Below are 57063 nucleotides of genomic sequence, written 5' to 3' on the forward strand. Positions count from 1 at the left end.
CTTCCGCGATCGCGTCCGGGTCCTGCGCGGCGTCGACGACGACGAAGCGCTCCGGTTCGGCCTCGGCAAGGGCGAGGAAGGACGCACGCACGCGCTGGTGGAACTCCTCCCGCTCGGCTTCGAGCCGGTCGAACGGCTTCTCCGCTGAATCCAGCCGGCGCCGTGCGGTAGTGGGATCGAGGTCGAGCAGCACGGTGAGGTCGGGCAGCGCGCCCTCGGCGCCCCACAAGGAGAGCCCGCGCACCTGGTCCGCGTCCAGCACGCGGCCGGCCCCCTGATACGCCACCGAGGAGTCCAGGTAGCGGTCCTGGATCACGACCTCCCCGCGCTCGAGCGCGGGGCGCACGACGGTGGCGACGTGGTGGGCGCGGTCGGCGGCGTACAGCAGCGCCTCGGCACGAGGGGCAATGTCACCACGGTGGTGCAGCACGATGTCGCGGATCAGCACGCCGACCTCGGAACCGCCGGGCTCGCGCGTGCGCAGCGTCTTCCAGCCCTGCTCGTGCAGCCAGCCCTCCAGGAGCCCCGCCTGCGTGGTCTTGCCGGAGCCGTCGCCGCCCTCGAGGGTGATCCAGAGGCCGCGGCCCCCGCTCACGCGCCGGCCTGCTTCTTCGCCGCGTTGGCGGCCCGGGTGGCGGCGGCCTTCTTCGCGGCGGCGGAGCGGGCGGCGGCCTTCTCGTCGTCGGTCTTGGCCGCCACCTTCCGTGCCGGAGCCTTCTTCGCTGCCGCCTTGCCGGGGGCCTTCTTCGCCGTGGTCGTCTTCTTCGCAGCGGCCGCCCGGGTTCCGCGCTTGGGCGCCGGCCCCTTCGCGCGCTTGTCGGCCAGCATCTGCACGGCGATCTCGAAGGTGATGTCCTGCACCTGCTGTCCGCGCGGGATCGTCACATTGGTCTCGCCGTCGGTGACGTATGCGCCGAAGCGGCCGTCGCGGATCCGGATCGGCTTGCCGCTCACGGGATCCGCCTCGAACTCGGCAAGCGCACTGGATGCGCGCCGGGCGCCGTACTTGGGCTGCGCGTAGATCGCCAGCGCCTGGTCCAGGCTGATGTCGAAGATCTGCTGCTCGCTCTCCAGCGAGCGCGAGTCGGCGCCCTTCTTCAGGTACGGCCCGAATCGGCCATTCTGCGCGGTGATCTCCTCCTCCGTCGCCGGATCCACGCCCACCACGCGCGGCAGCTCGAGGAGCTTCAGCGCCGTGTCCAGGTCGATCGTGTCGACCGACATCGAGCGGAACAGCGAGGCGGTGCGCGGCTTGGGCGCCGCCTCCTTCTTCGCGCCCCGCTTGGGCTTCGGCGCTTCGACGACCTCGCCGGTCGCCTCATCGACCTGGTCATCGTCGGAGACCGGATCGTTCTCCTGGATGTACGGGCCGAATCGGCCGTCCTTGACGACGATCACCTTGCCGTTGTCGGGGTTCTCCCCCAGCACGCGGTCGCCCGCGACGGGAGCGTCGATGAGCTCCTGCGCCTTGGCCGCGGTCAGCTCGTCGGGAGCCAGATCCTCCGGCACGTTGACGATGCGCGGCTTCGCGTCGGGGTGCGCCTGGTCGGCGACCTCGAGGTACGGGCCGTACTTGCCGAACCGGAGCGTGGCCGTGTCGGTGATCCGCGTCGCGTTCAGCGCCCGCGCATCGATCTCACCCAGGTTGTCGACCACCTGGCGCAGGCCCACCTGGGTGTCGTTGCCGTAGTAGAAGGAGTGCAGCCACTCGATGCGCTTCTGCTCGCCGCGGGCGATCGCGTCGAGGTCGTCCTCGAGCGCGGCCGTGAAGTCGTAGTCGATGAGATCGGCGAAGTGCTGCTCGAGCAGCCGCACCACGCTGAACGCCATCCACGTCGGAACGAGCGCCTGACCGCGCTTGGTCGCGTAGCCGCGGTCGATCACGGTGCCGATGATGCTGGCGAACGTCGACGGGCGCCCGATGCCGTGCTCCTCGAGCGCCTTGACCAGCGACGCCTCCGTGTAGCGCGGCTTCGGGGTGGTGCGGTGCGGCTTCGCCTCAGCCTCCGCGACGCCGAGCACGTCCCCGACGGCGACCGCCGGGAGCGACTGGTTCTCCGCGGCATCGGCGGCGTGGCGCTTCTCGTCGCGTCCCTCCTCGTACGCCTCCAGGAATCCCTTGAAGGTGTACACCGTGCCGGACGCGGTGAACTCGGCCGTGCGCCCATCGGCATCGACGGCGATCGTCACCGTGGTGGTCTCGTACTTCGCGTCCGACATCTGGCTGGCGACCGTGCGCTTCCAGATCAGGTCGTAGAGACGCGACTCCTCGCGATCGAGCTGCGACGCCACCGAAGCGGGCGTGCGGAACTTCTCGCCCGACGGCCGGATCGCCTCATGCGCCTCCTGCGCGTTCTTGCTCTTGCCCTTGTACACGCGGGGCTTCAGCGGCACGGCCGCATCGCCGTAGAGCGCGACCGCCTGCGACCGGGCCGCCTGCACCGCCTGGGTGCTGAGAGCGACCGAGTCGGTGCGCATATAGGTGATGTAGCCCTTCTCGTAGAGACGCTGGGCGACACTCATCGCCTGCTTCGCGCTCATCGAGAGCTTGCGCCCCGCCTCCTGCTGCAGCGTGGAGGTCGTGAAGGGGGCGTACGGGCTGCGAGTGCCGGGCTTCGCCTCGACCTTGGTGACGGTGCCGGATCCGACGGCGTCGACGGCGGCGGCGAGCGCGGCGGCCGCCTTCTCATCGAGGATGACGACCGCCCTCTTCAGAGCGCCGTTGTCGTCGAAGTCCGTGCCGCGGGCGATCGCGCCGCCGTCCAGGCGGACCAGACGCACCGTGAAGGCCGAGCCCGACGCGGATGCCGTGGCGTCCACATCCCAGTACTCGGCCGAGACGAACGCCATGCGTTCACGCTCGCGGTCCACGATCATTCGGGTGGCAGCCGACTGCACGCGACCCGCGGAGAGGCCCGACTTGACCTTGTACCAGAGCACCGGCGAGACGTCCCACCCGTACAGGCGGTCCAGGATCCGGCGGGTCTCCTGCGCGTCGACGAGCGCGAGGTCGAGCTCGCGGGTGTTGCCGACCGCGGCCTGGATCGCATCCTTGGTGATCTCGTGGAAGACCATGCGCTTGACCGGCACCTTGGGCTTCAGCGTCTCCAGGAGATGCCACGCGATGGCCTCGCCCTCGCGGTCCTCATCGGTGGCGAGCAGGAGCTCGTCGGCGGTCTTCAGTGCGCGCTTCAGCTCGGCGACGGTCTTGGTCTTGCGATCCGAGACCACGTAATAGGGGTCGAAGTCGTGGTCGACATCGATCGAGTACTTGCCGTACGCCTGCTTGTCAGCGGCCGGGATGTCCTTCTTGTCGGCCAGGTCACGGATGTGACCCACCGAGCTGAGCACCTCGAAGCCCTCGCCGAGATAGCCCTGAATGGACCTCATCTTCGTCGGGGACTCGACGATGACAAGCTTCTTGCCTTGCGCCACGGGTGCGTCCTTTCGTCGAAGCACACCATACACACCGCACCGGAGTCGGGGACTCAGCACGATCATCCGTCGCCCGCAGGAAGTTCGGGTGGTCCTGCACGGGATCCGGCGACGGCCGGGAATCCAGCGTACGCCGCCGCGACGTGCACGATGACCACAGCGCCCTCGATGCGACAGTCCCGCAGAGCCGCCTGGTGCGCCTGCGCGACCCGGGCGGCGAGGGCGCAGGGGTCATCCGCCGCGGGGATCGCTCCCGAGAGCGTGTCGGCCGCGGCCAATGCTGCGGCGTCGGCGGCCGCGGCCATCCGCTGCGATGTCGCACCGGCCCCGCCGACCATGGCAGCGCCGAGCCCGAGCACTGCCGTCACGGCGATCCCGCCGACCGCGAGTGCGGAGCCCGCCATCACCGGCCCCCATCCAGGGCACACCCGGTCGCATGGATCGGCACGGCGATTCCGCCGAGGATGCGCGTCTCGGCCGACGCAGTGACGCACACCAGGTCGTCGGATCTGCTCACCGCGAATCCCGCCGCCGGATCCGCTCGCGCCACGGCAGCCCCGGCTCCGCCCGCTTCGTCCCCTCGCCCGAGGATGCGCGCAGCGTCGGCCACCGCATCCTGCAGCGCCACCATGCGCATGCCCGCACCCAGCGCGCCGACGCCGAGCAGCATCGTCAGCACGACGATCGGCAGGGCGACGGCGAGCTCCGCCGTCGCGGACCCGCGCTCCCGATCGCGGTGCGCAGCCCCGGCCGGGGCATGCCCGCGACCAGGACGGCGACCGAACGGGCTCCGTGGCGTCATGCCACCGTCAGCGCACGGCGCACGAGATCCGTCAGGATCCCGCGCACCTCATCGCTGCGCATGATCACGACGAGCAAGCCGGCGAAGGCGACCGCCGCCATCGTCGCGATGGCGTACTCCGCCGTGGCGGCGCCGGTCTCGTCGCCGAAAAGCAGGGCCGCCCGCCGCCGGGTGAGCGGCGGCAGGGCGACGATGGGCGACGCCGACGCGGCCGCGTCGGCATGCCGGATCGACGACGACGTCACGTCGACCCTGGGATGGATCTGGTTCATGGTATTCCTTCTCTCTTCTCTTGCGGATGACGGCACCAGGTCGGGAGCCGTCGGGCTCAGTTGAACGGCAGCGGGGTCGTCGACAGCACGCTCAGGATCAGGGGCGCGACGCCCAGCAGCATGAACGCCGGCAGCGTGCAGGCCCCGAGTGGGAGCAGCAGGCGCGAGCTCAGCCGCGCGGCGCCCGTGCGACCGGCGGTGCGGGCATCCCGCCTCGCGCGATCCGCCTCGGCCCGCAGCAGTTCCACCGCCGGCACTCCGGCAGCCCTGGACAGACGCAGCACGCGCTCGATCGCCTCCTCGGCAGTCGCAGGGTCATCGTCCGCCGTGCTCTCCTGCTCCACGAGCGAACGGGCGCGCGGGATCGCGGTTCCGCCCGTGAGCGCGACCACGAGCAGCTCCGCGCGGATCCCCGGGACCCCCGGTTGCGGGGCGGCCCGCCGTACCAGGGCTCTGGTCCATGCGCGCGCGGCCCACAGCAGCCCCAACCCGGATGCCAGGCATGCCCATCCGGCCGGCTGCGTGAGCAGCACCGTCACGGTGTCGAAGCCGAGGGCGGTGCCGAGTAGCAGGCCGACCAGCGGCAGCCACAGCATGAGCCGGGCCGTGCCGGCAGGTTCCGCGAGCGCAACCGAGATCTCGGCCCTGATGTCACCGGCACCCTCGAGTGCCGCGGCGATCGCGCGCAGCACCTCCCCCAGCGGTGCGCCCACGGTCGCGGCGATCCCCCACGCCGCCGCGACCGTGCGCCACACCCCGCCCCGGATGCGGATCGCATCGACCAGCGCACGTCCGTGCTCCACATCGGCGAGCACGTCGACGGCGTCGGCCGAGCCGCTCTCCGCCAGGTGCCGCCAGGCTGTCAGCGGCGCCGCGCCCGCCTGCAGCAGCACGGCCAGTGTGCGCACGACCTCCGCGACCTCGGCCTCGCTGCGTTCGCCTCCACCTCGCAGACGCCGATGCCCCGACCGAACACGCCCGCCAGCTCCGGGCCACCGCTTCACGCGCCTCACCACGGCTGCACCTCCTCGATGCCCAGGTGCTCGCCCTCCAGCCGCAGCACGCCCACCTGCGCGAGCCGGCGCACCCCGCCCGTGGCGCGCACCAGATGCAGCACAAAGGCGAACGCGCTCACGGCCTGACGTGCGAGCGCGGGCGGATCCATCCCCGCCAGTGCGCCGAGCGCTTCCAGCCGGGCGGGAACGTCGGCGAGTCCACTCGCGTGCAGGGTGCCCGCGCCGCCGTCGTGGCCCGTGTTGAGCGCGGTCAGCAGATCTCGGATCTCCTCCCCGCGGCACTCCCCCACGATCAGCCGGTCCGGCCGCATCCGCAGGGACTCGCGCACGAGGCGGGCCACGCCGATCGCGCCGACGCCCTCCAGGTTCGGCTGCCGGGCCTCGAGTGACACATGGTGCGCATGCCGGGGCCGCAGTTCGGCGACGTCCTCGATCGTGACGATCCGCTCCTGCGGCGGCACGTGCGCGAGCAGGGCCGCAAGCATCGTGGTCTTCCCCGTGCCGGTGCCTCCTGTGATCAGCACGTTCTTCCGCTCGCGCACCGTCCGCTCGAGCCAGGCCCGCTGCGCCGCGTCGACAGCGCCGAGCCGGCCCAGGTCGTCGAGATCCGCAGCGCGCACCCGCGGGATCCGCACCGAGACCGCGGTTCCGCTGGTCGACACCGGCGCGAGCACGGCATGCACGCGGACGCCCGAGGCGAGCCGCACGTCCACGCAGGGCGCCTGATCGTCGAGGTGCCGGCCGCCGAGCGCCACCAGCCGCACGGCGAGCTCGCGCACCTCGCGCTCCGACGCGGTCCATCCGGGCACCGGCTCGGCGCCGGCGCCGCGATCGAGGAAGAGGCCGCCGGCACCGTTCAGGAACAGATCCGTCACCTGCGGATCTGCGGCGTGCACGGCCAGCTCGCCGAATGCCGGATCCAGTTCCAGCCGCTCGGCGGCGGCAGCGGATCCGCGCGGGACGATCACGAAGGGCGAGGCCATGTCCCGACGCTAGGGATCCACGTCCCAGCGCAGGACGGGGTTCGCGCAACCCGTGCACAACCTGCGGTCCGGCCGGTCTGTGCGGAGCGAGCGGCGGCCTGCGACGCCGGCGGTCGCGCCCCGTGGGTCGACAGGAGAAATGCCATTCCGCAGGACGGATCCGGCCGGATCCTCCTCCGGAGACGCGATCGTCCTGCAGAAGTGCGACGCGGAGGCCGTGGCGCACGCCGCGGGGAGAAGAGAGGTGGGCGGCATCCCACGGGGGGAATGGGATGCCGCCCGACTGCGGCCGGCGGTGGGGGGAACCGTCGGAGCCGCAGGAAGCCGGATTCGATTGATCGGCCGTCGGACAGTGTACGTCTGAAAAGGAACTGTACAAAACGGATCCGAGTACCGACTTCCGTCGGTAGTGAGAGACTCTGGGCACGGCTAGATTCGCCGATGTCCCGGCTCACGCCGCGATGCCCCCCGCCGCAAAGGAGCGCCCTCTCATCATGAGCAGCCAGATCGATCACGTCTTCGACGAGACCCGCGTCTTCCCGCCCTCCCCCGAGTTCGCCGCGGCGGCCGTCGCGCAGCCGGAGATCTACACCGAGGCGGCCACCGATCGCGAGGCGTTCTGGGCGAAGCAGGCCCGCGAGCTGCACTGGCACACGCCGTTCACCGAGGTGCTGGACTGGTCCGCGCCTCCTTTCGCGAAGTGGTTCGCGGACGGCGAGCTCAACGTCGCATACAACTGCCTCGACCGGCACGTCGAGGCCGGGAACGGCGACCGCGTCGCCCTGCTCTGGGAGGGCGAGCCCGGCGATGAGCGCCGGATCACCTATGCCGAGCTGACCGACGAGGTCAAGCGCCTGGCGAACGTGCTCGAAGGGCTCGGCGTCGGCCACGGCGACCGCGTCGCCATCTACCTGCCGATGATCCCCGAGGCCGTGGCCTCGATGCTCGCCGTCGCGCGCATCGGCGCGATCCACTCCGTCGTCTTCGGCGGCTTCAGCGCCGACAGCCTGCGCTCGCGCATCGACGACGCCGGCGCGAAGCTCGTGATCACCGCCGACGGCGGCTACCGCAAGGGCAAGGCGTCCGCGCTCAAGCCGACGGTCGACCAGGCGCTCGCCGACCGGGGCTACGGCGAGCAGAACACCGTCGAGCACGTGCTCGTGGTGAAGCGCTGCGGGAACGAGATCGACTGGGACGACGAGCGCGACCTCTGGTACCACGACGTGGTGGGCGCAGCCTCGAACGCGCACGACGCGCAGGCGTTCCCCGCCGAGAACCCGCTGTTCATCCTCTACACCTCCGGTACCACCGGGAAGCCCAAGGGCATCCTGCACACCTCCGGCGGCTACCTCACGCAGGCGTCGTACACGCACCGCGTCGTCTTCGACCTGAAGCCCGAGACCGACGTCTACTGGTGCACCGCCGACATCGGTTGGGTCACCGGACACTCGTACGTGGCGTACGGGCCGCTCGCCAACGGCGCCACGCAGGTCATGTACGAGGGCACGCCGGAGACCCCGCAGCAGGGACGCTGGTGGGACATCATCCAGAAGTACGGCGTCACCACTCTTTACACGGCTCCCACCGCGATCCGCTCGTTCATGAAGCTGGGCCGCGAGATCCCCAACCAGTACGATCTGACCTCCCTGCGCCTGCTCGGATCCGTCGGCGAACCGATCAACCCCGAAGCCTGGATCTGGTACCGCGACGTCATCGGCGGCAGCCGCACGCCGATCGTGGACACCTGGTGGCAGACCGAGACCGGCGCGATTATGGTCTCCCCGCTCCCCGGCATCACGGCGACCAAGCCGGGCTCGGCGCAGGTGGCGGTGCCCGGCATCTCGATCGACGTGGTCGACGACGACGGCGCCACGGTGGGCATCGGCGGCGGCGGGCTGCTGGCGATCACCGAGCCGTGGCCGAGCATGCTGCGCGGCATCTGGGGCGACCCGGAGCGGTTCAAGGAGACGTACTGGGAGAAGTTCGAGAAGCAGGGCTACTACTTCGCGGGTGACGGCGCACGCTTCGACGACGACGGCGACCTGTGGCTGCTCGGCCGCGTCGACGACGTGATGAACGTGTCCGGCCACCGCCTCTCCACCGCCGAGATCGAGTCCGCCCTCGTGGCACATGAGGCGACCGCCGAGGCCGCCGTGGTCGGCGCCTCCGATGAGACCACGGGTCAGGCGGTCGTCGCGTTCGTCATCATCAAGGAGAGCTACCTCAAGGCGCACTCCCCCGAGGGCCTCGCGCAGCTGCTGCGCGGCTGGGTCGGCGAGCAGATCGGCCCGATCGCCCGTCCGCGTGACGTCTACATCGTCGGAGAGCTGCCCAAGACCCGCTCCGGCAAGATCATGCGCCGCCTGCTGCGCGATGTGGCGGAGGGCCGTGAGGTCGGCGACACGACCACCCTCGCCGACACGATGGTGATGTCGACCATCTCGGCACAAGTGAAGTAGCGGATCCGGTCCCCACGACAGCAGAAGGGGCCGCGGCAGCACCGACACGCCGACGGCGGCACGGACGTGCTTGCCGGCGTCGCCGAAGACCTCACCCAGCACCTCGCTCGCGCCGTTGATCACGCCGGGCTGGCCCGAGAACGACGGGTCCGAGGCAACGAAACCGCCCACGCGCAGCACTCCGCCGAGGCGGTCCACGCCGCCGGCCGCATCGGCGGCCGCGGCGATCGCGTTCAGCGCGCACACGCGGGCGAGCCCCTTGGCGTCATCCGCCGGGACCTCCGCGCCGACCTTGCCCGTCGTGGGGAGGGATCCGGCCACGAACGGCAGCTGACCGGAGGTGTACACGAGTCCGGCATGCACCCGGGCGGGCACGTAGGCGGCCACAGGGGCGGCGACGGACGGCAGCTCGATGCCGAGCTCGGCGAGGCGGGCGCTGATGGTCATGCAGATTCTCCTTCGAACTGGCGCGCGGCCTCCGCGGCCGCGGAAAGGCCGGTGTTGGCGGCGCTGTCGCCGCCGACCGGGCGCTTGAGGTACGCGACGAGCCCGCCCTCGGGCCCGGTGACGACCTGCACCAGCTCCCAGCCCTGCTTGCCCCAGTTGTTCAGGATGGCGGCGGTGTTGTGGATCAGCAGCGGTGTGGTGAGGTATTCCCACGTGGTCATGGCTCTCCCGGAGGGACGGACGCGCTCGGGCGCGTCAAAGTTTGCGTTCAGGGAACTCCCCTACGATCAAGCGTATGCCTCAGACCAAACGCACGCTCACCGGTGTGCTCAGCGGCCTGGCCGGCCTTGTCGGCCTCAGCGTCGTCGCCGGTGTGCTCGTCACGGCCACTGTCACTCCGGTGTTCGCCGTCACCGGAGCTGCCGCCGCCCAGTCGATCGACATGTTCGAAGGCCTGCCCTCCAATCTGAAGGTCGACCGTCCGATGCAGCCGACGACGATCTACTCCAAGGACGCCGCCGGCAACGACCAGGTCATGGCGCGGTTCTACGACCAGAACCGCGTTCCGGTGACCTACAACCAGGTCGCTCCAGTGCTGTACGACGCGCTGCTGGCGAGCGAGGACAAGAACTTCTACTCGCACGGCGGGATCGACATCGCCGGAACCATCAAGGCCGTCGTCGGCAACGTGAGCGGATCCGCCACCAACGGCGGGTCGTCCATCAGCCAGCAGTACGTGAAGAACGTTCTGCTGCAGGAGTGCGAGAAGGGCGTTCCCCTCTCCGACGAGAAGCGTGACGACAAGCTCCAGCAGTGCTGGGTCGACGCGGCCTCCGCCGTCGGCTCCAAGGGCATCGCCCGCAAACTGCAGGAGATCCGCTACGCCACGGCGATCGAGAAGCAGTATTCCAAGAACGACATCCTCATCGGCTACCTGAACCTGGTGAACTTCGGCGGCACCACGTACGGCATCGAGGCCGCGGCGCAGCGCTACTTCAGCGTCTCCGCCTCGCAGCTCAACGCAGTGCAGGCCGCGACGCTCGTCGGCATGGTGCAGAACCCGAACGCCTTCCGTATCGACATGCCCGGTGGCACGTACGACTGCGACAAGGACGGCAAGAACTGCAAGAACTCGCAGGCAGACGGTTACCACGACACTCTCGTGCGCCGGAACTACGTCCTCAGCCGCATGGAGGTGCTCGGAAAGATCACCAAGGCGGAGTACGAGGCCGACAAGGCGCAGCCGATCACCCCGGCCATCAAGACGCCCTCGTCGGGTTGCGCCGACGCCGGCGACAACGCCTACTTCTGCAAGTACGTGCAGGCGACGCTCGAGGGCGACTCGTCGCTCGACTCCGCACTCGGACCGCAGAAGGACCGCTCGGACAAGCTGCTCCGCGGTGGCCTGAACGTCTACACGACCCTGTCCGCGCCGATGCAGGGCGCCGCCGTGCAGGCGATGCACGACTACACCACGCCCACCATCGACGGCATGGACTTCGGGGCAGCAGCCGTGAACCTGGACCCCAAGACGGGCAAGATCCTCGCGCTCGCGCAGAACACCGTCTTCAACGAGTCGCAGGACGCGCCCCCCGGGCAGACCGGCATCGTGTATGCCGCCGACCAGGCGCACGGCGGCGGTATCGGCTTCTCCGTCGGATCGACGTACAAGGTGTTCACTCTCCTCGACTGGCTCGAGAAGGGCCACTCCCTGCGCGAGTCCGTGGACGGCAACCTCAAGCGGATGACGTTCAAGTGCGGCACCAGCACGATGACGGCGGACACCGGCGAGATCGGCAACTTCCAGAACCAGCGCGGGTTCACCGGAACGCCGATGGAGTTCACCAGGCTGTCGCTGAACAGCGGATTCCTGGGCATGGCCTCGAAGCTGGACCTCTGCGACATCAACGATCTCGCCGCCCGCATGGGCGTGCACCTCGGCACCGAGTACAAGGGCAAGATGGTGCCGGTCAACAACCGCGAGAACGTCACCGATGATGAGGGGAACATCCTGGCGTCCGCGCCGGCGCCGTTCGACGTCCTCGGCTCGAAGAACATCGCGCCTCTGGACATGGCCGCGGTCTACGCGGCGATCGCGAACAACGGCACCCGCTGCGATCCGCACGCGATCGAGAAGATCACGGGTCCCGACGGCGCCGACATCCCGCTCGCGCCGACCACGTGCACCGAGGTCATCAAGCCGGAGATCGCCGCCGGAGCGGCGTACGCCCTTCAGGGCGTGATGAACAGCGGCGGTACGGGCTCCCAGGCGAACCCCTTCGACGGAACCCCGCTGATCGGCAAGACCGGTTCGCACAACAACGCGCAGACGATGCTCATGTCCTCCTCCACGACCTCCACCACCGGAGTCTGGGTCGGTCAGGCCAGCGGCGACGTGAACATCAACGACTTCTCCACTCAGGACATCGGCGTGCCGAACATCCGCTATCCGCTGAGCAGGGCGATCCTCAGCGCGGCCGACAGCCTGTTCCCCGGCGGGGCGTTCCCGGACCCGGTGCAGAGCCAGCTCAAGCAGTCGTACACGAACCTGCCGAGCGTGGTCGGGATGACCGTCGACCAGGCGACGCAGACGCTCCAGGGCGCCGGATTCTCCGTCTCCGTCGGCACCGCCGTGCAGAGCAACCTGCCGACGGATCAAGTCGCCCAGCAGGATCCGGGTCCCGGTCAGGTCGTCACGGGCAGCACGATCACGATCTCGCCGAGCAATGGCCAGGGTGCCACGGTGCCGAACGTGGTCGGCATGACAATGGGCGACGCGGCCAACGCGCTGAAGGCCGCGGGCTTCCAGGCGGCGAAGGGCACCTGCACCCCGGGTAACGGCGACGATTCCGGCACCGTGTCCGCGACGAACCCCGCCGCAGGGACAGCGGCTCCGAAGGGCTCCTCCGTCACGCTCAACTACGTGAAGAAGAACTGCTGAGGATGACGACCTCTCGCACCACCCGTTCGGCCCTCATCGCACTCGGTGCGGTGGGGGCCGCCGGTGTCGCGGCCGCCACCTGGGGCATCGGCGTCGAGCGCTACCTCTTCACGCTGCGCCACGCGACCGCGCGATCGCTGCCCGCAGGATCGCGCCCGCTGCGGATCCTGCACGTGTCCGACGCCCACATGGCGCCGTGGCAGCACCGTAAGCAGCGCTGGATCGCTTCGCTGGCGGAACTGCGCCCCGACCTCGTCGTGAACACCGGCGACAACCTCGGTCATGAGCGCGGACTCGAAGGCGTCCGCGCGGCGTTCGCCCCGTTCGCCGGAACGCCGGGCGTCTTCGTGCACGGCTCGAACGACGTCCACGCGCCGTCGCCGCGCAACCCCTTCCGCTATTTCATGGGCCCGTCGGCACGCGTCGCTACGGCGCCGAAACTCGACACACCAGCCATGGATGCGTTCTTCACAGACGAACTGGGCTGGCACGATCTGAACAATGCTGCGACGTCACTGACCGTGGCCGGCGAGCGCGTGGATCTGTTCGGCGTCGACGACGCGCACCGCGACTGGGACGAACTCGATGCGCTGCCTGCCGCGATCGACGCGCTGGGACCTCGCCCGGCCGACGTGCCCGTCCTGGGCGTCACGCACGCACCGTACCAGCGCGTGCTTAACTCGTTCACCGATCTCGGCGCCGACGCGATCCTGGGCGGCCACACGCACGGCGGCCAGGTCTGCGTCCCCGGTTTCGGCGCGATCGTGGCCAACTGCGACATTCCGCTGAAGCAGGCGAAGGGGCTCAGCACCTGGACGCACGCCGGACGCGCAGTGCCGCTGAACGTGAGCGCCGGCTGCGGGCACTCGATCTACGCGCCGATCCGCTTCGCCTGCCGCCCCGAGGCCACGCTGCTGACGCTGCTACCCCGGGGCTGACCCGAACGCGCCACGCGCGGGTTCCACCTCGATTCGCCCCTGGCGCGCTCGCCGTATAGACTTGAACGGTTGCCACGGGGTGTGGCGCAGCTTGGTAGCGCGCTTCGTTCGGGACGAAGAGGCCGCAGGTTCAAATCCTGTCACCCCGACACAATCGGTGAGGGACCGATCCATTGGATCGGTCCCTCACTCGTTCCAGGCACAGGGTCCCCGGGCTCTCTCTCATCCGCATCCTCTACGCTGGAACTGCTATGACGACGCCCCGCCTGGTCGCCTTCGACCTCGATGACACCCTCGCACCCTCCAAGAGCGCGATCGATCCCCGCATCGCTGACCTGCTTCTCGCCCTCGCGCACCGGGTCGAGGTGGCGATCATCTCCGGCGGCAACGAGGAGCAGTTCCGTACCCAGGTCGTTTCCCGGCTCGGCGCCGCCGACGACCGGCTCCTGCAGCGTATCCACCTGCTGCCCACCTGCGGCACCCGCTACCTCCGTCACGACGGATCCGACTTCACCCTCGTCTACGCACGCGACCTCAGCGACCAGCAGAAGACCGCCGCTCTCGCCGCCCTCGAAGAAGAGGCGCACCGCCTCGGACTCTGGGAGAGCGAGACCTGGGGCCCCATCCTCGAAGACCGCGGCTCGCAGATCACCTTCTCTGCCCTCGGTCAGAAGGCCCCCCACGACGCGAAGAAGGCCTGGGACCCCGACGGATCGCGGCGCGCCTCCCTCCGCGACGCCGTCGCCCCCCGCGTGCCCGACCTCGAGGTCCGCTCCGGTGGATCCACGTCGATCGACATCACGCGCGCCGGCATCGACAAGGCCTACGGAATGACCGAGCTCGCCGAACGAACCGGCATCCCCTTCACAGACATGCTCTTCTACGGCGACCGCCTCGACGAGGGCGGCAACGACTACCCCGTCAAGGCCCTCGGTGTGCCCTGCGTCGCCGTGGAGGGCTGGGAGGACACTGCGGACCACCTCGACGCCCTGCTGCCCGTGCTGGACGCTGATCCCGTCGCCCGACAGGCGCTCTGACGCCTCAGTCGACGTCTCGCGCGAGCGCGCGGATCCGCGCGGCATAGCGCTCGATCGAGGCTGTCGCCGCGGCCTCTTCGGGGCGGTTGAGGTAGCCGTGGGTCGTGCCGGGTTCGGTCGTGACCTCGACCGGAATCCCCGCGGCCTCGAGCGTGCGGGCGAAGAGCTCCCCCGACACGCGGAGCTCGTCGACCTCGGCGTTGATCATGATCACGGGCGGGTAGCCCGCCACCTCGGCGATGCTCGCGAGGCCGGGGGCCGCCGACGGCGTCGCCTGGCTCACCGGGCCCCCGAGGTAGTTCTCGTACATCGTGCGTACGGAGTCCGGACCGAACACGTCGGCGTCGGGATCCGCGTCCAGCGCAGCACGTAACGCCTGATCCGACGCAGGCTGCACCGCCAGGAGCGTCGGATACGCCAGCACGGCCAGGGCCGGCATCGCGGTACCGGCCCACCCGGACAGCCGCAGCGTGGCGGAGGCCGCGAGGTTGCCGCCGGCGCTGGTGCCGCCGAGCGCCCACGGTCCGCCGGCGACCCCGGACTCCCCCGCCCAGGCGAAGGCCGCCACGACATCGTCCACGGGCACCGGGTGGTGCGCGCCGCTCAGCCCGGCACGCGCGACCCCACCGAGACGCGGCGGCGCCAGTCGGTAGTCCACGGAGACGACCGCGATGCCGCGCTCCGCGAAGGAGCGTGAGACCCAGTCCGCCTCCGGCATGTCCAGGTCGCCCCCGGAGAAGCCGCCACCGTGCAGCCAGACCAGCCCTGGCCCCGCGGGCACGGACGGGTGATACACCCGCACCGGGATCGCTCCATGCGGACCGTCGATGCGCCGGTCCTCGACGTCGACCCGGCCCGAGGCATCGGAGGTCATCGCGTCGCGACCTCGGCGGCGCTCGACGCCACCGGCACCATGCGGGTGAGCTGGGTGACGTGACGCGGTTCCAGTTCGGCCAGCGATGAAACCCCGAGCAGGCGCATCGTGCGTTCGATCTCGGTGCGCAGGATCGCGATCGTACGGTCCACACCGCGGCGTCCGCCGGCCATGAGGCCGTACAGATAGGCACGCCCGATGAGTGTGAAGTCCGCACCGAGGGCGACCGCGGCGACGATGTCGGCGCCGTTCATGATGCCGGTGTCGACCATGACCGTGAAGTCCTCACCCACGGCTTTACGCACCTGCGGCAGCAGGTGGAACGGGATCGGCGCCCGGTCGAGCTGGCGGCCGCCGTGGTTGGAGAGCACCACGCCGTCCACGCCGTGGGTGTCCTTCAGCCGCATCGCGTCCTCGACCGTCTGCACACCCTTCACGATGAGCTTGCCGGGCCAGATGCCGCGGATCACCTCAAGATCGTCATAGCCGATCGTGGGATCCATCGCCGCATCGAGCAACTCTCCGACGGTGCCCCCGGTTGTCGACAGCGACGCGAACTCGAGCTTGGGGGTGGTCAGGAAGTCGATCCACCACCACGGCCGCGGGATCGCGTTGATGATGGTTCCGAGGGTGAGCTGCGGCGGAATCGAGAACCCGTTGCGCTTGTCCCGCAGGCGCGCGCCCGCGACCGGAGTGTCGACCGTGAACATCAGTGTGTCGAACCCGGCCTCGGCGGCGCGGCGGGTGAGGCCGTAGGAGATCTCGCGGTCGCGCATCACGTACAGCTGGAACCAGTTCCTCGCCGGAACCGGTCCCTGAGCCTGTCGAAGGGTGGTCTTCCTGACGTCCTCGATCGAAGTGGTGCCGAGCGTGGACAGCGTGAAGGGGATCCCGGCGGCCGCCGCGGCGCCCGCACCGGCGACCTCGCCCTCCGTCTGCATGAGGCGGGTGAACCCCGTCGGCGCGATCCCGAAGGGCAGCGCGCTCGGAGCGCCCAGGATCGTCGTGGACATGTCCAGCTCGAGGGCCGGGGCGAGGATCCCCGGATGGAACTCCACATCCTCGAACGCCTGCCGGGCGCGTGCCAGCGACAGCTCGCCCTCGGCCGCACCGTCGGTGTAGTCGAAGGCGGCCTTGGGCGTGCGACGCTTCGCGATCGTGCGCAGATCCGAGATCGTCAGCGCCCCCTCAAGGCGGCGCTTCGTGCCGTCGAGTTCGGGCTTCTTGAAACTCATCAGCTCGAAGATCTCGGCGGGGTTGGGGAGCTGGCGCTGCACCATGGAGGATCCTTCCGATCAAGGGTTCGTGTCGGCCGCGCCGGCCAAGCCGGTCGCGGCGTAGTAGCCGGTGATGTGGTCGCGCACGAGCGCCGCCGCCGCGGCGGCGCGGCCCTCATCGATCGCACGGACGATGTCGCGATGCTCGGCGCGGAGCCGCGCCGTCATGTCCGTCCAATCATCGATTCCGGCGGATCCGGTGCGGACGTACGATTCGATGCTGTCGCGCAGGCCCGTCATCATCGCCGAGACTACGGTGTTGCCGCTCGCCTCGGCCAGCGTGAGGTGCAGCTGCGCGTCAAGGGCGAGGAAGTCGGCGGCATCCAGGTCGGCGTCCATCGCGTCGAGGAGCCGATGGGCCTCCGCCGTATCGCCCTCTCCCCCGGCGAGAGCTGTGACGACGGCCTGTTCCAGGATGAGGCGGGTTCCGACGACGTCGGCGATCGGGAAACTCTGCGCGGCGACCTGGAGACGCAGCAGCGCGGAAAGACCCCCTCCGGGAGCGGCGATGACGATCGCCCCCGCCTGCGGGCCGGATCCGGTCGAGGTGCGGATGAGCCCCATCACCTCGAGCACGCGGATCGCCTCGCGCACGCTGGAGCGCCCCACCCCGAGCCCGGCCGCGAGATCGCGCTCGCTGGGCAGTCTGTCACCGGGGCCGAGCTCGCCATCCAGGAGTCGCTGTTCGACGTGCTGCAGCACCGTGCGCCAGGTGCGCGCGGGCGTGTCGCTGCGGTCGGGCATCGGTCCTCCTGTGGTCAGACCACAGCTTAGGGCGTGTGGTCAGACCACGCAACCACCCTTCTCCCTTCGAGTCGTCCCCCTCAGCACGGGCCATGGACCGTGCTGAGGGGGACGACTCGAAGGGAGAAGGTCAGCCCAGGCGGCCGCCGGACTCCTGCAGGTAGCAGTGACCGCAGAGCGACTCGTAGGTGGTGACGAGCTCATCGCCCGCGCCGTCGATCGCGACCTGGTCGCCGTCGAACACGAAGCGGTCCCCGATCCGGCGTCCGTTGAACACGGCCTTGCGACCGCAACGGCAGATCGTCTTGAGCTCCTCGAGCGTGTGCGCGATCGCGAGCAGGCGTCCGGATCCTGGGAAGGCATGAGTGAGGAAGTCGTTGCGGATGCCGTACGCGAGCACCGGGATGTCATCCTCGACCGAGATGCGGAACAGGTCGTCGACCTGCGCCGGATCCAGGAACTGCGCCTCGTCCACGAGCAGGCAGGCGACGTCGTTGCCGGCACGCCGGACACGGTCGCGCTCGCGATGGAACAGCGCTCGCGCACCCTCCCCCGCCCCGATCAGGAAGTCGACCTCACGGGTCATGCCGAGGCGGCTCTCCACCTGCGAAGCGCCCTTGGTGTCGATCGCGGGCTTGGCCAGCAGCACGTGCTGGCCGCGCTCCTCATAGTTGTACGCGGCTTGCAGCAGCGCCGTGGACTTGCCGGAGTTCATCGCCCCGTAGCGGAAGTACAGCTTGGCCACGGCGTCGGATCAGGCCGTCAGGTCGAGCGTCTTCGCGGTGGCACCCATCGATGCGCGCGCGTCGGCGGCGGAGTCGTTGAGCTTCTCGCCGAGGGTCGGGATCAGCTCCTGCAGCTTCGGCTCCCACTCGCCGTACTGCTCCGGGAAGCAGCGCTGCAGCACGTCCAGCATGACCGGCACCGCGGTGGACGCTCCCGGGGAGGCCCCGAGCAGGCCCGCGATCGTGCCGTCGGCGGCCGCGACGACCTCGGTGCCGAACTGCAGCTTGCCGCCCTTCATGACCTGCGCGCGCTGACCGGCCTGGAGCAGCTCCCAGTCGCCGTCCTGCGCGGTGGGCATGAATTCCCGCAGTGTGTCGACCTTCTTGCGGTGCGTCTTCAGCAGCTCGCTGACCAGGTACTTGATGAGGTCGAAGTTCGTGAACGCGACCTTGAGCATGCTGCCCAGGTTGTGCGGACGCACCTGGGTGACGATGTCCAGCATTCCGCCCTGCTTCAGGAACTTCGGGCTGAACGTGGCGAACGGACCGAACAGGAGGCTCGTCTCGCCGTCGACGACGCGGGTGTCGAGGTGCGGCACCGACATCGGCGGTGCGCCGACGGGAGCCTGCGAGTAGACCTTGGCCTGATGCTTGGCGACGATGGCCGGATTCGACGTCTTCAGCCACTGGCCGCCGATCGGGAAGCAGCCGTAGCCCTTGATCTCGGAGATCCCGGATCCCTGCAGCAGCTTGAGCGCCCAGCCGCCGGCCCCGACGAACACGAAGCGCGCATTGACCGAGCCCGGGGTGTGCCCGACGACGTTGCGGTAGCGGACGTCCCAGGTGCCGTCCTTGCGCTGCTTGAGCTTGCGGACCTCATGGTTGCGCAGCAGCGTGAAGCGATCGTCCTCGGTGAGGTGGTCGAAGAGCTGGCGGGTGAGGGATCCGAAGTCGACATCGGTGCCGCTCGGCACCCGAGTCGCGGCGAACGGCTCGCCCTTACGGCGCTGCTCCATGAGCAGGGGCGCCCACTGGTTGATGACGCGGGAGTCCTCGCTGAACTCGATCCCCGCGAAAAGCGGCTGCTCCTTCAGGACCTCGTAGCGGTGACGCAGGTAGTCGACATCCTTCTGCCCGCGCACGAACGTCATGTGCGGCGTGGAGTTGATGAAGGTCGTGGGCGCGTCGAGCACACCGCGGTCGACCAGCGTCGACCACAGCTGACGGCTGAGCTGGAACTGCTCGTTGATGCCGATCGCCTTCGCCGGATCCAGCGTGCCGTCCTTGCCCTCGGGCATGTAGTTCAGCTCGCACAGCGCCGCGTGGCCCGTGCCCGCGTTGTTCCACGCGTTCGAGCTCTCCTCCGCGACGTCGCTCAGCCGCTCGAAGGCCACGACCTTCCAGTCGGGCTGCAGTTCACGCAGCAGGGTTCCCAGGGTGGCGCTCATGATGCCACCGCCGATGAGGACGACGTCGACGGATTCAGTCACTCGAACAGTCTAGTTGTCCGCGAGAGCCGAGATATTCGCCGAGGCGGCCATCCATCGCCGGACATTCGCCACGACGGACATCACGAGGCGAGCTGCACGGTTCCAGGCCTTTCGACCGGCCCGGCAAACCCGAGTCAGGCGCCCAGACGCTCCGGGACGCCCGCGCCCAGACGCGCCGCGACGAGCTCCGCGACCTGCACTGCGTTCAGCGCGGCGCCCTTGCGAAGGTTGTCGTTGCTGATGAACAGCACGAGGCCCTTGCCCTCCGGTGCGGACTGGTCGGCGCGGATCCGGCCGACGTAACTCGGGTCCTTGCCTGCGGCGTACAGCGGCGTCGGCACCTCTTCGACCACGACGCCCGGCGCGGCGGCGAGCACGTCGTATGCGCGCTGCGGGCTGATCTCGTTGGCGAACTCGACGTTGATCGACAGCGAGTGCCCGGTGAACACCGGGACGCGCACGCACGTGCCCGCCACCCGGAGGTCCGGCAGGCCGAGGATCTTGCGGCTCTCGTTGCGGAGCTTCTTCTCCTCGTCGGTCTCGTTGAGGCCGTCATCGACGACGGATCCGGCGAGCGGAATCACGTCGAACGCGATCGGCGCGACATACTTCTCCGGCTGCGGGAAGTCGAGTGCCGAGCCGTCGTGCACGAGCTTCAGGGTGTCACCCTGGGCGAGCACGCCCTCGACCTGACCGAGCAGCTCCTGCGCGCCCGCGAGACCGGATCCGCTCACGGCCTGGTAGGTCGACACGATCAAGCGCTCGAGACCGGCCTCGTCGTGCAGCGCCTTGAGAACGGGCATCGCGGCCATCGTGGTGCAGTTCGGGTTCGCGATGATGCCCTTGGGGGTGTCGTCGATCGCCTCGGGGTTGACCTCGCTCACCACGAGCGGCACCTCGGGGTCCATCCGCCAGGCGCTGGAGTTGTCGACCACGACGGCGCCGGCCGCGGCGAAGCGGGGGGCGTAGGCGCGGCTCGCGGTGGCGCCGGCGGAGAACAGCGCGATCTCGACGCCGGCCGGATCCGCGGTCTCGACGTCCTCGACGATGACCGGGATGCCGCCGAAGTCGATCGCGGTGCCGGCCGAGCGGGCCGAGGCGAACAGGCGCAACTCGCGGATCGGGAAGGAGCGCTCCGCGAGGATGTCGCGCATGACGGTGCCCACCTGGCCGGTGGCGCCGACGATGGCGACGGAGAGTCCTGAGTCGGAGATGCGGGTCATGAGGGTGCTTCCTTGGCTTCGTGCCGCGGCGGGTGCCGGACGGCGGACGAGGCGGAGGCGCGGTCGCCGGGTATGGCGGATCAGTCCGCGCCTGGCGCCGGTGTCAGGGTTTGGGCGATTCTACCGGGTCCGGGAGGAGTCCGGATCCGGTAGTGGAGACCAGCGGCGGGTCAGCGGCCGGTGCCCGCGGCGACGACGGCTTCGACCTCGCCGTCCAGGCCGTACGCGGCATGCACGACGCGTGCGGCCTCGGCGAGCTCGTCGCCGCGCACGACGACGGAGATCCGGATCTCGGAGGTCGAAATCATCTCCAGGTTCACGCCCGAGGTCGACAGCGCTTCGAAGAGGATCGCGGAGACTCCCGAGTGGGTGCGCATGCCCGCGCCCACGACCGAGAGCTTGCCGATCTGGTCGTCGTGCAGGAGGCTCTCGAAGCCCACGTCGGACTGCTCGGCGGCGAGCGCCTTGAGCGCCGCCGAGGCGTCGGACTTCGGCAGCGTGAAGGAGATGTCCGTGCGTCCCGTGGAGGCGGCCGATACGTTCTGCACGATCATGTCGACGTTCGCGCCGGACTTGGCGACGATCTTGAAGATCTCGGCGGCCTTGCCCGGCACGTCGGGGACGCCCGCGACGGTGACCTTGGCCTGGCTGAGGTCGGTGGCGACACCGGCGACGATCGGCTCTTCCATGACTGCTCCCTCGGATTCGCGGGGGTTCTTCATGCCCTCGCCCAGAACGTAGGTGCCCTCCGTCGACGTGAAGCTCGACCGGGCGTGGATCAGGACGCCGTGCCGGCGCGCGTACTCGACGGCGCGGATGTACAGCACCTTGGCGCCGTTCGCGGCAAGCTCGAGCATCTCCTCGCTCGAGACGTGCGAAAGCTTGTGCGCGAGCGGCACCACACGCGGATCGGCCGTGAAGATGCCGTCGACGTCACTGTAGATCTCACAGACGTCGGCGTCGAGAGCGGCGGCCAGTGCGACCGCGGTGGTGTCGGATCCGCCACGGCCCAGGGTCGTGATGTCCTGCGTGTCGTCGTTGATGCCCTGGAAACCGGCGACGATGACGATCGCACCCTCATCGAGCGCCTCGCGCAGGCGCGTCGGGGTGACCTCGACGATGCGTGCGGACCCGTGCCGGCTGTCGGTGCGCATGCCGGCCTGCGGTCCGGTGAACGAGCGCGCGTCGAAGCCCATCGAATGGATCGCCATCGCGAGCAGCGCCATCGAGATGCGCTCCCCGCTGGACAGCAGCATGTCGAGCTCGCGTGGCGCGGGGATCGGCGCGACCTGAGCCGCCAGGTCGAGCAGCTCGTCCGTGGTGTCGCCCATCGCGCTGACGGCGACGACGACGTCGTGCCCGGCGCGACGCGTGTCGACGATGCGCTTGGCGACGCGCTTGATGCTCTCTGCGTCGGCGACGGACGAGCCGCCGTACTTCTGCACGATGAGGGCCACGGATCACTCCTGGGGGATGCCGGGCGCCGGAAGCGGCGCACCACCGCACATTCTACGAGCGCACTCCATGCCGGATCCGGTATGTGACGGCGCCTGCGACGGTATCCGGCGCTGCCTCTGCCCAGCCCCCTCCGCGAGACTCCATCTCCGTAACGAGACTGCGTGCCTGGACTGCAGTCTCGTTACGGAGATGGAGTCTCGCGGTCGATGTGGGCCGTGGCGACATCCGCCCGCAACGGTTAGAGCAGACCGCGCCGACGGGCCTCCGAGACGGCGCCGGTGCGGCTCTCAGCGCCCAGCTTGTCGAGCAGGTGCACGATGTGCGTCTTCACGGTGGCCTCCGTGACGAACAGCCGCACCGCGATCTCACGGTTGCTGAGCCCTTCGGCCACGAGCGCCAGCACCTCCTGTTCGCGTGCAGTGAGCTCGACCCGTGGTGCGCGCAGCGCGGCGACCAGGCGCTCGTCCCCGCCCGGGGTGGGCACCGTGGATCCGGCAGCCGCGTCCACGATCGCCCGGGAGATGACCTCGACGCCCACCTCCTTGAGCAGATAGCCGGCGGCGCCCGCCTCGACCGCGCGGACGATCTGGGCGTCGTGGTCGAACGTGGTGAGGATCAGTACCGCGGGCGCCACCGGGAGCGCCCGCAGTGCGGCCGTCGTGGCGACCCCGTCCATGCCCTCCCCGAGGCGCAGATCGCAGAGCACGACGTCGGGGTGCAGCTCGCGGGCGGCCGTGACGGCCTCTTCGCCCGTGCCGACCTCGGCGAGGACGTCGAAGCCGCGTGCCTCGACGACGGCGCGGATCCCCGCGCGCACGATGGGGTGGTCGTCGACGATGATCAGCCGGATGCTCATGCCGCACCTCCCTCGGCACCTGAGGCGGTGCCGGAGCCGATTCCGCTCTCGATGCCCGCGCCGGTGTCGGTGCGAGCACCGGCGGGAGTGCCGAGCGGCAGCGCGGCCTCGATGGTGGTGCCGGCACCGGGAGCGGATCGGATCGAGAGTTCTCCGCCGCCCTCGCGCAGTCGCGAGCGCATCGCCGCGAGACCGTAGGACGCGTCGGACGGGCGTACGGCCTGGTCGAACCCGACGCCGTCGTCCTCGACCCGCAGTCGCACGGATCCGCCGCTGGACATCAGCGCGACCTGGACGGTCTGCGCCTGCGCATGCCGACGCACGTTCGCGAGCGCGGACTGGGCAACGCGCAGCAGGGCGACCTCGATCGGCGTCGACAGGGGGGGAAGGTCCGGATCCACCTGCAACGCGCCGATGACCCCGGTCTCGTCGTGCAGGGCGTCGAGCATGCGGGCGAGGGCGGCCGAGAGCGCGGATTCATCGAGATCCGCGGGCGCGAGGGCCGCGACGATGCGGCGCAGCTCGGTGAGCGAGTGCTGAGCGAGATGCTCGATCTGGGCCGTGCGATCCGGGCGCACCCCGAGGGTCGCGGCCGTCGACTCCTCATCGATACCACCCGCGGGGGCCGCCGGATCCAGGCGGGCGAGCATGACGATCGTGCTGAGCTCCTGCGCGATGGTGTCGTGCAGGTCGCGGGCGAGGCGCGTGCGCTCACGAGTGGCACCCGCCTCGCGCTGACTCGCGGCGAGCTCGTCATGCAGGCGTTCCGCTTCGTGCTGCGCGCGCAGCATCGAGTCGATGAGCCGCTCCCGCTCGGCCGCATCGCGCAGCATGGCGTCGTAGCCGAGGGACACCGCGAACGCGAAGCCGCCGCCGACGAGCGGGCCGATGAGGTGGGCCAGCGACGTGCCGGGCTGCACCCCGCCCGGATGCAGCATCGGGGCGACGATCGACGCGGCGAGCACCGCCACCACGAAGGCGAGGGACCACGGGAGCCGCAGCACGTGACCCGCGAGTAGCAGCAGCGGGAACGCGAGCCAGACGAATTCCGCGGACAGCGCGAGCATCCCGATCCAGATCGCGAGCAGCCCCAGCATCCACCAGACAGCGGCCCGCTTGTGCGCGAATCCGGCGCCGGCGCCGTACCACGCGAGGTACACGGCCGCGGCAAGCAGAACGGGCAGCAGCTCCCCTTCGATCCCCGCACGGGCCGTGGTGACCACGACGAGCACCACGGTGATGAGGTGCAGGGCGAAACGCGCGCCGCGCAGCATCTGCCAGCGGGCGGAGGCGGGCGCGGTGCTCATGCTCCGATTCTCCCGGGTCAGCGGGACGTCTGCCCACCCTCGGGTCTCGTTCATTCGATGGATGCGCCGGCGGGCGGATGCGCCAAGGCTGGGAGCATGACCTCTTCCGTCGACATCGCACCCTCGCCGTCCGCCGCGCCCGCACAGCGTCGCGCCCTCACCCAGCTGTTCATCGCCGCCGTCGTGTGGATCGCCCTGGGACTTGCCGCAGGGCTGTTCTACCGCGAGTTCACGAAGACGAACGGGTTTCCCAACGGCTTCAGCGGACAGCTCGCCCTCGTGCACACGCACCTGCTCGCTCTCGGCGCCCTGGTCACGCTCATCGTGCTCGCACTGGAGAAGCTGTTCGCTCTGTCGGCGAGCCGCCTGTTCCGCTGGTTCTTCTGGATCTACAACGCCGGCGTGCTGGTGACGGGCGCGATGATGACGTGGCACGGGATCCTGGATGTGCTGAAGGTCGAGGCGTCCAAGGCGATCTCCGGGATCGCCGGCGCGGGTCACATCCTGATCGGGGCCGCCTTCGTGCTGCTGCTGATCACTCTGTGGAAGGGGATCCGTCGGGCGTCCTGACCTCCGGCGGGACGGCCGGAGCGCGCCGGTGCGCCTCGGCCGGCGGCACCGGCTCGGCGGTCAGTTCCACGGCGGTCTCGTCGACCGCCGCTCTCGGCCGCAGCCGGCCGCCGGTGCCGGCGAACCAGCACCCGATGATCACCAGCGGGAATCCGACCAGCAGCCCGGGAGTGAGCGGCTCGGCGAGCACGATGGCGCCGAGGACGATCGCGATCACCGGGTTGACGTAGGTGAACAGCGGCGCCCGGACCGGGCCGACCTCCTTGATGAGGGCGAAGAAGGCCAGGAATGCGATCGCGGTGCAGATCACGCCCAGGGCGATCAGCGCCGCGATCGACGGCAGGGTCGGCACCTGATGCTGGGTCAGCAGGGCGATCGGCAGGTAGAGGATTCCGATGAACAGGAGCGCGAGCGTGATCGTGCCGATCGACGGCACGTGGCCGAGCTTGCGGGCGACGATGAACGGCGCGGTCGCGTAGAGCACCGCGACGAGCAGCACCTCCCCCGCAGCCAGGAGATCGACCTTGCCGCCAGTGAGCCCTGGACCCGCCACCACGACGCCGACGCCGACGAAGCCGACGAGCAGTCCGATCAGCCGCGCCGGACTCAGCACGCCGCGGTCTCCGCCCCCGAGGGCGATGAGCGCCGCGAACAGGGGAACCGTGGCGACCAGCAGCCCCGTCAGGCCGGACGGCAGGGACTGCTCGGCATGGCCCAGCAGGAAGAACGGACCCGCCATCTCCACGAGGCCGAAGGCGAGCACCCAGGGCCAGTGCTTCCACGCGGCCTTGATCGCGCCGCTGCGGATCGCGAACGGGAGCAGCAGGATCGCCGCGATGAGAGTCCTGCCCGCGACCATCGCCGGTGGGGAGAACGACTCCACCACCACGCTGATCAGCAGGTAGGGCACGCCCCAGAGCAGGCACATCGCCCCGAAGAGCAGCCAGCCGCGACGGCTGAAGCCATGCCCTCCCGGGCCGCCGGGAACGCCGCTCACAGGACGCGCCGGCCCTCGAAGGCGCGTCCGAGGGTGACCTCGTCGGCATATTCGAGGTCGCCGCCGACGGGCAGACCGGAGGCGAGCCGCGAGACGGTGATCTGCATGCTGGTGAGCAGCCTGCTGAGGTAGCTCGCCGTCGCCTCCCCCTCCAGGTTGGGGTTGGTGGCGAGGATGACCTCCTGCACGGTGCCGTCGGCGAGGCGCGTCATCAGCTGCGCGATGCGCAGGTCGTCCGGCCCGACACCCGCGATGGGGCTGATCGCGCCGCCGAGCACGTGGTACAGCCCGCGGAACTCCCGGGTGCGCTCGATCGCGGCGACGTCCTTCGCGTCCTCGACGACGCAGATGAGGGCGGCATTGCGGCGCGGGTCGCGACAGATCGCGCAGCGCTCCTGCTCCGCCACATTGCCGCAGATCTCGCAGAACCGCACCCGCTCGCGCACCTCGGAGAGCAGCTCGGCGAGGCGCTTCACGTCGAAGGAGGGCGTCTGCAGGATGTGGAACGTGATGCGCTGCGCGGATTTCGGGCCGATGCCCGGCAGGCGGCCGAACTCGTCGATCAGCTCCTGGACGATGCCGTCATACATCTCGTGATCCTCATGATCGTTCGTTCATCACTGTCGATGGTCACTGCTGTCCCCGGATCACTGGAACCGGGTCTGCGGCTCGTAGGGCTCCTCGCGGACGAACTTCGCACCGAGCACCTGACGCACCACCGCCTCGCCGTAGCGCTGCACCCCAGGGGCTGCGGAACGCGGAGTCCGGTCAGTGACCATCGGTGCCGGGGGCGCGGCGCGCGGCGTCGGATCCTGACGTCCGCTGGACGGGGCCGCAGGAGCCGGAGCCAGACCCGGCCGGCCGCTTTCGGACGCGGCCACTCCGACCGGGACCATGGCAGGCTCTGGCGCGCCGGCAGAGGATCCCTGACCCGGATCGGGACCGGGGTCGTAGGCATCGTCGGGGAACGGCGGCTCATCGTCGAGCACATCGCCGTCGTGGCCCGGCTCGTACCACCCCGATGCCGGCATGGCCTCGACGTCGGCGGGCTCTTCGTCGACAGGGAACTGCGCCACCCTGCCCTCGGCCGACGGCGCCGCCGAAGGAGCGGACGGGGCCGGAGCCGAGGGAGCCTGCGCGGCGTCAGCCTGAGCGGGAGCAGCCGAGGTCGGCCCGGCACCGCTCGGCGTGACACCTGTCGGCGCGACGGACTCGGGTTCGCCCTGCGGGATCGCTGCGACCGCCCATTCGGTGACGGGCGCGGTCGTGGTCGAAGCAGCGCGCGGGGTGGGGGTCGTGCCCGGAGTGGTGTCCGCGCTCGGCGCCGAGGCTTTCGGCGTCGTGGACGGCCGCCCGTGCTCCCCTCGCCCTGACGGGGTCCGGTCGGATGAGATCCGCTCCGCCGGAGCCGCCTCGACCGGAGTCTGCGCCGCCGGGGTTCGCTCGGCGGGGATCTGCTCGGACGGCGTGTCATCGGAGGGTCGCGGGGCCTTCCCGCCCTCGGCTAAGTTCCGTTCGGGTGCGGCCTCGGGCAGCGGGGCCGGCAGGTATTTGACCTTGACGGAGAGCTCGCCCTCGATCGCGGTGCGCAGGTGGTCGGACGGGCCGTTGCCGGGCGCGGTGCCCTTGAACCGGGCGACGTCGTTCGGTCCGGGGAACCCGAGAGTGAGCACCTCGGTCTCGGTATCGTACGCGAGCGGCTGCACGGCGGTGACCACGAGCCAGGATCCGCGGCTGATCTTCTCAAGCCGCCCGAGCACCGCCGACCAGGCCGTACGGATCCGGTCGATGTCGACGGGCTCGGCCGGAGGAGCCGTCTCCGGTTCGGGAGCGGAATCGGCGACGGAGGACGTGGCCTGAGCCGGCGCATCCGCAACCGGGGTGGATGTGTCGCCCGTCGTCTCGGTCGTTTCCTGTGCTCGCTCGGCGACCGGGGCCGGCGTGGCGACCGCAGCGGGCGTGGCGACTGGGGCCGGCGTGGGCGTGGTCACCGGAGCCGCGGCAGGTGCCGCGACCGAAGCCGTGGAAGGCGCAGCGGGCGCAGCGACCGACGCGGGAGCGGGTGCCGCGGGCGCAACCTCTCCCCCGGCGAGCGCCGTCAGCACACGAGCGACGAGCAGCTCGAGGTGCAGACGGGGCGACGTCGCCCCCGACATGTCGTCGAGGGCGGAGCTCACGAGATCCGCTGCGCGAGACAGGCGCGGCCCGCCGAATGCGGCGGCCTGGCTCCGCATTCGGGTCAGCTCGTCCTCCGGGACGCCACGGAGCACCGCGGAGGCGGCGTCGCCGACGGCGGCGATCACGATGAGGTCCCGCAGGCGCTCGAGCAGATCGTCGACGAAGCGGCGCGGATCCTGTCCGGTCTGCACCACCCGGTCGATCGCGGGGAAGGCCGCAGCCGCATCGCCCGCGGCGAGCGCGTCGACGATCTCATCGAGCAGCGCGGAGTGCGTGTAGCCCAGCAGCGCGACCGCGCGCTCGTAGCCGACGTCGCCGTTCTCCGAGCCCGCGATGAGCTGGTCGAGGAGCGAGAGGGTGTCGCGCGGGGATCCGCCGCCCGCGCGCACGACGAGCGGCAGCACGCCTTGGGCGACGGTCACGCCCTCCTCGGCGCACAGCTTCTCGACGTACTCGAGCATCGCTGCGGGCGCCACCAGCCGGAACGGGTAGTGGTGCGTGCGCGAGCGGATCGTGCCGAGGACCTTCTCCGGCTCGGTGGTCGCGAAGATGAACTTGATGTGCGGCGGCGGCTCCTCGACGAGCTTCAGCAGTGCGTTGAAGCCCTGCGGCGTCACCATGTGCGCCTCGTCGAGGATGAAGATCTTGAACCGGTCCCGGCTGGGCGCGAAAGTCGCACGCTCGCGCAGGTCGCGGGCGTCGTCGACGCCGTTGTGGCTGGCCGCGTCGATCTCGACGACGTCGAGGGATCCGCCGCCGTTGCGCGACAGCTCGACGCAGCTCGGGCACACGCCGCACGGGGTGTCGGTGGGGCCCTCGGCGCAGTTCAGGCAGCGCGCCAGAATGCGCGCGGAGGTGGTCTTGCCGCAGCCTCGCGGCCCGGAGAACAGATAGGCGTGGCCCACCCGGTCGCCGCGCAGCGCGGTCATGAGCGGATCGGTCACCTGCGACTGCCCGATCATCTCCCCGAAGTTCTCGGGCCGGTAACGGCGGTACAGGGCTGTGCTCACCCGTCAAGACTACGGTGTGCGTCGGACATCGGCGCGGGGTGTCCGGCGTAGACGCCGCGGCCGTCGCGGCGTCTGCGCCGACGCCGCGCCGGACGGTGCCGGACGGGCCCCGGAGACCCCCTCCCGAACGCCCTCGAACGGACGTACCCTGAAGGAGGAGGTGGACGATGACGCAGGTGGCAGCAGGCGACCGGATCCGCATCCACGGCCGGGTGGTGGGCGGCGCGGAGCGATCCGGCGTGGTCCTCGAGGTGCGCGGCGAGCTTCTGGTCGTGCGCTACGACGACGGGCACGAGGCGGTGCTCGCACCGGGCAGTGACTGCGAGATCAGGCACGGCGAGTAGGGGCGGCGCGGCGAGCACCGGACCCGGGCGGGCGCCGGTCCCTCGAGAGTCTCAGGGACCAGCGCCGCGGCCGGGACTACTCCCCCGATTCCCCGACGTATCCGATGATCGGGATCGCCGAGGTCGTCGGCACGGTCGGCGACAGGATCGTGCCGTCCTCGCGGCGGGCCTGCGAGCCGAACTCCGGGCGCCCGCGGAGGACAGGTCCCTGATCCGCGAGATGCACGGCAGCAGGAGCGTCGGTAGAGGCCGTGTGCGCGACCCCGCGCACCGTGAACGCGACCGGGTCTCCGGAGCGCACTTCGACCAGCAATCGGTCGGCGGTCAAAGTGATCTGCAGCTGCGACTCGCGCCAGAGCAGCGGGTACGACAGCTCAGGCCAGTCGGCCGGGAGGCGCGGGTCGAAGCTGAGTTCGCCGTCGTGGTCGCGCATGCCGCCGAAGCCGCTGACGAGCGCGGTCCACACGCCGCCCGCCGACGCCACGTGCACGCCGTCGGAGGCGTTGCGATGCAGGTCGCCCAGGTCGACGTAGATCGCGTGCTCGAAGTACTCGTGCGCGAGGTCCTGGTACCCGACCTCCGCGGCGAGGATCGACTGCACGACGGCCGACAGGGTCGAGTCGCCCGTCGTCAGCGGGTCGTAGTACTCGAAGTCTGCGAGCTTCTCGGCCTCGGTGAAGTGGTTGCCCTGCAGGAACAGCGCGAGCACCACGTCCGCCTGCTTCAGCACCTGGAACCGGTAGATCACGAGCGGATGGAAGTGCAGCAGCAGCGGGCGCTGCTCGGGCGGCGTGGCCGGCAGGTCCCACACCTCGCGCTCGAGGAACAGGGAGTCCTGCGGGTGGATCCCCAGGGCGGGGCTGAACGGGATGTGCATCGCGTCGGCCGCGCGCTCCCACCGCTCGACCTCGGCGGGCTCGATGGCGAGCCGCTCCACCGCCGCGTCGTACGCCTCGGGCGCGTCCGCGGCCATCTCCCGCACCACGCGCGCAGCGAAGCGCAGGTTGTACCGAGCCATGACGTTCGTGAAGAGGTTGTCGTTGACGACCGTCGTGTACTCGTCGGGGCCGGTGACGCCGTGGATGTGGAACGTGTCCACGCCCGCGGCCGAGCGCCAGAAGCCGAGCGTCGCCCACATCCGCGCGGTCTCGACCGCGATGTCCACTCCCTGGCGATAGAGGAAGTCGTCGTCGCCGGTGGCGCGCACGTACTTCCCGAGCGCATAGCTGACGTCGGCGTTGATGTGGTACTGCGCCGTGCCCGCGGCGTAGTAGGCGCTTGCCTCCTCGCCGTTGATCGTGCGCCAGGGGAACAGTGCTCCGCCCTCGTTCAGCTGGCCGGCGCGGCGGCGCGCGGCGGGCAGCATGTGCACCCGGCAGCGCAGCGCGTTGCGCGCGAACGTCGGAGAGGTGTACGTGAGGAACGGCAGCACATACACCTCGGTGTCCCAGAAGTAGTGCCCGCCGTAGCCGGATCCGCTCACGCCCTTGGCCGAGACACCCGCCCCGTCCGCACGCGCGGACGCCTGCGCGATCTGGAACAGGCACCATCGCGTCGCCTGCTGCAGGTCGTCATGCCCGGCGATGCGCACGTCGCTGCGCTCCCAGAACGCGCTCAGCCACTCGGACTGCTTCGCGAACTGCGCCTCCACGCCCTCCACCGCGGCGCGGTCGAGGGTGCGCCGGCAGCGGTCGATGAGTTCACGGGCCGGCACGCCGCGGGAGGTGTGATAGCTGACCAGCTTCGTCACCCGCGTGGGCACGCCCGCCTTAGCCTGCACCCGGAACACGTTCTTCGCGATATCGGGCTCCACGAGCTGGCGCGCGGTGTACTCGTTCTCGGTCTCGACCAGGTGGTCGGCGACCACGGCGAGGGTCATGCCCGAGTTCGCGACGCGGTACGCGAGCGCCGAGCGCCCGCCGTCCTGCCAGTACTCCGCGGGCTGCAGCACGCGGTCGCCGAACCGCTCCGCCTTGCGCGGGTCGAAGCCGGCCTTCTCGCCCGGGGATCCGGCGGCCATCGACGGCACCCCGCCGTAGACGTCCTCGCCATCCTGCCGGTTCAGCAGCTGGCACGAGATCGTGACGGGCGCGTCGGAGTTCTCCACCGTGACCTCGAGACGCAGCACCGCCAGATGACGCTCCACGAACGACACGATCCGTTCGTCCCGGATGCGCACACGCTTGCCCGAGGGCGTCTCCCAGAGCACCTCGCGCTCGAGGATGCCGGTGCGGAAGTCGAGCGCGCGCCGGTACTCGCGCACATCCGCCTCGTCGAAGCTCAGCGGCTCGTCGTCGACGTAGACCCGCATGACCTTGGCGTCGGGGGCGTTCACGATCGTCTGACCGACCTCGGCGAAGCCGAACGCCTGCTCGGCATGGCGGATCTTCCAGGTCTCGTGCAGACCGTTGATGAAGGTGCCGTGCTCGAGCGCGTTGCGGCCCTCGATGTGGTTGCCGCGCAGGCCGAGGTACCCGTTGCCGAGACCCATGAGCGTCTCGGAGACGCCGGGGTTGACGTGCGGATAGGACGTCTCGACCAGACGCCACGGGTCGACGGGGAAGAGGTCGCGATCGATCATGCAGTGCTCTCCGTGAGGGGTCGGTTCAGGACAGGAAACGGGCGAGGTCGTCGACGACGACGGTCGCGCCGTGGGCGAGGAGGGAATCGGATCCGGCTCCGCGGTCGACGCCGATGACCGTGCCGTAGCCGGCAGCGGCGGCCGAGGCGACGCCGCTCGTCGCGTCCTCGACCGCGACCGCGGATGCCGGGTCGACGCCGATGCGCTCGGCGCCCACGCGGAACACGTCCGGTGCGGGCTTGGAGGCGAGATGCTCCCGCTCGGCGACCACGCCGTCGACGACCACCGTGAAGAAGTCGCGGATACCGGCCGTGGCCAGCACCTCCTCCGCGTTCTTGGAGCTGGACACGACCGCCATCGGCACTTCGGCGGCCCTCAGCTCCTGCAGCAGGGCGAGGGATCCGGGATACGGCGCGATGCCGTCGCGGCGCAGCGCCTCCGAGAAGGCGACGTTCTTGCGGTTGCCGATCCCGCACACGGTGTCGACCTCGGGATCATCGTCGACGGACCCCCACGGGATCTCCACGTTGCGGCTGCGCAGCAGGCTCGCGACGCCGTCGTAGCGCTTCTTGCCGTCGACATAGGCGAAGTAGTCCTCGTCGGTGTACGCGGGCGCGATGTCCCAGAGCAGGAACACCTCGTCGAACACCGCCTGCCAGGCGTGCATGTGCACCTCTGCGGTCGGCGTCAGCACGCCGTCCAGATCGAACAGCACGGCGGCCGAGCGATGCAGGTCGGGGAGCGCTGCGGGGGTGTCGGGCACGGCGGAGCCTCCGGTGGCTGAGAACGGGATCTTCGGACCGGCACGTCTGGGTGCCACCCGATCAAGGCTAGTCGGACGAGGGCTCGCCTGGATAGACGTCGGCGGGGCAGGATCACAGCTCCGCGCGCGCCGCGCTGTGCCCGCGGTCTCGGCGGGGGCGCGGCTCAGGAGAACGAGACCACTGTCTCCGCCGCGACGACATGCAGCTCGGCGATGCCTGAGCCGTTGTAGACGGACGTGCGATCGGTCGTCGACGCGACCTGGAACCGGATGCGCAGCACCGCGCCGCGTACGGCCGCATCGAGGATCCCCGGATCGGCCATCAGCGCGACCGGGTTCGCGGCGTCCTGCATCGTCTGCGAGGGCGGCTCCGCGCCCGCGAAGCCGATGAGCCCCGCCTTGTCGCGGAGATTCTGCGGAATGCTCTCGGTTCCGATCTGGATCTCGACATACGCGGTGTACTGCTCTCCGACGTGCGCACCCGGATCCTGCAGCAGCGCGGCGAGCCGAGCGGGATCCAGGCCCGGGTACGCCTGATCGTCGGGCGCGGCCGACGCCGGCGAGGCGGTCTCGGGAGCCGCGACCACGGGCGGCGGAGGTTCCGGGGCTGACTCCGGGGCGCTGCCGATTCCGGCCAGCAGCGCGACCACGACCGGGATCACCACGAACGTCGCGATGACCACGACGAGGAACGGGATCCAGGAGCGACGCCGTTGCGGCCCGGGCTCCGTCGGAGCGCCGATCGGCTTCGGGCGACCATGCCCGTCGTGCTCGAGCGGCGGGATCACGTACGGCGCGGTGAGATTCTTGGGCACGGCAGAGTAGACGGTCGGCCTGCGCTCGTCATGTCCCATGATCGGACCCTAGCGCGTGCGTGTGTCCGGGGCCGACGCCCTCCCCCGATCGGGCAGAGGGATCGCGTCCGGAACAGACTCCCGGCAACGATCCGAACTCGGTTCCGGGCAAAGAAAAGACCCTCCGCGCACCCGACAGAGCCCGGTTACCCTTGCTGCGTTTCCGCCCTGGGGGAGTTGGCCTGGGTGCCGCCACGCGGAGAGCCGTCGACAAGTCTACCCGAGGTCGCGGGTGGGTCCGACCGGATCCCCCGCCCCGTGGTCCCCGCCCCGGATCCTGGAACGTCCGGACAGGCCCCGCCCCCGTCATGCGAACGAGAGATCTCGCGACGGTGCGGGACGGAGGGAATCAGCACGACCCGGCACCCGTCATCCATGCGTAACGCGTGGTCACCTGCCCGTCCCCTGCCGGGATCCGGTCCTATCGTGGTGGGCGGGCCGTTCGGCGGCTTCGGAATGGGGCAGCGCATGGTCGAACGGGTCGACGTCGCGATCGTCGGAGGCGGGGCGATGGGCTCCGCCGCCGCGTGGCAGCTCGCCGGACGGGCCGATACGCTGCTCCTCGAACGCTTCGACCCCGGGCACCTGAACGGCGCCTCGCACGGCGCCAGCCGCAATTTCAACGTCTCCTACGCCGATCCCGTGCATGTGGGCATGCTCGTCGAAGCCGAGCGGCTCTGGCGACTGCTCGAAGCGCAGACCGGCACCGAGCTCCTCACCCAGCACGGCATCGTCAATCACGGACCGAATCCGGGTCATGAGGCGGCGCACGCCGCGCTCGCCGCGGCCGGCATCCCCAGTGTCTTCGTCGACGAGGGGGAGGCATCGGAGCGCTGGCCGGGCATCCGTTTCGAAGGCCGCGTACTGTTCACGCCGACGGCCGGGCGCCTGCACGCCGACCGCGCTGTCGCCGCGCTGCAGCGCGCGGCGCGGCAGAAGGGCGCCCGCGTGCAGCACGGCGCCCGCGTGACCGGCATCCGTCCGGTCGGCGACGAGGCCGTGCTCACGATCGAGACCGCCGAGGGTGTGCGCGACCTGCGCGCCCGCCGGGTGGTGGTCACGGTCGGCGCCTGGACGTCGACGCTGCTCACCGGGCACGTTCCGCTGCCGCGCCTCGTGGTCACCCAGGAACAGCCCGCGCACTTCGCCCCGCGCATCCCGGGGGAATGGCCGGGATTCAATCATTTCCTCGCCGATTCCGGACCGGATCGTCGCTGGCCCTCGAGCGTGTACGGCATGCACACGCCGGGGCAGGGCATCAAGGCCGGCTGGCACGGGGTCGGCCCTGTGATCGACCCCGATCGGCGCAGCTTCGTGCCCGACCCCGCGCTCTCCGCGCTCATCCGTGACTACGCCCGCGAATGGCTGCCGGGCGTAGACGCCGATGACGTCACCGAGATCACTTGCACATACACGACGACACCCGACGGAGTCTTCGTGATCGATCGCCGTGGCCCCGTGGTGCTGGGCGCCGGGTTCTCAGGGCACGGATTCAAGTTCACGCCGAGTGTGGGGCGTCTCCTTGCCGATCTGGCCCTCGACCGCGCCCCCGCTCCGGCGATCTTCGCCCTCGATCGGTTCTGAGCCGATGGCGGCCGGGGGCTCGGACAAGACGCCCTCCGACGGATCCCCCGCCCTGTGGTCCCCGCCCCGGGTTACGATCAGAGACGCGGGCGCACCGCGGCGCCCGGTGAGAGGGACGCATGCACGCCACGAACACCGCCGACGTCACCACGAGCACCGCACCGGACGCGACATCCCGCACCGCCGCGGAGATCGATGCGACGGAGTTCGCCCGTCAGACCGCCGCGATCCTCGACTCCATCACCGAGGTGATCGACGGCAAGGATGACGCGGTCCGCAGCGCGCTCGTCTGCCTGCTCGCCGAGGGGCACCTGCTCGTGGAGGACGTGCCCGGCGTGGGGAAGACCATGCTCGCGCGCGCCCTCGCGGCCAGCATCGACGCCACCGTGCGCCGCATCCAGTTCACGCCCGATCTGCTGCCGGGCGATGTGACGGGAGTGAGCGTCTACAACCCCGTCGAGCAGGAGTTCGAGTTCAAGCCCGGCGCCGTGTTCGCGCACATCGTGATCGCCGACGAGATCAACCGCTCCTCCCCCAAGACCCAGTCGGCGCTGCTGGAGGCGATGGAGGAGCACCAGGTCACCGTGGACGGGAACTCGCGACCGCTGCCCGATCCGTTCCTCGTGGTCGCCACGCAGAACCCGCTCGAGATGGAGGGCACCTACGCCCTGCCGGAGGCGCAGCGCGACCGGTTCATGATGCGGATCTCGATGGGCTATCCGGACGCGGCGGCCGAGACGCTCATGCTGCGTCAGCGGGACACCCGCAATCCGCTCGAAGGCATCCGTCCCGTGCTGGCCGCGACCGATGTGCGCGCGCTGATCGCGTGGGCCCGCGCGGTGCACGTCGCCCCGGCGCTCGAGGAGTACGCCGTGGCGCTGTCGCAGGCCACGCGCACCGACCCGAACCTGCATCTCGGAGCGAGCCCTCGGGCGACGCTGCAGCTCGTGCGCGCGGCGAAGGTGCAGGCCGCGCTGGACGAGCGCGACTACGTGGTCCCGGACGATCTCACCTCGCTCCTGCCCGCTGTGTTCGCGCACCGGCTCATCCCTGCCCGCGGGCTGCACCGGGCCGGAGCACGCCCGATCGAGGCCGCGCTGGAGGGCATCGTCCGGCGCATACCGGTGCCGGTGGGCCTTCCGCGGTGAACCGACGGGAGCGCGCGCGGCGCGAAGCGGATCCGCCCGGGCGGAGGATGACCGGGCGCGGCGTGAGCGCGCTCCTGATTGGGATCCTCCTGGTGATCGGCGCGAACGTGCTGGCCACGCCGGTGTTGCTGTACGTGGCGGCGCTGCTGTTCGCACTGCTCGTCCTGGCCGCGCTGTTCGTCTTCGTCCCGCGCCGGCATGCGCGGGTGGGCCGCACGGTCGCTGCGGACCTGCTCACGGTCGGCGACGACACCTGGGTACGGGTGCGGGTGGATCTGCGCACCCTTGTGCGCCCGCCGTCCGGACGCTGGCGGGACGGGCTGCCGGCCGCCGTGCGCGGCTCGGCGACCGGCGCCTTCCCGCCCGACGACGCCGAACCGATCCCCGGCGGAACGACCACGACCATGACGTATCCGATCTCCGGGGTGCGTCGCGGGCTCGCCTCGCTCGGGCCGCTGCGGCTCAGCACGACGGATCCGTTCGGCCTTTTCGTCCGCACGGACGAGCTCGGTGACGTGACGCCGGTCACGATCGTGCCGCAGGTCGTGCCGCTGCCGCGGCTGACCGACCGCACGGGGCGCGCCGGTGGGACGGCGCAGACCTCGTCGCACCGACTCGGGCAGGGTGCGGACAACCTCTCCCCTCGCCGGTACGTCCCCGGCGACTCGATGCGGCGGATCCATTGGCGTGCGACCGCGCACCGAGGCGATCTGATGGTGCGCCAGGAGGAGCAGGAGTCGAGCCCGGACGCTCTCGTGGTGCTGGATCGCGCGGGCGCGCGCTGGGTCGGAGCCGACCGGGAGACGGACTTCGACGGTTTCGACCGAGCCGTCACGGCGTGCGCCTCGATCGCGATGCACCTCGTGGACAACGGCTTCGCCGTGGACGTGGTCGACGCCACCGGCGTGCTGATCGGCCGGCTGCGCGGGGCGGAGGACGAACGCGACGGCCTGCTGGTGAGCCTGGCCGGCACCGCGCCGCGTTCCGGCGAGCGCGATCACGGGCTGCCGGCGGCGAGCGAGGGGCATACGGTCGGTCCGCTGGTGGTGATCACCGGCGCGATCGATGCGGCCGATGCCGGCACGCTCCCGCACGGCGGGGCCGGCACCCCGATCCTCATCGCGACCGCCCCCGGTGCCGACGCGCTGTCCGCCGCGGAACAGCAGGGCTGGCGAACCGCGCTGCTCGGCGACGATCCGGCCGACGCCTGGGCGGACGCCGGCGCGGGCGAGCCCGGATCCGCCTCGGCGGATGCCGCCGCGGAGCCTGGTCGATCCCCGCGGTCCGGCGACGGCGCCGCGGGCTCGTCCCGCGCTGCTCCGGAGGAGGCTGCGCATGCCCGCTGACGTGAGCGCGTACGGGGGCCCCTTGCAGGAGCGCAGGCGGGACGGCGGCCCCGTGGCTGCGGCATTGCTCACGGCCCTGGGCCTTCTCGTGACGGTGTGGCCGCTGAGCGCGGTGGTGCAGCCGGGCAGCTGGAGCGCGGGCGCCGCCGTCACGGGCGCGACGGTGATCGTCGCGGGCGCGGTCGTGCGCTCCCTCACCCGTCGGGCGCCCGCCTGGCTGGCGATCCCCGCCGTGCCCGTCGTGCAGTTCGGCACCGGATTGATCGCGCTCACGGCGTTCGTCGCGCGGCAAGCCGGGCACGGCTGGCTGCTGCCGACACCCGAAGTATGGCGCGCGATCGACGCCTTCCTCTCCGCCGCGCTCGACGAGATCCGCGGCGGTGTCGCTCCCCTCGCCCCGTCCCCCGCGGTCGCCGTGAGTGTGGCCGCGGCGACCGGACTCATCGCCGTGGTGCTGGATCTCGTGCTCGTGACGCTGCGGGCGCCGCTCGTGGCGGCCGTGCTGGTCACCGCGCTCGGCGCGGTGCCGGGAGTGATCGTGCACCAGGGCGCCAACCCGGTGTGGTTCATCGGGCTCGCGCTCGCGATCCTGCTCTTCCTGCATGTGCGGTTCGCGCCGCCAGGATCCGCACGTCCCGCGACCGTGACGGAGGACGGCCGCTCCCCCGCGCGCCATGCGCCCACCGACGCGCCCCTGCGCACGCGGCGCCTCCCCGCCGTCGTCCTCGGCTTCCTCGCCGTGCTCGCGGCGCTCATCGTGTCGCCGTTGCTGCCGCTGTCCGCCTCGGGGCTCAGCATCGGCGGCGGCAGCACCACCCTCAGCGCCACCCTCAACCTGGGGCAGGATCTGCGGCGTCCCTCCCCCGTCACCGCGCTCACCCTGATCACCCAGGACGGCACGCCGCCCTACCTCCGGATCGCGACGCTGACCCGATTCGACGGCTCCACCTGGCAGCCGGACCGGCCCACCACGGTGCCCCTGTCCCAGGGCTTCGGCGATGTCACCGCCCCCGAGGGCGTCGCACTGCACAAGACCAGGACCACGATCCGCACCGCAGGGATCTCCGGGTCCTGGCTGCCGGTGCCCTACCAGGCCACTGCAGTGCGCGGCGAAAGCGGCAGCTGGAACGCCGCCGGCGACAACCGCACGGTGATCGCCGCGAACGCCGATGCGGCCGAGCAGAACTACACGATCGACACGGCGACGCTCGAGCCCACGCTCGATCAGATCCGCGCATCCACCGCCACGGGTTCCAACGCCCCGCAGGACCTGCGGGCACTGCCCGCGGGCCTTCCGGCTATCATCGCCGACAGTGCGCGCGAAGTGGTCGGCGGGGCCGCCACCGACTACGACAGGCTGATCGCACTGCAGACCTGGTTCCGCGCCGGGTTCCGCTACTCGCTGCAGACCCCGGTCGACGACGGCTTCGACGGCACCAACGTCGATGCCGTGGCGAAGTTCCTGACCGTACGCGAGGGCTACTGCGTGCATTTCGCCGGGGCGTTCGCGCTCATGGCGCGCTCACTCGGCATGCCGGCGCGGATCGTCGTCGGCTACCTGCCCGGCACAGCGACGGATCGCCGCTCCGATGACGGGCGGGTCGTGTTCGAGGTCTCCACCGACCAGCTGCACTCCTGGCCCGAGGTGTACTTCTCCGGCATCGGCTGGGTGCCCTTCGAACCGACCGCGACCCGGGGCGTCCCGACCGCCTTCGCCGAGAGCAGCTCCGGATCCGACGACGGCACGCTGCCCTCCGCCGGAGCGACACCGCAGCCCACCACGAGCGGCGTCGCGAAGGACCCGAAGAACCTCGACGTGCCGGACGCCGGAGCCGCAGGCGCCTCGACGCCGACGGTGCAGCAGGTGATGCCCGTGGTGTGGACCGTCGTGGGCGTGCTGGTCGTGCTGCTGATCCCGGCGATGATCCGGCGCGTGCAGACGGCGCGACGTCGTGCCGCCGCGGGCCGAGGCGACGCCGTGGCGGCGTGGTCCGAGCTGCGTGCGACGCTGCAGGATCTGGGCCTTCCGGCCTCGTCCGCGGAGTCTCCGCGCGGGCGCGGTGCGCGCCTGGTGCGCGAGCGCGGCGCGGATCCGGCCGACATGGATGTGCTCGTGCGAGCGATCGAACGCAGCAGCTATGCGCGCGCGGGATCCGGATCCGCGCCGGACGTCGGGGATCTGCGCCCTCCGCTCGATGCGATCCGGGCGCAGCTGCGCGAGCACGTGTCGCGCCGTGACCGGCTCACGGCGGTGCTGGCCCCGCGTTCGCTGCTCGGCGCGCGGCTGCTGGCGACCTCGACGTCCTGAGCGCCCGGGCGGGATGCCCCCTCCCCTCACGACCGCGTCGCCCGGCAGCGTCGCGGATCCGGGATCGTCAGTGCTCGGCGGCCGTCGGAGACGCGGCCGCCTGGGACGCGGTCGTCGTCGTGGACGCTGCGGATCCGGGCCGGGACGGCTCGGCATCTCCCCGGCGCCGGTGCCACCAGCGCAGCGCGTGGTCGATTCCGAACCCCACGATGACGGCGAACACCACCGCGATTCCGACGCCCAGCAGCGGGTTGTCGTGTACCCACTGGCCGGCGAGCAGCCCGATGCCCAGCGCGTAGGCGACCCACGTGATGCAGGCGAACAGGTCGTACAGGAAGAACCGGCGGTGCGGGAATCCGGTCTGACCCGCCACGTAGTTCACCGCGACCCGCCCCCACGGGATGTATCGCGCGGTGAAGATGAGCGCGGCGCCCCGTTTGTCGAGCTCGTACCGGGCCCAGTCGAACATCTTGTGCACCCGCGGCCGGCGCATCCACGCCCAGCGCTCGGTACCGATCGTGCGGCCGAGCAGGTACGCCATGTTGTCCCCGGCGACCGCGCCGACCAGAGCGACCAGGCCGAGCACCACGAGGTTCGGCTCGCCGCTCTGCAGCGACAGGGCGGCGAGCGCGACGAGCGCCGTCTCGCTAGGCAGGATCGTGGCGAACCCGTCGACGAAGAAGAACACCAGCAGCACGGGGAACAGCCAGAGCTGCCCCGCAGCATGCAGCAGCCAGGCGTTCAGCAGGTCCATGCCCTCCACGCTACGGCGCGCGGGAAAGGCCGTCGTCATACCGGAGAATGATGTTCCGAACTGTTCACCGCGGGCGGATGCCCAGAAGCCCAGCCTTCGGCGCGATTCTCACCTCGCCGTCGCGGGACCGGACGCGGGGGGCGGCAGGGGCGTTCAGACCGCTGTCGCATGCTCCGCGCACGGCACCGCCACGCAGGTCGCGCACACCACCGCCTGATGCCGGCACGACGGGTGGGGGCAGTTCGCGGTGCGGTTCGTGGCGGCGCCGCAGCCGGCGCACTCGCCGATGACCGCCGCATGATCGGAGAAGTCCACGGATCCGCGGCCGTCGAACACATACAGGGATCCGTCCCACAGCCCGTCGTCGCCGAACTGCTCGCCGTAGCGGACGATCCCGCCTTCGAGCTGGTAGACCTCGCCGAAGCCGCGCGCCGCCATCAGGCTGGACAGCACCTCGCAGCGGATCCCGCCAGTGCAGTACGTGACGACCGGCCGGCCCTTGAGGTCGTCGTAGGCGCCCGAGTCGAGCAGCCCCACGAAGTCGCGCGTCGTCTCCACCTCCGGCACGATCGCTCCGCGGAAGCGGCCGATCCCGGCCTCCAGGGCGTTGCGCCCGTCGAAGAACACGACGTCGTCCCCGCGCTCTGCCACGAGTTCGTGCAGCGCATCGGGGCTCAGCCGGGTGCCGCCGCCGACCACGCCGTGCTCATCGACCTGCAGTTCGTCCGGGGCGCCGAACGAGACGATCTCGTCGCGGACCTTCACACTGAGCTTGGGGAAGTCGACGCTGTGCCCGTCGGCATCCACCCCGGTGCCCTCGCTCCACTTCACGTCCGCATCGCGGAACGGCGCATAGGAGCGGAACGAGCGCAGCCATTTCTTCACCGCGGGCAGGTCACCGCCGAGGGTGCCGTTGATCCCGTGCTTCGAGATCAGGATCCGCCCGCGCAGGTGCAGTGCCTCGCACAGGTCGCGCTGCCAGAGCCGGATCGCCTCCGGATCCGACAGCGGCGCGAAGGCGTAGAACAGCACGATCTTCGGGGTGGGCACCCAGCGATCCTAGTCGCGCTCCTGCGCGGTCTTCCGCCGCGCCCAGGCTCCGGCCGACTCGCTGGACAGGGCGAGCAGGGCGAGGCATTGCAGCGACGCAGCGAGGAGCGTGCCGTTGAGCCCGAGCGTCGCCGTGCCGTCGAGGTAGTCGATCGCGGTCGAGAGCACGCCGATCGCCAACAGCACCATCAGGATCGCCCGGGAGCGCCGCCCCCGCCGCAGCACGAACCAGGCCATGAGCAGCTGCGCGAGCGAGACGAGCACGCCGAACCCGAGGAAACCGATCAGCACGGCCACCTCGGGTGCCTCGCCGGAGGAGAACAGCGCCCGCACGCCCGGGTCGGCCGCGGCCCCGACCGTCAGACCGAGCACGTCGATGATCGCTCCGATCACGACGACGCCGACGGCGAAGAACGTCGACAACGGCGCCCGCCGCATGGACCGCTCGGCCGTGGCGCGCAGCGACTCGCCGTGGCCCTCACGTGGAAGGCCCTCGGCCGACTTCGTGCCGGAGAGATCGTCGGCGCCCTCGTCCGCCTCGCCGGGGGCCGTGCGCACGCGGGTCACGTCGAGGATCGGCAGGTCGCCATCGGTGATGAACCGATCGCCGCCGCCATTGCGGGAGTGGTAGCCGGTGGTGAAATCGTGCAGGAGGCGCAGCCGCACGGCGGGATCCGCGTCACGTGCGCTCTGCACCACGAAATCGCGTTCGACGTCGGTGTTCTCGTCGATCCGGTGGGTCACCTGCAGGGTGAACAGGCTGAGCCCGACATCGGTGTCGTAGGTGCCGGCCCCGAGCCAGTCCGTCTTCGCTCCGCCGGGCAGCAGCCAGCCCGGCGGGCAGTGCCAGAACCGCACGTGGTGGCGCTGCTTGGGGTTGCCCGCCACCTCCTGCTGGTATGCGACATCATGCCGTCGGCCGAACAGCATGAGCGGCGAGACGGGTGCCGTCGGATAGCTGCGCCGCGTGAGCGTGGACGCGATGATCCCCCACGTCGAGGCGGCGGTGATCTCGTCCGCACGGTGCCACCCTGCCCTGGTCATCACCTCATCGAGCTGCGCCGCGGTGCCGTCGACGCCGAGGTTGACCGGATCCCCGAGCAGGCCGTCGCCCGTGCGCGTGCGCCCGAAGAAGTAGTCCGGCACGTAGAGGTCGCTGAGCAGGCGGTGCAGCCGCGGCAGCACGAGATACGCCGTGATCGCCCACACGGGGATGAACAGCAGCAGCGCCCACGGCGAGCGGAAGCCCTCGATCGAGATGATGATCGCGAGCCAGACCGCCGAGGCCGTGCCGATCAGGAACGCGATCCGGTCGAACACCGTGGAAGACGGCAACGGCTGCTGCATCTGCAGCGCCCAGCGGCGCCTCGACGGGTGCTGCGCGTCGCTCACGGCTGCCCTCCTTCGCGGTCCTCTCTCATCCTGGCACGGGGGCCGGGCGCCCGCCCGGCTGCCCGGTCAGGACCATCCCGTCGCATCGGATAGGATGGTCAGGTTGTATTCCTGGTGACGTGTCCGAGCGGCCGAAGGAGCACGCTTGGAAAGCGTGTGTTGTGCAAGCAACCGCGGGTTCGAATCCCGCCGTCACCGCCAGATCGAAGGCCCTGACTCCCCCAGAACCGCTGGGGAGCCGGGGCCTTCGTCGTGAACCGGCGCAGCGGCTACTCGCCGAGAGCCTCCGCGACCCGGAAGAGGTGGCGGGAGAGCATGTCCCGCGCGCTGTCGGCCGAACCCGATGCGATCGCGTCGACGATGCGCGCGTGCTCCTCGTCCGAGGAGGACTGCCGGGCCTTGGTGATGTTGAGGAACTCGGACTGGGGATCCAGAGCCTGCCGCAGCGAATCGACCATGGCTGCGAACACGGGATTGCCGCTCGCCTCCGCGATCAGACGGTGCAACTCCCCGTCCAGGCGCACCCAGGCGCGCAGGTCCGCGGTGTTCCGCATGCGCTCGACGAGGGCGCGCATCCGGTCGAGCTGGTCGGGGGTGCGGCGTTCCGCGGCGTATCCGGCGGCGGGGATCTCGATGTGCGGCCGCGCCTCGATGAGATCGACCGCCGAGTAGCCGCCGAAGGTGAGCCCCTGTCGCGGGCTCTTGGCACGGATGTACGTTCCGCTGCCGGTGAGCGTCTCGGTGAGGCCGAGCGTCGCGCACGCGCCGAGCGCCTCGCGCAGGATGGCGCGGCTCACGCCGAACCGCTTCGCCAGCTCGACCTCTCCGGGAAGCCGGTCGCCGACCGCCACGCCGTCGCTCGCGATGAGTGCGAGCAGCGCCTGGAACGTCGCCTCCGCGGCGCTGACGCGCTTGATCGGGGTGACGGGAACGGCGTCCTCGAGCACGATCCACCTCAGCTCTTCCGGAAGCCTCAGCATACCGGCGCCCCTGCGGCCCCTTTGCGCAGCAGCACGCGCGCACCCTAAGCTGTCCGACAGCTGGACAGAAACTGTCCAACCAACCGCCGATGAAGGAAGGCTTTGGGGTGACGCAGAACAAAGAGGTTCAGGTCGAGAACGGGCGACAGGAAGCCGTCGCAGACGCGGGCGACCAGGGGTACAAGAAGGCGCTCAAGCGCCGGCACATGAACATGATCGCCATCGGCGGATCGATCGGAACCGGCCTGTTCCTCGGCGCGAGCGGCCGCATGGAGATCGCAGGACCCTCACTGGCCGTCGTCTACATCGTCTGCGGCCTCTTCGCGTTCATCGTCGTCCGGGCCCTGGGCGAGCTGGTGATGTACCGCCCGTCGTCGGGCGCGTTCGTCTCGTACGCGCGCGAGTTCATGGGAGAGAAGGGCGCCTTCACGGTCGGGTGGTTGTTCTTCCTCGACTGGGGCACGACGGTGATCGCCGACATCACCGCGATCGCGCTCTACACGCACTTCTGGTCGTTCTTCACCCCCATCCCGCAATGGGTGATCGCGCTGGTCGCGCTCGTGATCGTCATGGCGATGAACGTCACCTCGGCGGTGCTGTTCGGGGAACTGGAGTACTGGTTCGCGCTGATCAAGGTGGGCGCGATCGTGCTGTTCGGCATCCTGGGCGTCTACCTCATCGTCACCCAGACGCCGATCAACGGACACACCCCCGGCCTCTCGATGATTGCCGACAACGGCGGGTTCTTCCCGATGGGGGTCGGCGCCATGTTCGTCATCGCCCTCGGCGTCGTCTTCGCATACGGCGGCACGGAGATGGTCGGCGTCGCCGCCGGCGAGGCCCAGGACGCCCGCTCGGTCGTCCCCCGCGCGGTCAACTCCATCATGTGGCGCATCATGCTCTTCTACGCCGGATCGGTCGTGCTGTTCACGCTCCTGATGCCGTGGAACGCGTACAAGGCGAACGAGAGCCCATTCGTGACGGTCATGAGCGCCATCGGGATCCCGCACGCCGGCGACATCATGAACCTCGTCGTCCTCACCGCCGCCATGTCGAGCCTGAACGCCGGGCTGTACTCCACCGGTCGCACGCTGCGCTCGCTCGCCATGGCAGGCACCGGACCGAAGTTCGCCAAGCGGATGAACAAGGCAGGCGTCCCGTACGGCGGGATCCTGATCACAACCGCGCTCGGAGCGGTCGGAGTCTTCCTGAACATGGTCGTCCCCGGTCAGGTGTTCGAGATCGTGCTCAACCTCGCGGGCCTGGGAATCGTCGGCGTCTGGGCGTCGATCATCGTCTGCCATTGGCTGTTCATCCGCAAGATGAAGCGGGACGGACGGGAGCGCCCGGCGTTCCGTCTGCCGTGGGCGCCCGTCACCAACGGCGTCACCCTGGGATTCCTCGCGCTGGTCGTGCTCCTCATGGCCCTCGATCCGGGGGTCGGTCGCATCACCCTGATCGCGTTCGTCGTGGTCATCATCCTCCTCGTGATCGGCTGGTACGCCGTCCGCGGGCGGATCGACGCGCACGCGCTCACCACGGCGATCAACGTACGACCAGCCGGCATCGGCGACGCTCCGACCGCTCCGGGCGCGAATGACTGAGCAGCAGCAGACGCCGGGAGGATCCGTGGCCGCCGTCCGGCCCCGGGCCTCCCGGCCGCTCGCGGTCCTGTACACCGGCGGCACGTTCGGCATGGTCCCCTCGGCGCACGGCCTGGTTCCGAACCCCCGTCTTCGGAGCGAGATCGAGGGCCTCATGGCGGGAGTCAGGAGAACCGACGGCCAGCCGATCGAGTGGGTCTACTCGGAGACCGAACGCGCGATGGACAGCGCCGAGATGGACTGCGAGGCGCTCGGCCGGCTCGCCGATCAGCTGCGGGAGATCATCACCTGCGACGATCCCCGCGCGGTCGTCGTCATTCACGGCAGCGACACCCTGGCGTACAGCGCTGCGTTCGCCGCCTTCGCGCTCGCCGATCTGGCGACGCCGATCGTGTTCACGGGGGCCCAGCTCCCGATCGGATTCGAGGGCACCGACGCGATCGACAACTTCTCCCTCGCGATCTCCGCTCCCGACCGGCAGGCGCTGCAGGGCGTGCACATCGCGTTCGGCGGTTCCGTGCTGCCCGCCGTGCGGGCGACCAAGCGCTCGGCCCAGAGTCTGCGGGCGTTCGCCGCACCACGGACGCTCGCGGCGGAGCCGGCGGGGGTCGACGACCGGCTCGCTGGCGCGCTGCGACGCGCGGCCGGCGCACCGGCGCCGAGAACCGGACTGGTGAAGGTCGTCCCCGGTGTGAACGCACCGCAGCTGGTCGCCGCGATGAACGAGTGCCCGACCGGGATCGTGCTGGAATGCTACGGATCCGGGACGGCACCGGCCGTGAGCGGCGGGCTCGCCGATGCGATCCGCGCCGCCACCGGGCGAGGCACGGTCGTGCTCGCTGTCACCCAGTGCGAGGACGGATCGGTGGTGCTCGACCGGTACGCGGTCGGATCCGCCTTGGCCGACGCGGGAGCGATCAGCGCCGGCGACATGACCAGCGAGGCCGCGCTCGGAAAGCTGGGTGCGCTGGCTCGTGCGGGCTTCGCGGGCGCCGAGCTCAGGGACCACCTCGGGACGAACCTGATCGGGGAACGGCACGGGTAAGACGCCCCGTAGCGACGGACGTGTGGTGAACGACCACCGGCCCTGCCACGAGGGAGCAGACGCGGCGTGCGGTGGGCGGGATGTCGGGGGATCTCCCGCCCGCCGCACGTCGCCAGGACCGGACGACGCCGGGCTGCGGCAGGAGCTCAGAGGGCCGCTGCTGCGGGGATCCTGATCCCGTACGTCGTGCTGCCGTCGCCCGAGGCGAGCTTCGTGAAGCCGAGCCGCTCGTAGAAGGCGCCGGCGGAGTGATTGTCGGCGTTCATGGCCAGGTGCAGGCCTGGGACGCCGCGGTGAGCCAGCTCAGCGAGCAGGGTGTCGATCAGCCGCCGCCCGAGGCCCTGCCCTTGTGTCTCCGGAAGCAGGTCGATGTGCAGGTGCGCCGGGTACCCCTGCACGATCGGACCATCGCCGGGCTTCTGCCGGTCGCCATACGCGATGAAGCGGTCCTGCGGCGTCGGCTCAGCCGCACCCGATGCGCGGTAGCGGTCCCGTCGGGACGGCCACCATTCGTCGCGGAACCACGAGGCGAACGCGTTCGTGTCATCGGTGGCGACGACGTAGCCGATCACGCGCGCGTCGTCGGCCTCGACCACCCAGCACAGGCTCGGATCGCGCCGCGCGTACGGGACCGCGAACAGGTCGCCCCAGAGCGCGTCGTCCTCGAGCATGCCGGTCGCGTCGGCGCCGACGTCAGCCGTCTTCACGCACACGTCGTAGAGCCCGTCGACGTCTTCGGGGCGGAACGGTCGGATGCGTGCCACGTGGCCATGCCTTTCTGTCGGCGCCCTGCGTCTCGGCGCGCTCGCTCAGGCGCCGCGAGACGAGGGACGCGCAGGGGCCTGCGGATCCCCTCAGCCTAGCGAGGCGGAACCGCCCAGGGATCCCGCGTCGCCGCCTCGTCGAGCACGCGCGGCGACCGGACCCAGCGCCACAGCACCGCCGCCACCAGGAAGGCCGCGCCGGCACCGATGAGCGCACCGCCGACGGTGTCGCTGAACCAGTGCACGCTGAGCACGGTGCGCGAGAATCCCATCGCCACCGTCCACACCACTCCCCCGATGGCCATCCACAGCGTCGGGAACAGGAACCACAGCACCACGGCGACGGCCGCGGCGTTCGCGGTGTGGCCGGAGGGGAAGGACCCGAAATCCGACGCGATCAGCAGATCCTGCGGTCGCGCACGGCCCAGCGACCTCTTCACGAGCTGCACCACGCCCGCGCTCACCACGAAGGCGATCAGCGCGAACAGGGCGCCGCGCCAGCCCCGCACGAGCCAGGCGAGGGCGGCGATGACGAGGGGGGCGAGGATCGTCGCGACCCATCCTCCGCCGAGCACGTTCATGACCAGCGCCCAGCCGACGAGCACGGGGCCGCGCCACTCGCCCATCTCCAGGTTCCAGGCGTCGTCGAGCGACACGATCACGCCCGGGGCCGTGGCCAGCACCACCGCGGCGACGACCGTTGCCGTCACCCCGATGATGCCGAGGATGAGGGCGAGCCGACGTGTCATCCGGCCATTCTCCCCCGACGCGCTGTCGCACTTCGCATCCGGCGCCGACGCCGCGCCGGTGGAACGACGAAGGCCGGCACCCGCCGAGAGGGGCACCGGCCTTCGAGGGATCGCTCGGATCAGCCCTTCGTCGCGCCGGCCAGGAGGCCGCGCACGAAGAACCGCTGCAGTGCGAAGAACACGATCAGCGGAACGATGATCGAGATGAACGTACCCGCGGACTGCAGGTACCACTGATTGCCCCAGGTGCCGGACAGCGAGTTCAGCGTCTGGGTCAGTGGCAACGACGATTCGGGCGCGAAGATCGTCGCCACGAGCAGGTCGTTCCATACCCACAGGAACTGGAAGATCGCGAACGACGCGATGGCAGGCATCGCCAGCGGCAGGATGATCCGGAAGAAGATCTGCCCGTGTCCTGCCCCGTCCACGCGGGCCGCCTCGACCACCTCGCCCGGGATCTCGGCGATGAAGTTGTGCAGCATGAAGATCGCCAGGGGCATCGCGAAGATCGCGTGCGCGATCCAGACTGTGGCGAAGCTGTGGTCGACGTCGCGCAGGGTGAAGCCCGGGAAGATCTGCGTCCCGAACAGGGTGAGCCCTCGCGAGAACAGCGACAGCAGCGGCACCAGGGCCATCTGGATCGGCACGATCTGCAACGCGAACACGAACACGAACACGAGGTTCTTGCCCTTGAAGTTCATCCACGCGAAGCCGTAGGCCGCGAGCGAGGCGATGAAGATCGGGATCACCGTGGCCGGGATCGTGATCGCCAGCGAGTTCACGAACGAGGCGCCGAGGGTGAGAGCCGTGCCCCCGGAGTTCAGCGCGTCGGCGTAGTTGCTGAGCGTGAACGACGGATTGACGAAGACCGTCCACCAGCCCGTGCTGTTCGAGTCCGCCCCGGGACGGAACGACGTGACGAACAGCCCGAGCGTCGGGATCGTCCAGAAGATCGCGATGATCACCGCGGCGATGGTGGCGCCCCTCGACGTGAGCCGCTTCTGCGCGGTCGCCTCGTTGCGGCGGGTGTCGCGTTCGACCTGGCGCTTGCTGCGATTGTCGGTGACGATCGCCTGTGTCGCACTCATCAGCGGATCTCCCTCTGCTTGGCCATCTGCCGGGCGTTGTAGATGATCAGCGGCAGCACGAACAGGAACAGCACCACGGCCAGCGCCGACGAGTGCCCGTAGCTCTGGAAGCGCTGCTGCTGGTTGACCATCTCGAAGCCGAGCACGGTGCTGTTGGCCCGACCGCCGGTCATCACCGCGACGATGTCGTAGACCTTGAGCGATGCGATCGTGATGGTGGTCAGCACCACGATGAGCGACGAGCGGATCCCCGGGACCGTGACGTTGCGGAACCTCTCCCAGGCGTTCGCGCCGTCCAGCGACGCCGCCTCGATCTGCTCGGTCGGAACCGCCTTGATGGCCGCGGACAGAATCACCATGGCGAACCCGGTCTGCGTCCAGATGAACACGATGAGCAGGCAGATCGTGTTGACCAGCGGAGTGGTGTCCAGCCAGGACACCGGCTTGCCGCCGAACAGCGTCACGATCGCATTGAGCAGGCCGATCTGGTCGCCCTGCCGGAAGTCGTAGATGAACTTCCAGATGATGCCGGCGCCGACGAAGGAGATCGCGACGGGCATGAAGACGAACACCTTGAGGATCTTCTCGCCGCGGGCGCGGTCGATGAACACGGCATAGGCGAGTCCGAAGATCGTCGACACGATCGGCGCGATGAGCGCCCAGATCAGCGTGTTGATGACGGACCAGAAGCCCTCCGGGTTCGTGAAGACCCACTGGTAGTTCTCGAGTGCGACGAAGTCCTTGCCCGTCTTGTCGAAGAACGACTGGATGATCGTCGACACGGCCGGGTAGATGAGGCCGACGATGAGGAGAAGGGTGGCCGGCGCCATGAACAGCGTGAGCTGGAACAGGTAGCCGGAGCCCTCACGCGCGCGGTAGTCGGCGAAGAACAGCAGGCCGCCGGCGACCAGGGCGATGATCATGACGTAGACGACGGCGTTCTGGTAGGGCCGCAGCATCATGAACGCGAGCACCGGGATCGCGAAGCACGCCACCAGACGCAGCCAGAAATAGCCCTTCCCGTGCCGCGGCGCGTACTCGATGAGCACCAGCAGGATGCCCGCGACGATGGCGAACACGAGGAGCACGAGCGGGATCTGCAGCAGCGGGTTCAGCCCGCCGAGCCACGTGAAGAAGCTGTTCAGTGAGAAGCCGAGCGACGTCGGCTTCGGGTTGTCCGCCGGACCACCGGCGAGGAGGGCGATGAACACCCCGATGATCACGACTGCGCCCACGATGTAGGCGCCGATCGTGACGGATCGGGAAGCGGTCGTGCGGCCGGAACTCACGGACTCGGTCTTGCGATCGGATCGCGTGGTCTCGGTCGCTGTGGATTGCGACATAGGGACCCCTTATGACGGTTCGACGATGAACACTTTCAGGACCTTCCCGAAACGACTGCGGGGCCGCCCGCGATGGCGGACGACCCCGCAGCCTCTCAGGTGGTACTCAGACTAGTTCTTGTAGCCGGCCTGGATGTCGCTCAGGACCTGATCCGTCGGCTTTCCGTCGACCCAGCTGACCATGCCCTTCCAGAACGAGCCCGAACCGACGGTGGCCGGCATCAGGTCGCTCGCGTCGAAACGCAGCGTGGTCTTGGGATCCTGCAGCGTCTTCATCGCGTCCTGCAGGAACTGGCTGGATGCCAGCGAGGCGTCCGCGTTCTTGTTGGCCGAGATGACGCCGCCGAGCTTGACGCGGGCGTTCGCGAACTCGGGCGAGGACATGAACTCCAGGACCTTCTTGGTCGCGGCGCTGTCGGTGAAGCCCGCGACGAACTCGCCGCCGCCTTCGATGGTGTTCTCACCCTCCTTGACGCCGGGGAGCACGAACGCGTACACGTCGCCGTCGGGGGCGACCTTCGGCGCGGCGCCCGCCTTGGTCTTCACGTCGAGGAAGTTCGACGAGAGGAACGAGGCCTGGTGCGTCATCAGGCAGGTGCCGTCGGCGACCTTGGCCGCGACGTCCGCGAACGCGGTCGAGTTGATGCTCTTCACGTCGCCGAAGCCCGCGTTGACGTAGTTCGGGTCGAGCAGGATGGAACCCACCGCGTCGAAGGCCTGCTTGATCTGCGGGTCGGTGAACTTGACGTCGCCCGCGACCCACTTGTCGTAGACGTCGGTGCCGCTCTGACGCAGCACGAGGTCCTCGATCCAGTCGGTGCCCGGCCAGCCGGAGGCGTCACCCGAGGCGAAGCCCGCGCACCACGGAGCGGCACCGGTCTTCTCCTGAAGCGTCTTGGTGAGTGCCAGCAGGTCGTCCCAGGTCTTCGGCACCTCGACGCCGAGTTCCTTGAACTTCGCCGGCGAGTACCAGACGTAGCCCTTGACGTTGGCAAGCATCGGGGCGGCGTAGAACTTGCCGTCGATGGTGCCGTACGTCTTCCATTCCTTCGACCAGTTCTTGTCGACGTTGGCGGAGACCTCCGAAGGGGCCTCCTTGACCTGACCGGTGCCGACCAGGCTCTTCAGCAGACCTGGCTGCGGCACGATCGCGATGTCCGGGGCGCTACCACCGGACACCTTGGTGACGATGTTGCCCTCGAAGCCCTTGTCACCCGTGTAGACGACCTTGATGCCGGAGTCCTTCGTGAACTGGTCGAAGGACTTGTTCAGCAGATCCGCCTCGGATCCCGTGATACCGCCGGAGATCTTGACGGTCTCCCCCTTGCCGGACGAATCCCCACCGCCGGACGAGCCGCCTTCGGCACAGCCCGCGAGCGCGAGTCCGGACACCGCAAGCAGCGCCAGAGGCGCGATCAGGCGACGTCGCTGAGACATTCCCATACGTTTTCTCCTTCGAATTCGCGGGGTCGAGTTCCCCAGCGCTGGGGGCTCCTTCAGGAACCGCTTCCAGGCGACACTAGTGACCCTCGTACCCATTGCGCAACGTGCGTCGGATCACAACTGGGTAACCGGGCTCGTCGCGGGGCCGGATCCATGGGAGCGCTTTCAAGGAACCGGTTCCATAGTGTGCGAGATATCGCTATGGTGAGGGGATCCGTTTCGAGGAGGACACGCCGTGACCGGGATCATCGACGTCGCACTGCGGGCGGGCGTGGCGAAATCGACGGCCAGTCGCGCGCTCAGCGGGAACGGCTACGTGTCCGCAGAGACGAGGGAACGCGTCGAGCGCGCCGCACGGGAACTCGCCTATTCCGCACACTCCAGCGCGTCGAGCCTGGCCACGGGGCGCACCTCGACGATCGGCGTCATCATGCCGATGGCCGACCGATGGTATTTCGCCGAGCTGCTCGCCGGCCTCCAGCAGGCGCTCATCGCCGACGGCCTCGACCTCGCGCTCTACGGCGCCGCGGAAGGCAGCGCCGAGCGCGCCCGAATGCTCGATCACGCCCTGGCCGGTCGCCGCTTCGACGGCATCATCGCCGTCTGCCTCCAGCCGGGAGCGCACGAGCTGGAACGCCTGGCGGGCATCGGTCTGCCGCTCGTGTCGGTCGGACCGTTCACCGAGGGGGCCGACACCGTCACGATCGACGATGTGGCGGCCGCACGGGTCGCCACGGAGCATCTGATCGACCTCGGCCACGAGGACATCGCGTTCCTCGGCGACGCGCTGGACGGCGATCGTTTCAGCTACGGCGAGCACAAGCGCCTGGACGGCTACCGCCAGGCGATGACCACCGCCGGGCTCGAGCACCGGATCCGCGCCGTGCGCACGACGTCCACGATCCCGGAGGCATTCGCCACGGCCGCAGCACTGCTCGCCGATCGTCGTCACCGCCCCACCGCGATCGCGGCTGTGTGCGACGAGGCGGCCGTGGGCGCGATCATCGCCGCGCAGCGCCTCGGCATCGGCGTACCCAGCGAGCTGAGCGTGATCGGGATCGACGACCACCGCTACGCCGAGATGTTCAGCCTCACCACGATCCGGCAGAACCCACGGGAGCAGGGCATCGAGGCGGTTCGCCTGCTGCAGGCGCGGATGCAGGACACCGACGCGCCCCTCGAGCACGTGATCTCCCCGGCGACACTGGTGGCCCGCCAGTCGACGGCGGTCCCACGCCTGGAAACCGCCCGCTGACCTGCTGCCGAGCCGCTCGACGAGCTCGACGAGCCGGGTCCGCGAGAGACGCACGAAGGCCCCGGGAGAACCCGGGGCCTTCGCAGCGTCGGAACGCGAGGAGAGGCGCCTTGCGCCTCGCTCGACGGACCTTACTTGAGGGTGACCGTCGCGCCGGCCTCTTCCAGGGAAGCCTTGGCCTTCTCGGCAGCCTCCTTGTTGGCGCCCTCGAGGACGGCCTTCGGGGCACCGTCGACGACAGCCTTGGCCTCGCCGAGGCCCAGCGAGGTGAGCTCGCGGACGACCTTGATGACCTGGATCTTCTTGTCGCCGGCAGCCTCGAGGATGACGTCGAACGAGTCCTTCTCCTCCTCGGCCTCGGCAGCACCAGCGCCACCCGCAGCGCCGGCAACGGCGACGGGAGCAGCAGCGGTGACGTCGAACTTCTCCTCGAACGCCTTCACGAACTCGCTGAGCTCGACAAGGGTCAGACCAGCGAACTGGTCGAGCAGCTCCTCAGTGGTGAGCTTCGCCATGATGTTTCTCCTAATAGATGGGGTTTTTGGGAAAAGACCGGGGAGGCTCAGGCAGCCTCAGCGGTCTCCAGCTTCTCGCGAAGAGCGTCGATGGTGGCCGCAGCCTTGCCCATCGTCGCCTTCATCATGCCCGCGGCCTTCGCAAGCAGAACCTCACGGCTCTCCAGCGAGGCGTACTTGTTGACCTCGTCGGCACTCAGGGCGTTGCCCTCGAAGATGCCGCCCTTGATCACGAGAAGCGGGTTCGCCTTGGCGAAGTCACGCAGAGCCTTGGCGGTGGCGACGAAGTCGCCGTGCACGAACGCGACGGCCGACGGACCCTTGAGGTCGTCGTCCAGCGCCGTGATCCCCGCGTTGTTCGCGGCGATCTTGGTCAGCGTGTTCTTCACCACGGCGTAGCTCGCGTCCTGACGGATGTTGTTGCGCAGCTGCTTGAGCTGGGCAACCGTCAGACCGCGGTACTCGGTCAGCAGGACGGCGTTCGAGTCCTCGAAATTCTTCGTGAGCTCGGCGACCGATGCATCCTTCTGCGCCATGGTCACTCCTTGATGAGTACGGGATGCTCCACGGCGGTGGAGCACCGACCTCGACCGCCGCGCTCTGCAGGCAAACAAAAACGCTCCGGCGCAAGCGCACGGAGCGTGATCCAGGATCTGGAGATCGTTCGTGACACCTGCGCGGGCCTCTGCTGATCGGATCCAGGATCCGGCAGTGCTTCGATCGCCTCATGCTCGCGCACACGACGATGACCAGCGGTCTTCGGTTACGTCAAGACTACGGCATCCTGCCCCCTCGCCCAAATCGAGAAGGGCTGCCGCCACAGGATCCCGGTCAGACACGCGGCCACCCGCCACCTCCCCACTCGTCTCCCGTGCTTGCCTCCTGCATTCCGCCGACCGCGCATGCTCTCGACGAGCCCACACGCTGTTGGCGCGTGGGAGATGTGTTCTCGGCGAGAGCGTGTGCACTCGGCGCACGCCAGCCGCTCGCAGAGACGGAACGAATCCGTGAGTCAGGGCGGGCAGATGCCGAACGAGCCGAGACGCCGCGCCAGGCCTTCATCCGTGCGGATGTGCGACGAGCCCCATCGGGCCATGCGCCGCTGCGTGCGGCCGCGGATCCAGTCCTCGCGCTGCTTCTCCGCGAGCAGGACGTCCTCGATCGAACGTCCAGAGCGCATCGCCTCGTCCCGGTACTTCGTCTCGCCGTCGAACTCGCCGAATGCGCGCACATCGTCCAGTCCGAAGTCGACGAAGTACATCTGCCCGTCCGGCGCCGGCACGCCGACCTGCAATCGCGGTGCTGCGAAACCCAGCCGGTGGAGCCGCAGCCTGCTCACGCTCTCTCCGGGGAGCTGCGCCCGACCGTCGGCGAAATCTGCCACCCAGCGCGCCTGCCTGATGCCCCGCGCACCGGCCGCCTCCTCGAGCCGCTGGGCGAGGCCGGCCTGCCAGGACTCCACCGCATCGAGATCCCGCTCCCGCCCTCGGAGCGCCATCATCCGCTCGGCAGCGTCTGCGGCGCTGACCGCGGCCTCCAGTGGCATCGACCGCGCGAGATCGAAGACGGTCCGCGACAGGCTCGTGCACCGGATCCCAGAGATCACCGAGGTGTCGAACGACCCGAGCGGCGCCACGTGGCGCTCGACTCGGACGTTACTCGAGGCGCGTTGCGGAACGCTGGACGTGATGTGGACGCGATCCGGCGCCATCCGATACAACGGCAGACCCCAGAGGACGGCCGCCGAGACGTGCGACATGACGATCGGACCGCGGGCCTCCCGTGCCGCAGCGACGACCTCGATGAGATGGCGCTGCTCGGGCCACATCACCTTCCATACGCCGACATCGACGTACCACCCCCGCCGCAGCTGGTGGAGCGTGCGGTCACGGACGGCTGAGGCCAGGTCCCGGTCCGTCCATCCGGCGCAGAGAAGCGCCTGCCGGGATCGCAGCTCGGGTGCGAGTTCGAGAACGTCGTTGACCATGCGTCATGGTGTACCGCGACCGCTGCACCATGGGGACCGAGTCCCGCAATCAGTGCAGAACCTCCCGCGACCTCGTCGTGTGCGGGGCGCAGGCTCGCTCGCCGCTCCGGTCGACGAGTGCGCACGCTCTCGACGAGCACACACACTGTTCGCGCGAGGAACGTGTGCTCTCGCCGACAGCATGTGCACTCGGAGTCTGGGAGACCGGGACCGCGCCACGGGATCCTACGGCGTGCCAGGTCAGGAGCGTCGGCGGGCGGAGGTAGCCTCGATGAGTGACCCCGGAACTCGAAGCGCGGATCATCGCGGATTCCCGCGATCGGGTGGCGTGGCTGCGGGCCAGGGCACGCGGTATCACCGCGACGGACGTCGCCGGGCTCACGAGCGAGACGTCGATCGCCCGCGCGGCGGATGCCAAGCTCGGCGCGGGGCCCCGGTTCGGCGGCAACGCCTATACCGACCACGGCCGGCGTCGCGAACCGGAGATCGCCGCCTGGGTCGCCGCGACGCACGGGATCATGCCCTCGTCTGCACTGTTCTGCGCCGAGGTCGAGAAGCGGCACCTGGCCACCCCGGACGGCATCGTGCAGGAGCCGGACGGTCGCGTGCTTCTCGCTGAGATCAAGACCACCAACAAGTCGTGGCGCTCCATCCCCCGCACCTATCTGCGCCAGGTGTGGTGGCAGCAGCATGTGCTCGGTGCCGAGCGCACGCTGTTCGTCTGGGAGGAGCATGACGACTTCCAGCCGATCCACGACGAGCCCAAGTCGGTGTGGATCGACCGTGACGACCGCGAGATCGGCCGCCTGGTCGGGCTCGCCACGCGCCTGATCGATGAGCTCTATCACCGCACGACGGGCCAGACCCCTCCGCGGCCCGCACCGGCCGCACCCAGCAGCCGGGATGCGCTGCGCGAGCGTGACATGTTCCGCGCGCTGGCTCTCGCGGAGTGAGCGCGCGCAACGCTCACTCCGTCACGTGCAGTGCGGATTGGCCCCGAGTGCGCCTGTCGTCAGCGTCTTGACCAGACTCGCCGAATGCCAGTTCGTACCCACCTGATTCGTGACCGTGAAAGTGACCGTGCTGCCCAGGACGTTGTTGAGGATGCCGCCCAGCAGCCCCTGATT

Annotated in this window: 50 protein-coding genes, 2 tRNA genes, 1 other RNA gene and 1 pseudogene (2 of these 54 running past the window's edge); 16 read left to right on the forward strand and 38 right to left on the reverse strand. The window is 70.0% G+C overall.

Annotation, left to right across the window (positions count from 1 at the left end; genetic code table 11):
• The 7 genes from tmk to AB4078_RS14280 form a co-directional block, all read right to left on the reverse strand.
• Positions 1–595 carry the 5' portion of a dTMP kinase gene (gene tmk, locus AB4078_RS14250; RefSeq protein WP_441977674.1) on the reverse strand. It extends 35 nt beyond the left edge of the window, so only the first 595 of its 630 coding nucleotides appear in the window; it begins with the start codon at positions 593–595; the stop codon falls past the left edge of the window.
• The gene (gene topA, locus AB4078_RS14255) at positions 592–3435 is read right to left on the reverse strand and encodes a type I DNA topoisomerase (protein ID WP_441977675.1); all 2844 of its coding nucleotides are present in this window, start codon (positions 3433–3435) and stop codon (positions 592–594) included. The genes tmk and topA overlap by 4 nt, the downstream gene beginning before the upstream one ends.
• 62 nt (positions 3436–3497) lie before the next feature.
• Positions 3498–3839 carry a helicase gene (locus AB4078_RS14260; RefSeq protein ID WP_441977676.1) on the reverse strand — a complete coding sequence of 114 codons (342 nt, stop codon included), beginning with the start codon at positions 3837–3839 and terminating at the stop codon, positions 3498–3500.
• The gene (locus tag AB4078_RS14265) at positions 3839–4237 is read right to left on the reverse strand and encodes a TadE family protein (RefSeq protein ID WP_441977677.1); all 399 of its coding nucleotides are present in this window, start codon (positions 4235–4237) and stop codon (positions 3839–3841) included. The genes AB4078_RS14260 and AB4078_RS14265 overlap by 1 nt, the downstream gene beginning before the upstream one ends.
• Positions 4234–4431, reverse strand: a complete 198-nt coding sequence (locus AB4078_RS14270) for a DUF4244 domain-containing protein (protein WP_441977767.1) — start codon at positions 4429–4431, stop codon at positions 4234–4236. Before AB4078_RS14270 ends, AB4078_RS14265 begins: the two co-directional genes overlap by 4 nt.
• A gap of 134 nt (positions 4432–4565) precedes the next feature.
• A complete protein-coding gene (locus tag AB4078_RS14275) occupies positions 4566–5417 on the reverse strand; it encodes a type II secretion system F family protein (protein WP_441977678.1) in 852 nt (283 codons plus the stop codon).
• Positions 5418–5518: 101 nt separating this feature from the next.
• Entirely contained in the window at positions 5519–6508 is a 990-nt protein-coding gene (locus tag AB4078_RS14280; RefSeq protein WP_441977679.1) for a TadA family conjugal transfer-associated ATPase, read from the reverse strand.
• Between the two features lie 494 nt (positions 6509–7002).
• Here AB4078_RS14280 and acs point away from each other — a divergent pair, with 494 nt between their 5' ends.
• Positions 7003–8967 (forward strand): acetate--CoA ligase, encoded by a 1965-nt coding sequence (gene acs, locus AB4078_RS14285; RefSeq protein WP_441977680.1) that lies wholly within the window; start codon positions 7003–7005, stop codon positions 8965–8967.
• Positions 8968–9000: 33 nt separating this feature from the next.
• On the opposite strand, the pseudogene AB4078_RS14290 reads toward acs, so the two are convergent.
• Positions 9001–9414: pseudogene (locus AB4078_RS14290) on the reverse strand (RidA family protein); the annotation flags it as partial.
• Positions 9411–9635, reverse strand: a complete 225-nt coding sequence (locus tag AB4078_RS14295) for a hypothetical protein (RefSeq protein ID WP_441977681.1) — start codon at positions 9633–9635, stop codon at positions 9411–9413. The gene AB4078_RS14295 and the pseudogene AB4078_RS14290, both read right to left, overlap by 4 nt.
• Before the next feature lie 74 nt (positions 9636–9709).
• On the opposite strand from AB4078_RS14295, the gene AB4078_RS14300 reads away from it, so the two are divergent.
• From AB4078_RS14300 to AB4078_RS14315, 4 genes are all read left to right on the forward strand, one after another.
• Entirely contained in the window at positions 9710–12355 is a 2646-nt protein-coding gene (locus tag AB4078_RS14300; RefSeq protein WP_441977682.1) for a transglycosylase domain-containing protein, read from the forward strand.
• A 2-nt stretch (positions 12356–12357) separates the two neighbouring features.
• Positions 12358–13293 (forward strand): metallophosphoesterase, encoded by a 936-nt coding sequence (locus AB4078_RS14305; protein WP_441977683.1) that lies wholly within the window; start codon positions 12358–12360, stop codon positions 13291–13293.
• A 75-nt stretch (positions 13294–13368) separates the two neighbouring features.
• Positions 13369–13442 (forward strand) — tRNA-Pro (locus tag AB4078_RS14310).
• 102 nt (positions 13443–13544) lie between these two features.
• Positions 13545–14330, forward strand: a complete 786-nt coding sequence (locus tag AB4078_RS14315; RefSeq protein WP_441977684.1) for an HAD-IIB family hydrolase — start codon at positions 13545–13547, stop codon at positions 14328–14330.
• Between the two features lie 4 nt (positions 14331–14334).
• Here the strand turns inward: AB4078_RS14315 and AB4078_RS14320 are convergent, their stop codons facing one another.
• From AB4078_RS14320 to AB4078_RS14360, 9 genes are all read right to left on the reverse strand, one after another.
• Positions 14335–15204, reverse strand: a complete 870-nt coding sequence (locus tag AB4078_RS14320; RefSeq protein ID WP_441977685.1) for an alpha/beta hydrolase — start codon at positions 15202–15204, stop codon at positions 14335–14337.
• Positions 15201–16484, reverse strand: a complete 1284-nt coding sequence (locus AB4078_RS14325; protein ID WP_441977686.1) for an alpha-hydroxy acid oxidase — start codon at positions 16482–16484, stop codon at positions 15201–15203. The genes AB4078_RS14320 and AB4078_RS14325 overlap by 4 nt, the downstream gene beginning before the upstream one ends.
• A gap of 15 nt (positions 16485–16499) precedes the next feature.
• On the reverse strand, positions 16500–17225 hold the full coding sequence (locus tag AB4078_RS14330) for a FadR/GntR family transcriptional regulator (protein WP_441977687.1): 726 nt from the start codon (positions 17223–17225) through the stop codon (positions 16500–16502).
• Between the two features lie 130 nt (positions 17226–17355).
• Positions 17356–17970, reverse strand: a complete 615-nt coding sequence (locus tag AB4078_RS14335) for a thymidine kinase (RefSeq protein WP_440733874.1) — start codon at positions 17968–17970, stop codon at positions 17356–17358.
• 9 nt (positions 17971–17979) lie between these two features.
• Complete coding sequence (gene mqo, locus AB4078_RS14340; RefSeq protein WP_441977688.1) at positions 17980–19440, reverse strand: malate dehydrogenase (quinone); 1461 nt, start codon at positions 19438–19440, stop codon at positions 17980–17982.
• A 134-nt stretch (positions 19441–19574) separates the two neighbouring features.
• Complete coding sequence (locus AB4078_RS14345; RefSeq protein ID WP_440733876.1) at positions 19575–20663, reverse strand: aspartate-semialdehyde dehydrogenase; 1089 nt, start codon at positions 20661–20663, stop codon at positions 19575–19577.
• Positions 20664–20833: 170 nt separating this feature from the next.
• Positions 20834–22120, reverse strand: coding sequence for an aspartate kinase (locus AB4078_RS14350; RefSeq protein ID WP_440733877.1), 1287 nt, complete (start codon positions 22118–22120; stop codon positions 20834–20836).
• 239 nt (positions 22121–22359) lie between these two features.
• Positions 22360–22977 (reverse strand): response regulator, encoded by a 618-nt coding sequence (locus tag AB4078_RS14355; RefSeq protein WP_441977689.1) that lies wholly within the window; start codon positions 22975–22977, stop codon positions 22360–22362.
• On the reverse strand, positions 22974–24284 hold the full coding sequence (locus AB4078_RS14360; protein WP_441977690.1) for a sensor histidine kinase: 1311 nt from the start codon (positions 24282–24284) through the stop codon (positions 22974–22976). Before AB4078_RS14360 ends, AB4078_RS14355 begins: the two co-directional genes overlap by 4 nt.
• A gap of 96 nt (positions 24285–24380) precedes the next feature.
• Here AB4078_RS14360 and AB4078_RS14365 point away from each other — a divergent pair, with 96 nt between their 5' ends.
• Positions 24381–24854, forward strand: a complete 474-nt coding sequence (locus AB4078_RS14365) for a DUF2871 domain-containing protein (protein ID WP_441977691.1) — start codon at positions 24381–24383, stop codon at positions 24852–24854.
• Here the strand turns inward: AB4078_RS14365 and AB4078_RS14370 are convergent.
• Genes AB4078_RS14370 through AB4078_RS14380 form a run of 3 tightly spaced genes read right to left on the reverse strand, consistent with a single transcriptional unit; the run spans position 24820 to position 29039 of the window.
• Positions 24820–25851, reverse strand: coding sequence for a DMT family transporter (locus tag AB4078_RS14370; protein WP_441977692.1), 1032 nt, complete (start codon positions 25849–25851; stop codon positions 24820–24822). The two genes, AB4078_RS14365 and AB4078_RS14370, sit on opposite strands and share 35 nt — an antisense overlap.
• Positions 25848–26441, reverse strand: coding sequence for a recombination mediator RecR (gene recR, locus AB4078_RS14375; RefSeq protein ID WP_233311551.1), 594 nt, complete (start codon positions 26439–26441; stop codon positions 25848–25850). Before recR ends, AB4078_RS14370 begins: the two co-directional genes overlap by 4 nt.
• A 57-nt stretch (positions 26442–26498) precedes the next feature.
• Positions 26499–29039: a DNA polymerase III subunit gamma and tau gene (locus AB4078_RS14380; RefSeq protein WP_441977693.1), complete on the reverse strand. Its 2541-nt coding sequence runs from the start codon at positions 29037–29039 to the stop codon at positions 26499–26501.
• Between the two features lie 167 nt (positions 29040–29206).
• On the opposite strand from AB4078_RS14380, the gene AB4078_RS14385 reads away from it, so the two are divergent.
• Positions 29207–29383 (forward strand): DUF1918 domain-containing protein, encoded by a 177-nt coding sequence (locus tag AB4078_RS14385; RefSeq protein ID WP_292722557.1) that lies wholly within the window; start codon positions 29207–29209, stop codon positions 29381–29383.
• Between the two features lie 76 nt (positions 29384–29459).
• On the opposite strand, the gene AB4078_RS14390 is transcribed toward AB4078_RS14385, so the two are convergent.
• From AB4078_RS14390 to ffs, 4 genes are all read right to left on the reverse strand, one after another.
• A complete protein-coding gene (locus AB4078_RS14390) occupies positions 29460–31964 on the reverse strand; it encodes a glycoside hydrolase family 65 protein (RefSeq protein WP_441977694.1) in 2505 nt (834 codons plus the stop codon).
• Positions 31965–31989: 25 nt separating this feature from the next.
• Positions 31990–32727, reverse strand: a complete 738-nt coding sequence (locus AB4078_RS14395) for a beta-phosphoglucomutase family hydrolase (protein ID WP_440734092.1) — start codon at positions 32725–32727, stop codon at positions 31990–31992.
• Between the two features lie 164 nt (positions 32728–32891).
• On the reverse strand, positions 32892–33581 hold the full coding sequence (locus AB4078_RS14400; protein WP_441977695.1) for a hypothetical protein: 690 nt from the start codon (positions 33579–33581) through the stop codon (positions 32892–32894).
• A gap of 112 nt (positions 33582–33693) precedes the next feature.
• Positions 33694–33790: signal recognition particle sRNA small type (gene ffs, locus AB4078_RS14405), an RNA gene on the reverse strand.
• A gap of 259 nt (positions 33791–34049) precedes the next feature.
• Between ffs and AB4078_RS14410 the strand changes: the two genes are divergently transcribed.
• The 4 genes from AB4078_RS14410 (at position 34050) to AB4078_RS14425 (ending at position 39967) form a co-directional block, all read left to right on the forward strand.
• Entirely contained in the window at positions 34050–35165 is a 1116-nt protein-coding gene (locus AB4078_RS14410; protein ID WP_441977696.1) for an FAD-dependent oxidoreductase, read from the forward strand.
• A 119-nt stretch (positions 35166–35284) separates the two neighbouring features.
• Positions 35285–36313 (forward strand): AAA family ATPase, encoded by a 1029-nt coding sequence (locus AB4078_RS14415; RefSeq protein WP_441977697.1) that lies wholly within the window; start codon positions 35285–35287, stop codon positions 36311–36313.
• Between the two features lie 62 nt (positions 36314–36375).
• Positions 36376–37659: a DUF58 domain-containing protein gene (locus AB4078_RS14420; protein ID WP_441977698.1), complete on the forward strand. Its 1284-nt coding sequence runs from the start codon at positions 36376–36378 to the stop codon at positions 37657–37659.
• Complete coding sequence (locus tag AB4078_RS14425; RefSeq protein WP_441977699.1) at positions 37649–39967, forward strand: transglutaminase family protein; 2319 nt, start codon at positions 37649–37651, stop codon at positions 39965–39967. The genes AB4078_RS14420 and AB4078_RS14425 overlap by 11 nt, the downstream gene beginning before the upstream one ends.
• 67 nt (positions 39968–40034) lie before the next feature.
• On the opposite strand, the gene AB4078_RS14430 is transcribed toward AB4078_RS14425, so the two are convergent.
• From AB4078_RS14430 to AB4078_RS14440, 3 genes are all read right to left on the reverse strand, one after another.
• The gene (locus AB4078_RS14430; protein ID WP_441977700.1) at positions 40035–40721 is read right to left on the reverse strand and encodes a DedA family protein; all 687 of its coding nucleotides are present in this window, start codon (positions 40719–40721) and stop codon (positions 40035–40037) included.
• 153 nt (positions 40722–40874) lie between these two features.
• Positions 40875–41771, reverse strand: coding sequence for an oxygen-dependent tRNA uridine(34) hydroxylase TrhO (trhO, locus tag AB4078_RS14435; protein WP_441977701.1), 897 nt, complete (start codon positions 41769–41771; stop codon positions 40875–40877).
• Between the two features lie 9 nt (positions 41772–41780).
• Positions 41781–43163 carry an LssY C-terminal domain-containing protein gene (locus AB4078_RS14440; protein ID WP_441977702.1) on the reverse strand — a complete coding sequence of 461 codons (1383 nt, stop codon included), beginning with the start codon at positions 43161–43163 and terminating at the stop codon, positions 41781–41783.
• A gap of 113 nt (positions 43164–43276) precedes the next feature.
• On the opposite strand from AB4078_RS14440, the gene AB4078_RS14445 reads away from it, so the two are divergent.
• A tRNA-Ser gene (locus tag AB4078_RS14445) sits at positions 43277–43364 on the forward strand.
• 68 nt (positions 43365–43432) lie between these two features.
• On the opposite strand, the gene AB4078_RS14450 is transcribed toward AB4078_RS14445, so the two are convergent.
• Positions 43433–44143, reverse strand: a complete 711-nt coding sequence (locus tag AB4078_RS14450; protein ID WP_441977703.1) for a FadR/GntR family transcriptional regulator — start codon at positions 44141–44143, stop codon at positions 43433–43435.
• A gap of 107 nt (positions 44144–44250) precedes the next feature.
• Here AB4078_RS14450 and AB4078_RS14455 point away from each other — a divergent pair, with 107 nt between their 5' ends.
• Together AB4078_RS14455 and AB4078_RS14460 are read left to right on the forward strand one after the other, a co-directional pair.
• Positions 44251–45747 carry an amino acid permease gene (locus tag AB4078_RS14455; RefSeq protein ID WP_441977704.1) on the forward strand — a complete coding sequence of 499 codons (1497 nt, stop codon included), beginning with the start codon at positions 44251–44253 and terminating at the stop codon, positions 45745–45747.
• The gene (locus tag AB4078_RS14460) at positions 45740–46792 is read left to right on the forward strand and encodes an asparaginase domain-containing protein (RefSeq protein WP_441977705.1); all 1053 of its coding nucleotides are present in this window, start codon (positions 45740–45742) and stop codon (positions 46790–46792) included. Before AB4078_RS14455 ends, AB4078_RS14460 begins: the two co-directional genes overlap by 8 nt.
• A 146-nt stretch (positions 46793–46938) precedes the next feature.
• Here the strand turns inward: AB4078_RS14460 and AB4078_RS14465 are convergent, their stop codons facing one another.
• The 5 genes from AB4078_RS14465 to AB4078_RS14485 all read right to left on the reverse strand — a co-directional run bounded on the left by AB4078_RS14465 (position 46939) and on the right by AB4078_RS14485 (position 52179).
• Positions 46939–47556, reverse strand: coding sequence for a GNAT family N-acetyltransferase (locus AB4078_RS14465; RefSeq protein WP_441977706.1), 618 nt, complete (start codon positions 47554–47556; stop codon positions 46939–46941).
• A gap of 95 nt (positions 47557–47651) precedes the next feature.
• Positions 47652–48305 carry a phosphatase PAP2 family protein gene (locus AB4078_RS14470; protein ID WP_441977707.1) on the reverse strand — a complete coding sequence of 218 codons (654 nt, stop codon included), beginning with the start codon at positions 48303–48305 and terminating at the stop codon, positions 47652–47654.
• Between the two features lie 119 nt (positions 48306–48424).
• Complete coding sequence (locus AB4078_RS14475) at positions 48425–49393, reverse strand: carbohydrate ABC transporter permease (RefSeq protein ID WP_440733897.1); 969 nt, start codon at positions 49391–49393, stop codon at positions 48425–48427.
• Positions 49393–50736, reverse strand: coding sequence for a carbohydrate ABC transporter permease (locus tag AB4078_RS14480; protein ID WP_441977708.1), 1344 nt, complete (start codon positions 50734–50736; stop codon positions 49393–49395). The genes AB4078_RS14475 and AB4078_RS14480 overlap by 1 nt, the downstream gene beginning before the upstream one ends.
• A gap of 111 nt (positions 50737–50847) precedes the next feature.
• A complete protein-coding gene (locus AB4078_RS14485; RefSeq protein WP_441977709.1) occupies positions 50848–52179 on the reverse strand; it encodes an ABC transporter substrate-binding protein in 1332 nt (443 codons plus the stop codon).
• Between the two features lie 235 nt (positions 52180–52414).
• Between AB4078_RS14485 and AB4078_RS14490 the strand changes: the two genes are divergently transcribed.
• A complete protein-coding gene (locus AB4078_RS14490; protein WP_440733900.1) occupies positions 52415–53434 on the forward strand; it encodes a LacI family DNA-binding transcriptional regulator in 1020 nt (339 codons plus the stop codon).
• 131 nt (positions 53435–53565) lie between these two features.
• Here the strand turns inward: AB4078_RS14490 and rplL are convergent, their stop codons facing one another.
• The 3 genes from rplL to AB4078_RS14505 form a co-directional block, all read right to left on the reverse strand.
• Positions 53566–53949, reverse strand: a complete 384-nt coding sequence (rplL, locus tag AB4078_RS14495) for a 50S ribosomal protein L7/L12 (protein WP_045250549.1) — start codon at positions 53947–53949, stop codon at positions 53566–53568.
• Positions 53950–53996: 47 nt separating this feature from the next.
• On the reverse strand, positions 53997–54485 hold the full coding sequence (gene rplJ, locus AB4078_RS14500; RefSeq protein WP_045273388.1) for a 50S ribosomal protein L10: 489 nt from the start codon (positions 54483–54485) through the stop codon (positions 53997–53999).
• A gap of 476 nt (positions 54486–54961) precedes the next feature.
• Entirely contained in the window at positions 54962–55936 is a 975-nt protein-coding gene (locus tag AB4078_RS14505) for a hypothetical protein (RefSeq protein ID WP_441977710.1), read from the reverse strand.
• Between the two features lie 275 nt (positions 55937–56211).
• Between AB4078_RS14505 and AB4078_RS14510 the strand changes: the two genes are divergently transcribed.
• Positions 56212–56889, forward strand: coding sequence for a YqaJ viral recombinase family protein (locus tag AB4078_RS14510; protein WP_440733902.1), 678 nt, complete (start codon positions 56212–56214; stop codon positions 56887–56889).
• A 21-nt stretch (positions 56890–56910) separates the two neighbouring features.
• Here the strand turns inward: AB4078_RS14510 and AB4078_RS14515 are convergent, their stop codons facing one another.
• Positions 56911–57063 carry the 3' portion of a hypothetical protein gene (locus AB4078_RS14515; RefSeq protein WP_441977711.1) on the reverse strand. Its footprint extends 357 nt past the window's final position, so 153 of the gene's 510 nt are visible here — the last part of the coding sequence; the start codon falls outside the window, past its right edge; its stop codon occupies positions 56911–56913.

It is taken from the genome of Microbacterium sp. 2MCAF23 (assembly GCF_052115565.1).
Classification (GTDB): domain Bacteria; phylum Actinomycetota; class Actinomycetes; order Actinomycetales; family Microbacteriaceae; genus Microbacterium.

What these genes read in the sequence shown, in the direction of transcription:
- AB4078_RS14260 (WP_441977676.1), bottom strand. Translation starts at nt 3,839, where the DNA reads ATGGCGGGCTCCGCACTCGCGGTCGGCGGGATCGCCGTGACGGCAGTG.
- AB4078_RS14265 (WP_441977677.1), bottom strand. Translation starts at nt 4,237, where the DNA reads ATGACGCCACGGAGCCCGTTCGGTCGCCGTCCTGGTCGCGGGCATGCC.
- AB4078_RS14280 (WP_441977679.1), bottom strand. Translation starts at nt 6,508, where the DNA reads ATGGCCTCGCCCTTCGTGATCGTCCCGCGCGGATCCGCTGCCGCCGCC.
- acs (WP_441977680.1), top strand. Translation starts at nt 7,003, where the DNA reads ATGAGCAGCCAGATCGATCACGTCTTCGACGAGACCCGCGTCTTCCCG.
- AB4078_RS14295 (WP_441977681.1), bottom strand. Translation starts at nt 9,635, where the DNA reads ATGACCACGTGGGAATACCTCACCACACCGCTGCTGATCCACAACACC.
- AB4078_RS14300 (WP_441977682.1), top strand. Translation starts at nt 9,710, where the DNA reads ATGCCTCAGACCAAACGCACGCTCACCGGTGTGCTCAGCGGCCTGGCC.
- AB4078_RS14305 (WP_441977683.1), top strand. Translation starts at nt 12,358, where the DNA reads ATGACGACCTCTCGCACCACCCGTTCGGCCCTCATCGCACTCGGTGCG.
- AB4078_RS14315 (WP_441977684.1), top strand. Translation starts at nt 13,545, where the DNA reads ATGACGACGCCCCGCCTGGTCGCCTTCGACCTCGATGACACCCTCGCA.
- AB4078_RS14320 (WP_441977685.1), bottom strand. Translation starts at nt 15,204, where the DNA reads ATGACCTCCGATGCCTCGGGCCGGGTCGACGTCGAGGACCGGCGCATC.
- AB4078_RS14325 (WP_441977686.1), bottom strand. Translation starts at nt 16,484, where the DNA reads ATGGTGCAGCGCCAGCTCCCCAACCCCGCCGAGATCTTCGAGCTGATG.
- AB4078_RS14330 (WP_441977687.1), bottom strand. Translation starts at nt 17,225, where the DNA reads ATGCCCGACCGCAGCGACACGCCCGCGCGCACCTGGCGCACGGTGCTG.
- AB4078_RS14345 (WP_440733876.1), bottom strand. Translation starts at nt 20,663, where the DNA reads ATGACCCGCATCTCCGACTCAGGACTCTCCGTCGCCATCGTCGGCGCC.
- AB4078_RS14355 (WP_441977689.1), bottom strand. Translation starts at nt 22,977, where the DNA reads ATGAGCATCCGGCTGATCATCGTCGACGACCACCCCATCGTGCGCGCG.
- AB4078_RS14360 (WP_441977690.1), bottom strand. Translation starts at nt 24,284, where the DNA reads ATGAGCACCGCGCCCGCCTCCGCCCGCTGGCAGATGCTGCGCGGCGCG.
- AB4078_RS14365 (WP_441977691.1), top strand. Translation starts at nt 24,381, where the DNA reads ATGACCTCTTCCGTCGACATCGCACCCTCGCCGTCCGCCGCGCCCGCA.
- recR (WP_233311551.1), bottom strand. Translation starts at nt 26,441, where the DNA reads ATGTATGACGGCATCGTCCAGGAGCTGATCGACGAGTTCGGCCGCCTG.
- AB4078_RS14385 (WP_292722557.1), top strand. Translation starts at nt 29,207, where the DNA reads ATGACGCAGGTGGCAGCAGGCGACCGGATCCGCATCCACGGCCGGGTG.
- AB4078_RS14390 (WP_441977694.1), bottom strand. Translation starts at nt 31,964, where the DNA reads ATGATCGATCGCGACCTCTTCCCCGTCGACCCGTGGCGTCTGGTCGAG.
- AB4078_RS14400 (WP_441977695.1), bottom strand. Translation starts at nt 33,581, where the DNA reads ATGGGACATGACGAGCGCAGGCCGACCGTCTACTCTGCCGTGCCCAAG.
- AB4078_RS14410 (WP_441977696.1), top strand. Translation starts at nt 34,050, where the DNA reads ATGGTCGAACGGGTCGACGTCGCGATCGTCGGAGGCGGGGCGATGGGC.
- AB4078_RS14415 (WP_441977697.1), top strand. Translation starts at nt 35,285, where the DNA reads ATGCACGCCACGAACACCGCCGACGTCACCACGAGCACCGCACCGGAC.
- AB4078_RS14425 (WP_441977699.1), top strand. Translation starts at nt 37,649, where the DNA reads ATGCCCGCTGACGTGAGCGCGTACGGGGGCCCCTTGCAGGAGCGCAGG.
- AB4078_RS14430 (WP_441977700.1), bottom strand. Translation starts at nt 40,721, where the DNA reads ATGGACCTGCTGAACGCCTGGCTGCTGCATGCTGCGGGGCAGCTCTGG.
- AB4078_RS14450 (WP_441977703.1), bottom strand. Translation starts at nt 44,143, where the DNA reads ATGCTGAGGCTTCCGGAAGAGCTGAGGTGGATCGTGCTCGAGGACGCC.
- AB4078_RS14460 (WP_441977705.1), top strand. Translation starts at nt 45,740, where the DNA reads ATGACTGAGCAGCAGCAGACGCCGGGAGGATCCGTGGCCGCCGTCCGG.
- AB4078_RS14470 (WP_441977707.1), bottom strand. Translation starts at nt 48,305, where the DNA reads ATGACACGTCGGCTCGCCCTCATCCTCGGCATCATCGGGGTGACGGCA.
- AB4078_RS14475 (WP_440733897.1), bottom strand. Translation starts at nt 49,393, where the DNA reads ATGAGTGCGACACAGGCGATCGTCACCGACAATCGCAGCAAGCGCCAG.
- AB4078_RS14480 (WP_441977708.1), bottom strand. Translation starts at nt 50,736, where the DNA reads ATGTCGCAATCCACAGCGACCGAGACCACGCGATCCGATCGCAAGACC.
- AB4078_RS14485 (WP_441977709.1), bottom strand. Translation starts at nt 52,179, where the DNA reads ATGGGAATGTCTCAGCGACGTCGCCTGATCGCGCCTCTGGCGCTGCTT.
- rplL (WP_045250549.1), bottom strand. Translation starts at nt 53,949, where the DNA reads ATGGCGAAGCTCACCACTGAGGAGCTGCTCGACCAGTTCGCTGGTCTG.
- rplJ (WP_045273388.1), bottom strand. Translation starts at nt 54,485, where the DNA reads ATGGCGCAGAAGGATGCATCGGTCGCCGAGCTCACGAAGAATTTCGAG.
- AB4078_RS14505 (WP_441977710.1), bottom strand. Translation starts at nt 55,936, where the DNA reads ATGGTCAACGACGTTCTCGAACTCGCACCCGAGCTGCGATCCCGGCAG.